The 57,671-nt window shown below is 53.6% G+C and carries 46 protein-coding genes (2 of these 46 running past the window's edge); 26 read left to right on the top strand and 20 right to left on the bottom strand.

Features of this window, described 5'->3' with window-relative positions:
- Both PLIM_RS08125 and PLIM_RS08120 read left to right on the top strand, forming a co-directional pair.
- A protein-coding gene (locus PLIM_RS08125; RefSeq protein WP_013109830.1) for a sulfatase family protein crosses the window boundary here: on the top strand, window positions 1-637 show its end. The gene continues 1,256 nt to the left of window position 1, outside the view; only the last 637 of its 1,893 coding nucleotides appear in the window; its start codon lies beyond the left edge, outside the window; the stop codon is at window positions 635-637.
- 136 nt (window positions 638-773) lie between these two features.
- A complete protein-coding gene (locus PLIM_RS08120; protein WP_041401392.1) occupies window positions 774-2,189 on the top strand; it encodes a sulfatase family protein in 1,416 nt (471 codons plus the stop codon).
- A 6-nt stretch (window positions 2,190-2,195) separates the two neighbouring features.
- Here the strand turns inward: PLIM_RS08120 and PLIM_RS08115 are convergent, their stop codons facing one another.
- From PLIM_RS08115 to PLIM_RS08105, 3 genes are all read right to left on the bottom strand, one after another.
- Window positions 2,196-5,777 (bottom strand): PVC-type heme-binding CxxCH protein, encoded by a 3,582-nt coding sequence (locus tag PLIM_RS08115; RefSeq protein WP_013109828.1) that lies wholly within the window; start codon window positions 5,775-5,777, stop codon window positions 2,196-2,198.
- A 101-nt stretch (window positions 5,778-5,878) separates the two neighbouring features.
- Window positions 5,879-6,847: a metallophosphoesterase family protein gene (locus PLIM_RS08110; RefSeq protein ID WP_013109827.1), complete on the bottom strand. Its 969-nt coding sequence runs from the start codon at window positions 6,845-6,847 to the stop codon at window positions 5,879-5,881.
- A 73-nt stretch (window positions 6,848-6,920) separates the two neighbouring features.
- Window positions 6,921-7,802, bottom strand: a complete 882-nt coding sequence (locus tag PLIM_RS08105) for an alpha/beta hydrolase (protein WP_013109826.1) — start codon at window positions 7,800-7,802, stop codon at window positions 6,921-6,923.
- 195 nt (window positions 7,803-7,997) lie between these two features.
- Between PLIM_RS08105 and PLIM_RS08095 the strand changes: the two genes are divergently transcribed.
- Window positions 7,998-9,329, top strand: a complete 1,332-nt coding sequence (locus PLIM_RS08095) for a hypothetical protein (protein WP_041401387.1) — start codon at window positions 7,998-8,000, stop codon at window positions 9,327-9,329.
- Between the two features lie 37 nt (window positions 9,330-9,366).
- Here the strand turns inward: PLIM_RS08095 and miaA are convergent, their stop codons facing one another.
- On the bottom strand, window positions 9,367-10,335 hold the full coding sequence (miaA, locus tag PLIM_RS08090) for a tRNA (adenosine(37)-N6)-dimethylallyltransferase MiaA (protein WP_013109823.1): 969 nt from the start codon (window positions 10,333-10,335) through the stop codon (window positions 9,367-9,369).
- A 167-nt stretch (window positions 10,336-10,502) separates the two neighbouring features.
- Here miaA and PLIM_RS08085 point away from each other — a divergent pair, with 167 nt between their 5' ends.
- Entirely contained in the window at window positions 10,503-10,949 is a 447-nt protein-coding gene (locus PLIM_RS08085) for an SRPBCC family protein (RefSeq protein WP_013109822.1), read from the top strand.
- A 45-nt stretch (window positions 10,950-10,994) separates the two neighbouring features.
- Window positions 10,995-11,291 (top strand): phosphoribosyl-ATP pyrophosphatase, encoded by a 297-nt coding sequence (locus PLIM_RS08080; protein ID WP_013109821.1) that lies wholly within the window; start codon window positions 10,995-10,997, stop codon window positions 11,289-11,291.
- Window positions 11,292-11,329: 38 nt separating this feature from the next.
- Here PLIM_RS08080 and PLIM_RS08075 read toward each other — a convergent pair whose 3' ends face one another.
- Window positions 11,330-13,363, bottom strand: coding sequence for a redoxin domain-containing protein (locus tag PLIM_RS08075; protein ID WP_013109820.1), 2,034 nt, complete (start codon window positions 13,361-13,363; stop codon window positions 11,330-11,332).
- Between the two features lie 213 nt (window positions 13,364-13,576).
- Window positions 13,577-15,214, bottom strand: a complete 1,638-nt coding sequence (gene cobA / locus PLIM_RS08070) for a uroporphyrinogen-III C-methyltransferase (RefSeq protein ID WP_013109819.1) — start codon at window positions 15,212-15,214, stop codon at window positions 13,577-13,579.
- 256 nt (window positions 15,215-15,470) lie between these two features.
- Here cobA and PLIM_RS24105 point away from each other — a divergent pair, with 256 nt between their 5' ends.
- The 3 genes from PLIM_RS24105 to PLIM_RS08050 all read left to right on the top strand — a co-directional run bounded on the left by PLIM_RS24105 (window position 15,471) and on the right by PLIM_RS08050 (window position 18,644).
- Window positions 15,471-16,436 carry a hypothetical protein gene (locus tag PLIM_RS24105; RefSeq protein WP_013109818.1) on the top strand — a complete coding sequence of 322 codons (966 nt, stop codon included), beginning with the start codon at window positions 15,471-15,473 and terminating at the stop codon, window positions 16,434-16,436.
- Between the two features lie 70 nt (window positions 16,437-16,506).
- Entirely contained in the window at window positions 16,507-18,078 is a 1,572-nt protein-coding gene (locus tag PLIM_RS08055; protein WP_148227032.1) for a hypothetical protein, read from the top strand.
- Window positions 18,079-18,119: 41 nt separating this feature from the next.
- Complete coding sequence (locus tag PLIM_RS08050) at window positions 18,120-18,644, top strand: TlpA family protein disulfide reductase (RefSeq protein WP_013109816.1); 525 nt, start codon at window positions 18,120-18,122, stop codon at window positions 18,642-18,644.
- A gap of 47 nt (window positions 18,645-18,691) precedes the next feature.
- On the opposite strand, the gene PLIM_RS08045 is transcribed toward PLIM_RS08050, so the two are convergent.
- From PLIM_RS08045 to PLIM_RS08025, 5 genes are all read right to left on the bottom strand, one after another.
- Window positions 18,692-19,819, bottom strand: a complete 1,128-nt coding sequence (locus PLIM_RS08045; RefSeq protein ID WP_013109815.1) for a serine hydrolase domain-containing protein — start codon at window positions 19,817-19,819, stop codon at window positions 18,692-18,694.
- Between the two features lie 68 nt (window positions 19,820-19,887).
- Window positions 19,888-20,238, bottom strand: a complete 351-nt coding sequence (locus PLIM_RS08040) for an STAS domain-containing protein (RefSeq protein ID WP_013109814.1) — start codon at window positions 20,236-20,238, stop codon at window positions 19,888-19,890.
- 270 nt (window positions 20,239-20,508) lie between these two features.
- Window positions 20,509-21,420, bottom strand: coding sequence for a TatD family hydrolase (locus PLIM_RS08035; protein ID WP_013109813.1), 912 nt, complete (start codon window positions 21,418-21,420; stop codon window positions 20,509-20,511).
- Window positions 21,421-21,536: 116 nt separating this feature from the next.
- Window positions 21,537-22,484 (bottom strand): EboA domain-containing protein, encoded by a 948-nt coding sequence (locus tag PLIM_RS08030; RefSeq protein WP_013109812.1) that lies wholly within the window; start codon window positions 22,482-22,484, stop codon window positions 21,537-21,539.
- 109 nt (window positions 22,485-22,593) lie between these two features.
- Window positions 22,594-22,857: a hypothetical protein gene (locus PLIM_RS08025; RefSeq protein WP_013109811.1), complete on the bottom strand. Its 264-nt coding sequence runs from the start codon at window positions 22,855-22,857 to the stop codon at window positions 22,594-22,596.
- 188 nt (window positions 22,858-23,045) lie between these two features.
- Between PLIM_RS08025 and hemB the strand changes: the two genes are divergently transcribed.
- A complete protein-coding gene (gene hemB, locus PLIM_RS08020) occupies window positions 23,046-24,107 on the top strand; it encodes a porphobilinogen synthase (RefSeq protein ID WP_013109810.1) in 1,062 nt (353 codons plus the stop codon).
- A 179-nt stretch (window positions 24,108-24,286) separates the two neighbouring features.
- On the opposite strand, the gene PLIM_RS08015 is transcribed toward hemB, so the two are convergent.
- Window positions 24,287-27,295: a hypothetical protein gene (locus PLIM_RS08015; RefSeq protein ID WP_041401381.1), complete on the bottom strand. Its 3,009-nt coding sequence runs from the start codon at window positions 27,293-27,295 to the stop codon at window positions 24,287-24,289.
- A gap of 543 nt (window positions 27,296-27,838) precedes the next feature.
- On the opposite strand from PLIM_RS08015, the gene PLIM_RS08010 reads away from it, so the two are divergent.
- The gene (locus PLIM_RS08010; protein ID WP_148227031.1) at window positions 27,839-28,483 is read left to right on the top strand and encodes a hypothetical protein; all 645 of its coding nucleotides are present in this window, start codon (window positions 27,839-27,841) and stop codon (window positions 28,481-28,483) included.
- Window positions 28,484-28,511: 28 nt separating this feature from the next.
- Here the strand turns inward: PLIM_RS08010 and PLIM_RS08005 are convergent, their stop codons facing one another.
- Window positions 28,512-29,969: a type I 3-dehydroquinate dehydratase gene (locus PLIM_RS08005; protein WP_013109807.1), complete on the bottom strand. Its 1,458-nt coding sequence runs from the start codon at window positions 29,967-29,969 to the stop codon at window positions 28,512-28,514.
- A 252-nt stretch (window positions 29,970-30,221) separates the two neighbouring features.
- On the opposite strand from PLIM_RS08005, the gene rnpA reads away from it, so the two are divergent.
- From rnpA to PLIM_RS07990, 3 genes are all read left to right on the top strand, one after another.
- Window positions 30,222-30,710, top strand: coding sequence for a ribonuclease P protein component (gene rnpA / locus PLIM_RS08000; protein ID WP_013109806.1), 489 nt, complete (start codon window positions 30,222-30,224; stop codon window positions 30,708-30,710).
- Window positions 30,707-31,060, top strand: coding sequence for a membrane protein insertion efficiency factor YidD (gene yidD / locus PLIM_RS07995; RefSeq protein WP_013109805.1), 354 nt, complete (start codon window positions 30,707-30,709; stop codon window positions 31,058-31,060). Before rnpA ends, yidD begins: the two co-directional genes overlap by 4 nt.
- 134 nt (window positions 31,061-31,194) lie before the next feature.
- Entirely contained in the window at window positions 31,195-31,860 is a 666-nt protein-coding gene (locus tag PLIM_RS07990; RefSeq protein WP_013109804.1) for a hypothetical protein, read from the top strand.
- Between the two features lie 16 nt (window positions 31,861-31,876).
- On the opposite strand, the gene PLIM_RS24370 is transcribed toward PLIM_RS07990, so the two are convergent.
- The 4 genes from PLIM_RS24370 to PLIM_RS22665 all read right to left on the bottom strand — a co-directional run bounded on the left by PLIM_RS24370 (window position 31,877) and on the right by PLIM_RS22665 (window position 34,897).
- Complete coding sequence (locus PLIM_RS24370) at window positions 31,877-32,020, bottom strand: hypothetical protein (RefSeq protein ID WP_013109803.1); 144 nt, start codon at window positions 32,018-32,020, stop codon at window positions 31,877-31,879.
- A gap of 148 nt (window positions 32,021-32,168) precedes the next feature.
- Window positions 32,169-33,350, bottom strand: a complete 1,182-nt coding sequence (proB, locus tag PLIM_RS07985) for a glutamate 5-kinase (protein ID WP_013109802.1) — start codon at window positions 33,348-33,350, stop codon at window positions 32,169-32,171.
- 146 nt (window positions 33,351-33,496) lie between these two features.
- Window positions 33,497-34,078, bottom strand: a complete 582-nt coding sequence (gene pgsA, locus PLIM_RS07980; RefSeq protein WP_013109801.1) for a CDP-diacylglycerol--glycerol-3-phosphate 3-phosphatidyltransferase — start codon at window positions 34,076-34,078, stop codon at window positions 33,497-33,499.
- Window positions 34,079-34,195: 117 nt separating this feature from the next.
- Window positions 34,196-34,897: a TlpA family protein disulfide reductase gene (locus PLIM_RS22665; RefSeq protein WP_013109800.1), complete on the bottom strand. Its 702-nt coding sequence runs from the start codon at window positions 34,895-34,897 to the stop codon at window positions 34,196-34,198.
- 405 nt (window positions 34,898-35,302) lie between these two features.
- Here PLIM_RS22665 and PLIM_RS07970 point away from each other — a divergent pair, with 405 nt between their 5' ends.
- Window positions 35,303-36,889: a serine/threonine protein kinase gene (locus tag PLIM_RS07970; RefSeq protein WP_230849446.1), complete on the top strand. Its 1,587-nt coding sequence runs from the start codon at window positions 35,303-35,305 to the stop codon at window positions 36,887-36,889.
- Between the two features lie 72 nt (window positions 36,890-36,961).
- On the opposite strand, the gene PLIM_RS07965 is transcribed toward PLIM_RS07970, so the two are convergent.
- Window positions 36,962-38,476 (bottom strand): hypothetical protein, encoded by a 1,515-nt coding sequence (locus PLIM_RS07965; protein ID WP_013109798.1) that lies wholly within the window; start codon window positions 38,474-38,476, stop codon window positions 36,962-36,964.
- Window positions 38,477-38,690: 214 nt separating this feature from the next.
- On the opposite strand from PLIM_RS07965, the gene PLIM_RS07960 reads away from it, so the two are divergent.
- Window positions 38,691-40,727, top strand: coding sequence for a redoxin domain-containing protein (locus PLIM_RS07960; RefSeq protein WP_013109797.1), 2,037 nt, complete (start codon window positions 38,691-38,693; stop codon window positions 40,725-40,727).
- A 287-nt stretch (window positions 40,728-41,014) separates the two neighbouring features.
- On the opposite strand, the gene PLIM_RS07955 is transcribed toward PLIM_RS07960, so the two are convergent.
- A complete protein-coding gene (locus PLIM_RS07955; protein ID WP_013109796.1) occupies window positions 41,015-42,466 on the bottom strand; it encodes a Gfo/Idh/MocA family protein in 1,452 nt (483 codons plus the stop codon).
- A 799-nt stretch (window positions 42,467-43,265) separates the two neighbouring features.
- On the opposite strand from PLIM_RS07955, the gene PLIM_RS07945 reads away from it, so the two are divergent.
- The 7 genes from PLIM_RS07945 to PLIM_RS07915 all read left to right on the top strand — a co-directional run bounded on the left by PLIM_RS07945 (window position 43,266) and on the right by PLIM_RS07915 (window position 52,336).
- Complete coding sequence (locus PLIM_RS07945; protein ID WP_013109794.1) at window positions 43,266-44,804, top strand: ammonium transporter; 1,539 nt, start codon at window positions 43,266-43,268, stop codon at window positions 44,802-44,804.
- A gap of 248 nt (window positions 44,805-45,052) precedes the next feature.
- A complete protein-coding gene (locus PLIM_RS07940; RefSeq protein ID WP_013109793.1) occupies window positions 45,053-46,003 on the top strand; it encodes a hypothetical protein in 951 nt (316 codons plus the stop codon).
- Between the two features lie 199 nt (window positions 46,004-46,202).
- Entirely contained in the window at window positions 46,203-46,817 is a 615-nt protein-coding gene (locus PLIM_RS07935) for an SIS domain-containing protein (protein ID WP_013109792.1), read from the top strand.
- Window positions 46,814-47,359, top strand: a complete 546-nt coding sequence (gene rfbC, locus PLIM_RS07930; RefSeq protein WP_013109791.1) for a dTDP-4-dehydrorhamnose 3,5-epimerase — start codon at window positions 46,814-46,816, stop codon at window positions 47,357-47,359. The genes PLIM_RS07935 and rfbC overlap by 4 nt, the downstream gene beginning before the upstream one ends.
- Before the next feature lie 199 nt (window positions 47,360-47,558).
- On the top strand, window positions 47,559-50,225 hold the full coding sequence (locus tag PLIM_RS07925) for a PSD1 and planctomycete cytochrome C domain-containing protein (protein WP_013109790.1): 2,667 nt from the start codon (window positions 47,559-47,561) through the stop codon (window positions 50,223-50,225).
- 65 nt (window positions 50,226-50,290) lie between these two features.
- A complete protein-coding gene (locus PLIM_RS07920; protein WP_013109789.1) occupies window positions 50,291-51,754 on the top strand; it encodes a DUF1501 domain-containing protein in 1,464 nt (487 codons plus the stop codon).
- A gap of 39 nt (window positions 51,755-51,793) precedes the next feature.
- The gene (locus PLIM_RS07915) at window positions 51,794-52,336 is read left to right on the top strand and encodes a type 1 glutamine amidotransferase domain-containing protein (protein WP_013109788.1); all 543 of its coding nucleotides are present in this window, start codon (window positions 51,794-51,796) and stop codon (window positions 52,334-52,336) included.
- 28 nt (window positions 52,337-52,364) lie between these two features.
- On the opposite strand, the gene PLIM_RS07910 is transcribed toward PLIM_RS07915, so the two are convergent.
- A complete protein-coding gene (locus tag PLIM_RS07910; RefSeq protein WP_041401377.1) occupies window positions 52,365-53,693 on the bottom strand; it encodes a site-2 protease family protein in 1,329 nt (442 codons plus the stop codon).
- Between the two features lie 207 nt (window positions 53,694-53,900).
- Here PLIM_RS07910 and PLIM_RS07905 point away from each other — a divergent pair, with 207 nt between their 5' ends.
- The 4 genes from PLIM_RS07905 to PLIM_RS07890 form a co-directional block, all read left to right on the top strand.
- Window positions 53,901-54,272, top strand: a complete 372-nt coding sequence (locus tag PLIM_RS07905) for a hypothetical protein (RefSeq protein WP_013109786.1) — start codon at window positions 53,901-53,903, stop codon at window positions 54,270-54,272.
- Between the two features lie 71 nt (window positions 54,273-54,343).
- Window positions 54,344-55,207: an NAD(+)/NADH kinase gene (locus PLIM_RS07900; protein WP_013109785.1), complete on the top strand. Its 864-nt coding sequence runs from the start codon at window positions 54,344-54,346 to the stop codon at window positions 55,205-55,207.
- A 129-nt stretch (window positions 55,208-55,336) separates the two neighbouring features.
- The gene (locus PLIM_RS07895) at window positions 55,337-57,181 is read left to right on the top strand and encodes a sulfatase (protein WP_196349545.1); all 1,845 of its coding nucleotides are present in this window, start codon (window positions 55,337-55,339) and stop codon (window positions 57,179-57,181) included.
- Window positions 57,182-57,254: 73 nt separating this feature from the next.
- Window positions 57,255-57,671 carry the start of a sulfatase-like hydrolase/transferase gene (locus tag PLIM_RS07890; RefSeq protein ID WP_013109783.1) on the top strand. The gene runs 1,197 nt beyond the window's last position, so the window shows 417 of its 1,614 coding nt (coding positions 1-417); its start codon is at window positions 57,255-57,257; its stop codon lies beyond the right edge, outside the window.

Raw genomic sequence — 57,671 nt, 5'->3', positions numbered from 1 at the left:
CGCCGCGACCATCGCCCGCTTTCGAAAGGTTCTGTTCGATCAGAACGTGCGAGTCCGCGATGTCTGCTACCTTCCTGAAGAAGAGATGCACCGCCGGTCAAAATCAACCACTCCCTGGGGACTGGGCCATCGCCCGGAAACATTCGCCCTCGAAAAGACGATCGAGGCGGCTGATGTGGCAGCCTCCAAAGAGTCAAAAATTGAGGAACTGTCAAAATTTCTCAGTGATCCCGAACCGGGTGTTCGCTACTGGGGCCTCATCGGCTTGCTCATTCGTCAGCAGCGGGGCGCGCCAATCCCTTTGCCGGCTGTTTTGCCACTGATGGACGATGAATCACCCTCGGTGCAGATTGTCTCTGCACAACTGGCTGTGCTCGCAGGTTCCTCAGCCGAGCAGTCCCAGGGGCTCGCTTTGCTCAAAACCTTAGCCACTCCCGAAAAGAGTGATGTGCTGACCTCGATCAGCGCACTGACGGCCATTGAATCTCTGGGAGATCGAGGCCAGTCACTCTGGGACGATCTTCTGCTGATGAACACAACAAACCTCAAGCTGCCTGACCAGCGTTTCAGTCCGTACATTCCTCGATTGCTCCTGAATCTCAAGGAACTTAAAGAACGTCGAACATCAAACCGGTAGGGTCCGCTGTGCGGACCATTTTTCCCGATCCATGCAAATCACGACTCGAATATGCCGACATACTAACCACTATTTTTAACGAGACCTGACAACGCAACATGGTCCGCACAGCGGACCCTACGAAAGTGATTACACCATGTCTTCACGACAGCGAATCCTTCAGATTGCGATCTTGTTCTTGTTGAGACTTATGATCTGCGGCGATCTCCTCGCGGCCGAGACTCCTGCTCAGCCGCTGAACATTGTGGTGCTTTACGCCGATGACTGGCGTTTTGATTCCCTCGGCTGCGCCGGCAACCCCATTATCCAGACACCCCACATCGACGCCCTTGCGGCCAAGGGCGTTCGCTTTCCGCGTAATGCCGTCACCACCTCCATCTGCGGCGTCTCCCGCGCCACGCTCCTCACTGGCCAATGGATGTCGCGTCACGGCAACCCGGCCTTCGAGATGTTCAAAACCCCCTGGGCCGAAACGTATCCCGCGATCCTTCGTGAACGGGGCTATCACGTGGCCCATGTCGGCAAGTGGCACAACGGCAAGTTCCCCGCCGCCAACTACGATTACAGCCGCATCTCAGCCACGAGGCACTGGGTTCCCGCTCGGGGCGAGGCCGGTAAGAAAGGCGAGAAGGTTCATATCACCGCCCTGCAGGAACAGGACGCCCTCGACTTCTTCGACAGCCGTTCCAAGGAAAAACCCTTCTGCCTGACGGTCGCCTTCTTCGCCCCTCACGCCGATGACCCTTCACCCGCACAATACTTGCCGCAACCGAAAAGCATGTCGCTGTATGTCAATGACATCATTCCAGTACCTGCGACAGCGAACGAGCAGGCTTTTCGAAATTTGCCACCCTTCCTGGCGAACGACAAGCAGGAGGGCCGCCGTCGCTGGTCGTTAAGGTTCTCGACGGATGAAGCCTTCCAGACGTCGATGAAAAACTACTACCGGCTCATCACCGAAGTCGATGCTGCCTGCGGCCGCATTCTGGATCGATTGAATGCGGAGGGGTTGGCGGACAACACGCTCATCCTCTTCACCACGGACAACGGCTATTTCCACGCCGAAAAAGGCTTGGCTGATAAGTGGTATCCTTACGAAGAAAGTATCCGCGTGCCGCTGGTAATCGTCGATCCCCGGATGGACAAATCGCTGGCGGGAATGACGAATAATGCCCAGACACTGAACGTCGATCTCGCGCCGACGATCCTTCGCGCCGCCGGTGCCCAGCCCACCCCGCGGATGCAGGGCCAGGACATGTCACCCCTCTATCTGGGAACGCCCGCTTCAAGACAGGCAGCCGCCAAAAGTTGGCGAACCGACTTCTTCTACGAGCATTCGGCTATCCGTGACATTTCGTTTATCCCTTCATCGCAGGCTCTCGTGACGCCCGAGTGGAAGTACCTGTATTGGCCAGACTTTCAGCGGGAAGAACTCTTTCATCTCACCACTGATCCTCGCGAAGAACACGACTTGGCCGGAGATGAAAAATCTCTCGACACTTTACGTGATCTCCGTGAGCGCTTCGCGAAGCTAAGAAATCTCGCCAGGTAACGCCCACTATTTCGCCTCGCTGGTCACCCGCAGTTCGCCCCAATAGGCGAATTCGTAGGCCCAGTTGTTCGCTTCGTTAAGGACTTCGATCACAGGCTGCGTCCCAGCGAACGGAGCCAGATCGATCTCCCGGCGGGCCCAGCCATTCTCGGTCGTCGACTTGCCGATGATCTCTTCATGGATCACTTTTCCGTTGACCTTAACCACCAGCCGGAAGTCGCCGCGCGTGTCGTGCGCCACATGAACCAGGAGTCGGCTCGGCTTGTCGGCGGGGAGGTCGAAGATTCCCTTCGCCACCATCGGTCGCTTCTGATCGACAGGATGTGTCCGCACGACAACTTTTTGACCGCCATGTTCCTTGAGCAATCCGACACCATTGAGTCCCGAGGAAACCTCCGCAAAGCCCGGTGCAACTGTCTGAAAGATCGCCCCGAATTCCGCCGGGTTGTTCGATTCACGGGGCGCGACTTCGAACGCCCCTGGCAGTTGCCGCGCGCTTGGGTCACCCGGCGGCTTGTCGAGGATGACATACGCCATCAAATCGGCGATCTCCTGACGCGACAACTGCTTTTCGATCCCTTCGGGCATCAGCGAAAGTTCGCTCAGCTTGTACTCCTCGATCGTGTTGCGGGGAATGATCTCCACTTTCCCCCCCTGCACCTTCAGGACCACCCGTTCGGGAGAATCTTCAGCCAACAGACCGCTGAGTGCCCGGCCGTCGTCGGTGATGACCGTGCATGAGCGATAACCCGCACCGATGACGAGGTTCGGGTCGAAGATATTCGAAAGGAGCTGCGTGTAATCGTTCCGCCCATTGAGCGTGATCTCCGGCCCGACCTCCGCCCCTTCGCCGTACATCTTGTGGCATTGCCCGCACACCTTGCTGAAGACGAGCTGGCCTTTCACCGCGTCCCCCGGGGTGGTGCGAACGAGATGCCGCATCTCGGCAACCACCCGCTCCCGCTGCGGGTCGCGGCCTGAACGCACCTGTCCCCACACTTCACCCAGCCGCTTGGAAAGTTGTTCATCACCCAGATCTGCGATGCGTCGTGCCTGAAGTGAACTGAGAGCTGACGCGGGAATCTGCTTCTTCTCCATCGCTGCCAAAAGAGCCGCAGCCCATGTCGGTCGCTGGGTGAGCAGTTCGATGGCCTTGGGCTGCAGATCGGTGGTGAGCTTCGGGTAGTAGGCCAAGGCGAATGAGCCAACTTCGGGATCATCCAGCCGCGACAAAGTCGCCAGCAGCTTCCCCTTGAATTCGCTGGCAGCGGGCGGCTTGCCATCGAATATGGCGGCCACACTCCGCAGTACTTCATCCTGACCAGCCGCCACCAGTGCCCCAGCGGCCGCCAGTCGCTCCTCGTCTTTGAAGGTGGACGTTTCCAGCACCTTGCGAGCAGCGGCATACCCTTCCGAGTCTCCCCAGGTCGTCGCCAGAAGCGCGGCTGGCACAAAGTTGCGGCTCGAAGGATCGGCCACGATTTTTTGGATGATCGGCCCAACCAACTGACGAACGGCCACCAAACGGTCCCCAGCCAGCTGCCGCGTCTGAATCTGAGTTGCCAGCACGTTCAGCACCTGCCGGGCTGACTCACTGGCCGCATCGGTGGCGAGAATCGTTTGCAGCACGACCGCATCCGGCTGGGGCTGCGATAAGATCCAGTCCATCAACCGGCCATCCAATGATTTCGCCAGAGCACTCGACCGGTATTCAGGCGAAGCGAGGAGATCACCCAGGAGTTCTGGTCTACGTCCATAAAAAGCTTTGATCGTCTGCCATGCGAGCCGATGGGCATGAGCATCTTCGAGGAGTTTTGGAGCTGCCGTCTTGAAGGCACGATGCAGCGATTCATCCGTAAGGCCCTGCTCGGCAGCACGTGTCATCGCGATCAACGCCTGGAGGCGCACACGGGCATCTGCATCGCTTAAGTCAGAGCCAATTTGTTCGATCACCAGCGCGGCCGCTATTTTGTTCGATGAAGGTGTCGCTCTCTGCCCGTCCGTTCCGATCATCAGGCTTCCCACTGCAGTGCGCAAAGCCCAGGCGCGGATCAAAGGGTCGCAATTCACTGTCGCCTGCTTTGTCTGCTCTTTGTTGAATCCAGGCGCGAAGGTGGCGATTTGAAAGGCCGCTCGTTGCAGGTGAGCCGGAGTCGACTCGTTGAGTGCCAGTGCCAATAACCTCTTATGCAGCGAGTCACTCTTCCCGTCCTTGCGCCACAGCCGCTCCTCCAGAATCCTTTGGGCGGTGCCGCGAGTCCAGACGTTCGGATTTGCTAACAGTTCCACCAGCTGGTCGTCGCTGGAAGTCACCAGGTCGAAGTTCGCCTTTCGAGGCGTCTCCTTGTATCGGACGCGATACAGCCGCCCTTTGAGCCTGTCGATACCCTCGGGATCGCGGTTGGCGTCTTGATAGCAATGATAGCGGTCGTACCAATCGAGGATGTAGAGCGAGCCATCAGGCCCGGTCTTCTGCACCACCGGCATGAACCAGGCATCGTTCGCTGTCAGGAAATCCGGTTCGCCGAAGCCCGCGTAGGTCGAACCATTACGCTCAATGCGGTCGACATTGATACATCCGCCGTGGATGTTCCCCATATAGAGTTTCTTGCGGTACTGCTCGGGGTAGGCGTCGCTGTCGAACCACGTGATGCCGCAATACGCCGCCTTCTGGTGCTTGTGCTTGACGATCGATTCAATCTTCCATGTGTGCGGCGGATAAGGCCCGCCCTGCCGGTGGTAGTAGCCAGTTTCGACGAGATGCCACAGGTGGTCGATGACGCAGGCGCTGATGAACGCTTCGCCTTCGTCATTGAAGGCGATCCCCCACGGGTTGCTCGTCCCTTCGCAGAAGACCTGGAATTCGCGCGTCTGCGGATGAATGCGGAACATCGCCACCGTGAACTTCCAGCCGGGATGTTTTTCCTTCTCGGCGGCGGCAAAGTTCGGATTGTCTTTGCCATACTTAATGTGGCTGGGATTGAAGACGCCATTCAGCCCATAGAGCCAGCCATCCGGCCCCCAGGTGAGCGAATTCGGCAACTCATGCGTGTCGTCGCGGCCAAAGCCGGTCACCACGACTTGAGCAGGGCCATCGGGAACACCATCCCGATTGGCATCCGGCACAAACAGGAGATCCGGAGCATTCGCAATCCAGACACCACCATGTCCCACTTGGACGGCCGAGGGAATGTTCAGCCCGTCAAGGAAGACTGTGAATTTGTCGGCCCTGCCGTCGCCATCGGTGTCCTCGAGAATCTTGACGCGGTCCCGCCCCGGCCCGGCACTATGCCGAGGATACTCGAGCGACTCCGTGATCCAGAAGCGGCCTTTCTCGTCAATCGCCATCGCCACCGGATTGACGATCTCCGGCTCACTGGCGACGACTTCCACCGTGAAGCCTTCCGGCACCGTCATCAGCTTCGCAGCAGTCGTTGCGTCGCGGGGATCGTTGGGTGGCTTCTCCTGCCGATGAGGAATCACCTGCGCATCGAGCGTTGCCCATCCTCCAACGAACATCAGGCCAGCCAGCAATCCATAACGAACTGTGCGGCTCAACAACAATCGCGGCTGGAAACGATGATCCATGGACAGTGCCTCTCGGAAAAACGCATAAGCAATGTGCGATATATCTTATATCGAGAAACACTGGGCCGCCACAGTGACTCAATTCTGAGATCATTCGAGGATCAGCGAACCAGATTGATCTGCTGCTCACTGATGGCTGGCCGGACAATTTCCGGCGGATGACTTTTCTCAGTCGCACCCAGTTCCCAGGGAGATTGCCCGACCCATGTCGTTTTTAGCCCCTCAATTTCGAGTGTTCGCCCGGCTAGATCGACAGTCACCATCGCCCATAAAGGATCCTGATAGGGGCAGGTACTTTTCAGGTGAGGATGCTGTTTGTGAATTTCTGGAGAGTAACTCTCGTGTGCGAATTGATCCCCCATCCAGTGGTAAGCCGCACTGTTGATCTGGATGTAGGGAATCCCGTTGACAGGGCGAACGTAATCCTGATGCAAGTGACCTGCGAATACAGCCACTACGGGCGACTTGTTTGATAACGTCCCTTCGAGAATCTTCTGGATTGCCGCATGGTTTTCGATGCCTGAATCTGTTTCCAGAGGTTGGTGGATGAGCACGATGACGGGTTCGTTGGATTTCTCAAGCTCCGTTTTCAACCACGCGATTTGATCCGGTCCAATGTACCGGGCATATCCCGATTTCTGGCCCCCCGGTTCGTTTCCATCCAGAACAATGAATCGCACCCCTTTTGCAGAAAACGCATAGTACCTGGCAGGCATACCATAGAACTCGGCAGTGACCTGAGGTTTGTAACCGGCGTCCATGTCATGATTACCCAGCACATGGTATTTAGGCCCGGGAAATGAGTTCCAGATCTTCATGAGGGGCTGGTTTGCAGGTTTGGGGATACAAAAATCGCCCAGTTGGCAGATAAAATCGACGTTTGCCAATGTCATCGCTTCGACAAACGCTCTCAAACGTTCAGGAGCATCGGGGATAATGTCCTGATGGAGATCCGTGATCACCCCAAAACGCAGAGGTGCTGTCTGCTCCTGCGCCTGAGTCACCAGGGCGGGTAAAGTGATTGCGCAGGAACTTGTAGCCAGAAATGTCCGCCGACTGATATTTGTCATCAGGAATCGCTCCAGGAATGTCTCGTCGTACTGGGTATTCAATCGAATACAGGGGAAGCAGCGTTTTTGTCACTCATGAAGTTGGCGGGGCAAGATGCTTGTTGAACCAGTTCAGCATTTCTTCAACGGCCTGTTTCATGTCGGCAGGAGGCAAGCCATGGCCTGCCTCGGGGAATTCCATTAATCGGCTGGGAACTTGCGTCTGATCGAAAGCCGCCTTGATTTTCTGGCTGTGCGCGATGGGGACCAGATCATCCTTGGCCCCAGCCAGCAGCAAGGTCGGCGCGTCATCGGCAGAAACCTCAAAGAGAGGTGAAAGCTTCTTCGCTGCAGCCAGGTCGAGATCCAGCGCCGGGAACCGATTGTAAGCCGGCAACCGGTCTTTGGCCTCGCGCACCATAATCGTCAGATCGGTAGGAGCAACAAAGGCCACCACGGCCTGAACACGATCACTCACGCGATTGACTGGATCAGCGTCACTCGCACGGCCATCGTCTCCTGTGGTGCCCAGCGTGAGTGAAAGATGTCCTCCAGCGCTGATGCCAAAGACTCCCAGTCGGTCGGGCGAGATGCCAAACTGTTGGGCATGCAGACGAATAAATCGCACACTGCGGCGAACATCGGCGACGGCATCCGGAATGCCATACTTCGGGCTGCTGCCATGCCGCACTGCAAAAACGGTATAGCCTGCATCGGTCAGTGGCTTGAGCATGCCATGCAGCTTTTCGGGTGGTGTCCACTGCGAATACCAGCCACCGCTAACGATAAAAATCACCCCTGCTCCATTGGCATTTGCGGTTGGCGTGAAGACATCCAGCGTCATCGCCAGGCCATCTTTATGACCATAGACCACATCCGGCGTAATTTTCACAGCGGGATCGCTTGCCAGAGCCGCATGCTGCAGACCAACCCAGAGGGAGAGCATGACGAGCCCGTATTTCCAGAAATCTGCCATCGCTGCTCTCCAGATGTGTGTCCTGTTGTGTCGATTCAGTCATGAATCAAACTCGATATTCATGCCCTTTCAGTTGACCGTGAAAATCGCTCGTGATCAACTGCGCACGGATTCGTTTCGATTTGCTTTCACATTTGGTTTTCAACCATTGATCCCGTGCCAACGGGAAAACCTCACTGGACAGTGACGCTGTCAATGAATTTTCACTCTCCGCAGCCGCCGTCAGTAGCACAGCCATTATCGAGATTCCGTCTTGACTGGCTGTGCTGGACAGCTTTGGCGTTGACCTTGATCCTCCGCGTGGGCTGGATGGTTGTGAAGCCCGAATCTTTAGCGATTGATCGGGATGCTTATCTGCTCCTGGCTCAAAATCTGGCTGATGGTCTGGGCTACTGCGGGCCTGGCGGAGTTCCCACAGCGTTTCGACCACCACTTTTCCCACTGCTTCTGGCACCGCTGTTGTGGTTGGCAAATGTCACGTGGGCTGTGGCCATGCTGCAGTTGTCACTCTCTCTGGTGCTCACCTGGGCTACGATCCGAACAACTCAACTGTTGACGATCGATCTTGCCAGCGATGGACTCAAAAGAAATGGATGGTATCTGGCGGGTGGCTGGGCTGGCTTGATCGTGGCAATAGATCCTCTGCTGCTGCTCTACTCGACCCAGCCGATGACTGAAATTTTAGCCGCAACTCTGATCATGCTGTTGTCTCTGCAGTTGGCACAGGCATTGATTCATCCCGCATCTCTTACGCTCTCCAGGCTGATGTGGGCTGGCCTCTTGGCAGGGCTCGCCCCATTGGCCAGACCGGCCCTGCTTCTGCTGTTGCCATGGTTCCTCATCTGCATGGGATGGGCCAGCAGCCAACGCTCATCACACGCTTCACTGCGATTGCCACTGCGAATCGTAATGCTTCTCGCCGGATTTTCTTTGATCGCTCCCGGAATCTGGATGACTCGAAACCTCGTCGTGACGGGTACTCCCATCGTGACCACGACACATGGAGGTTACACACTCTGGCTGGCGAACAATCCTGTCATCCAGGAACTGGAAGAAACCCGGGGAACTTCCATCTGGCCTGATGAAAAATTTCGTGAATGGGAAGCCCAAAACCGCGAAAAACTCGACGGGCTCAGTGAAGTCGAGCAAGACAAACTTCAGCAGGACTGGGCCTGGCAAGCCATTCGCCGCAATCCTTCAGCCTTTGCTCGCAGTGCCCTGCTCAGGATGGCATTTTTCTGGAGCCCAGTGCCTCAAAGCATGTTCCAGAACCAAGTCCCCCGGGGGCTCATGGAACTGTTGTTCTTCTGCTATGGCCTGTTCGCCATTCTGGCCTGTTTAGGAACTGTTGAACTCCTTCGCTGTCATCGAGTTTTTGGCGTCTGGTTGTTGGGAACTGTCTGCCTGGTGATGCTGCCGCACATTTTCTACTTCAGCAATGCGCGGATGCGGGCCCCCATTGAACCTCTCCTCGCAATTCCAGCTGCGCTCTGTCTGGTCAAACACTTACAGCGATGGATCCCCTAATCGCACACTCGTCAGAAGTGATCCATCTCTATCAAAGTCACGATCGATTCTCGGCGGCTTTCAATATCTGCCGTGCAATCGTGACTGGACTGTCCTGGGGATCGATGGGGATTTGCCGACATTCTTCCAGATTACGGAACCATGTTTCCTGTCGCTTGGCAAACTGTCGTGTGCGATCGCGCATGGTGATAAACACAGCTTCAGGGAGAGAAAGTTCCGGGTGTCGAGCTTCAGGCCTCAGGGTTTCCAGCCAATCGAGAATCTCTTTGTAGCCCAATGCCTGTCGGGCGGTATGGCTGAGAGGGCGCTCCAGTTCCATAAGTCTGAGGTTTTCCGCCACCAGCCCTTGCTGAACCATCTGCATTAATCTCCGTTCGATGCGTTCGGCTAACCAGCCTCGAGGGGGCATCAAAGCAAAGACTTTGTGGATCCCTTCGACTGGCGGTTGATTCTGTTGCGCAGACAACGGAATGCCCGTCAGCTCAAAAACCTCTAATGCGCGGATCACTCGCCGCAAATCATTCACATGTAATCGAGCCGCTGCGGGAGGATCGCATTGGGCCAGAAGGTCATGAACAGCCTGATTTCCCGCAGTGATCGCCAACGTCTCCCACTTCTTGCGGAGCTCCCAATCAGCAGCCGGGCCATTAAAAACGCCACGCAGCAGGCTCCTCAGATATAACCCCGCTCCACCGACAAACAGCGGGGTCTTGTGACGCTGGACAATCTCTTCAGCCACCTGACGGGCACTTTTCAGATACTCCGCCACACTGAATTCTTCCCAGGGTTCAATGACATCAAACAAATGGTGCGCCGTCGCCAGACGCTCCGAGATAGTCGGCTTTGCTGTACCGATGTCCATTTTTCGATACAGTGTCATCGAATCCAGAGCAATAATCTCTGCATCGAGCAATTTTGCCAGTTCGAGAGAGACTGCGGTCTTTCCACTGGCGGTCGCCCCGGTCAGAAACCAGCACTGGTTGAGAAGTTCTGCGGGAAACTGCATAGCGAGTGGTTTTCAACAGCAGGTAGGTGGCATACACTGCACTCAGTTCGCAGGGCAGCATTCTGCCCATCATAACAGTGGCTGTGGTTTGCTGAACCTTGAAAGGGACCGCATTCGACAGCTGTTGTTGAACCAGGGAACTGCAGGTTTATTTCGAAGGTTTTGACATGCCACAGTTTGAGAGTCAGGTTCAGCTTCCTGCAGCACCGGAAAAAATCTTCGATTTTATCTCACGTCCGAAGAATCTCGCTTCGCTGAGTCCTCCAGATGCTGGTCTGGTTTTTGTGGAAGCTCCCGAAGTGTTATCTCTCGGCAGCATCATGGTCTGTCGAGTTCAGGCTTACGGCGTCGTCCAGCAACTTGAGCAGAAGATCACGGTCTTTAATTCTCCCGTGGGCTTTCGCGAGGAACTGATCAAAGGCCCTATTAAAAGTTACATTCACGATTACATCATCGAACAGCAGGATGATGAGTTGTGCGTGCTGAAAAATCGAATTGAGTTTGAGCCACCGGGAGGCCTGATTGGCCTGATGGTCACTGCCGACAAGATTCTCGATCAACTGGAAGATGCCTTCGCTTATCGCCGTCAGATGCTGGTCAAGGCGTTTTCGTAATCACTCTCGAGTCGATCATTCAAAACACAGCCTGAGGTAGACTTGATGAGTGATTTGCTCAAGCGGCTCGAAGCACAGTTGGAACACCGGCTCAAGGAACTCCCCGCCGGTTCTTATGTGACGGAACTTTCGCAGGCGGGTCATCACATGATGGCCACGACGCTGGTTGAAAAGGCCTACCAGATGGTCGAAGCCTGTGCAGAAGAGGATGCAGGGAATCCGGGCGATGTTCCTGCAGCAGCTGCCAATGTGTTGTTCCACTGGATGCTGCTGCTCAAGGCCTACGGACATGACTTGAGCACGGTTGAGCGAGAACTGATGCAGCGTTTTGATCTGCGGTGAGCCATCACTTCAATTCGGTGATTTTCGCAGGCCGGCGATTATGATTTTTTCGCAGAAATCGCCTTGAGCACTTTCGTCCAGTTACTGCGGAGCTCTTCCTCACTCAATCCACCAGAGTTGTCGGCATCGATCTGCTTGAGAAACTGCCGATGGCCCGACTGAACCTCGCTCTCGTCGACTTCTCCACTGCCATTGCGATCGAGAGCTTTGAGGAGTTTGCGGGGCCCCTCCTTGGAATCGAGCCAGTCAGTCATGAGGTTGGCACTCCCTGCGGTTGAGCGAGGGATCGCGATATCGAAGTAGCCAATCATCATCTCTTCCCAGGATTGATCCCCCCAGGTGACAACCTGAGAAGGGTCAGGATTAGCGAGGTTATCTGGCGAATTATCAAATGTTGCCGAGGCATACAGAGTCGAGCCACGAGCCACCTTGATGGGTTCTGCCAGACGATATTGCGTCTGCCAGTTGAAGTCGTAATGGGGAACATTGAGTACGACTTGTCGTTCCCCACCGGGTGGCTGCAGTTCGTAACGGAAGGATTTCCCCCGGAGATGCATATGAGGTGACATCGACAGCAATTCCAACTCGACGGGAGCTTTTGTCGGCTTGGCGTCAACGCGCTGATTGTCTTTGTAGGGCTCTAGCCGAAAACGAAGTTGAGCCACACTCTCGGTTTTGACTTCATGCGTCACTTTGGCAGGATCAGCGAAGATCAGCCCGACTTTTGTGCGATCTTCCTGAGCTTCACCATTCGGAGTGTAATGCACCTGAAAAATGAACTTGGAACCCTTCGGGATCCGCTTCGCATAGCCTTCCGGGAGTGGCTTCAATCTCAAGCCAGGCACATACGCCACCAGAAACTGCTTATCGTGATCAAACTTTTTGCCATCCTCACTCAGGAACACAATGACGTGATGGACCACAGCCCGGTTCCCGGGTTGCACCTCAACACCCGAAATCCAGCGATCTTCAGTGATCCCGGGATCTGCCGAGAAATATTGATATTTGACTTCACCGGTCGATTTGACAGAGAACGGCCGCTCGCTCATCCACACCACCTGATCCGGCTGACGTGGCAATTGCCAACCATTGGTGAAAACTGGCAAAGGAGGTCTTTGTGAAACGTCTCCTGCCGGAGTCCCCTCAGCGACCCATTGCTTCAATGTGTCAATTTCCTTTTGAGAGAGTCGGCGTTCATTGAGGAATTTGCCATGCGATTCTTCCGCATGCCAGGGAGGCATTCTTCGCTCGCTGGTCACTTCGGCAATCATCTCGGCCCAACCCGCCGTCTCCTCGTAATTCACAAGGCTGAAGGGCCCGATTTCACCGGGTCGATGGCACTCGACACAGTGCTGGTCGAGGATCGGTGCGATGTCTTTGGCCCATGTCACTTGAGGTTGGGCCTTCGGTGAACTCAACCGGCCGATCAGGCAGCCAATGACTTCGGTCTTGCTGATTTCGACGTTTTTCTTTGCCAGAATCTGTTCGACAGCCAAAGCCAGATCTTCGCGAGTCGGAGCTGGCCTCGATTTCCCAATCCCGTGCTGGTCGTCGATTCGACCGCTATAGCGAATGACGCGGTTTTGATCGAGAACCACCACTTGAGGCGTTCGCTCAGCCCCTAACGCCTTGAGCCAGTCTTGATGAATATCCTTGAGAATCGGGTAGCTCAGTTTTTGGCGTCGGGCTTGAGCCTGAATCTCGGCCAGAGAATCTTGAGGATTGGCGTTAACCCCCACGAATTGCACGCCTCGATTGGCAAATCGTTCTGCCAGCAGATTCAACGTCTTCGCATACTGCAAAGCCAAAGGGCACTCAGTCCCCAGAAACGCCACCACAACAACAGGTGAAGTTTCCGACTTCGGAAACGTCCAGACGTTTCCTTCCACATCTTTCCAGGTTTTATCAGTCAGCTCGGAAAGACCTGCCAACTTTCCCTGCGGGCTCCCTGCTGTGGCAGAGGCCTGCGGCACATTTTCCACCGCAAAAGTCGGGAGTAACGCCAAAGACCCTGCCAGTAATCCCCCGACGCACACCAGCGGCTTCAGAAAAGATGGTGTCGATCCGCTCATAACTGATGGCCCTGAGATTTGTTCACTACCGTTTGATCATTCCACCAAGACCTGCGCGCACAGTTCCCTGCGGCACAAAAAGACTTACCCATGAAAAGTGATCCTGGTTTCACTACAGGAACACCTAGCCGACTGGTGGGTTCTCCAAAGTTTTCTGCCATCCAGTGAATTTTGGGAAGAGCGGAATGTGAGCGTACAGGGTATTTCGACACGCTAACTTTCCTCACCAGGCGGGAAACTGCTCTTTGTGGGCATGGCCGCGCTGGTGGAAACATTCAGCCATGGCCTGCCTTCGGCATTCGCAATGGCCCGAAAAATGCCTTCCCAGGTGAATACACTGGCTTCCGCAGAAATCGATAACCCCGCTTCGAGGGCGGCTTGTGTCGTCACCGGACTGATGCTTACAAATCGAGCCGCATTGATGAACTCTGACGCATTGCGGCCAGATTCTCTCAGATAAGCATCAAGTAGTTTTTTCCAATTTCTGGCCATCGACGGGCTGCTCAAGGCAATCCAATCCACTTCTTTACGAGAGAGTTTTTCCCAGAAATCTGCCGGCCAACTGGTCACATCCTCGTTGCGATACACCACAGCCGTTTCCATTGACCAGCCCGCTTTTTGAAGTCGCTCAGGAATAACTTCTCGTCCACGATTCGCCCGAAACCAGATCGCACGTCCTGCAGAGAATTGCTGTGCGAGTTCTTCCGCAAGGACTTCACCGCGAAACTGAGAGGGCACAAAGTCGGCACGAAGATGCCACTTCTCCAGTTCAGCAGCAGTGCTCGCACCAATCACAGCCAGTCGGCAACCCGCCAGCTCGCGACCATCCAGCCCGCGTTGCCACAAATGCTGCATGAAACAACGCACACCATTGACACTGGTGAAAATGATCCAGTCGAACTCTGCGATACGGTCGATGATTCCATCGACTAGAGTCCAATCATCGATGGACGAGATCGAGATGGTGGGCATCAGCAGCGGAGAACCTCCCAATTGCTCACATTCGAGGGCCGTTAATTCTCCCTGTTCGAGTGGTCTGGGAATCGCAATTCTCAGATGGCGAAGTGGCCGCTCTTCAAACCAGGCAGCAGGGGTGCGCCACTCAATCGCATTTCCAATCATGGCGAGTGATGGCGCCAGGAGATTGGCCTGTTTGGCCTTGGCAGCAATATCCGCCAGAGTCGCTTCCACCATTTGCTGACGAGATGTGGTCGCCTGACTCACAACCATGGCCGGTGTCTCTGCCGGCTTGCCGGCTTCAATAAGTGCTCTGGCGATAGTCTCCAGGCGATGCAAACCCATGTAGAAGACGAGCGTGCCAGGAAAGTTCGCCAGAGACTGATAATTCAATGTCTGTTCAGTTTTATCTGGATCCTCGTGCCCCGTAATGAATGCCACTGCCGAGGCACACTCACGATGCGTCAGTGATAAACCCGAATAGACGGCTGCAGCAGTGGCGGCTGTAATCCCCGGAACCACTTCAAACGGAATCCCCGCTTCAGCCAGAGCAGCAGCTTCTTCACCGCCGCGCCCAAAGATAAAAGGATCGCCTCCCTTTAATCGCACCACGATCTGGCCATTGCGTGCCGCTTCAATCATCCGGGAGTTGATCTCCGATTGAGAAATCCAGCCCGGATGTGTGCTGATGGCGCGATCTCCACCGGCCGAACGACCTGCGCGACAGCTTCGAACAGCCTCACCACGCGACCAATTCAGAATCCGTGGATTGACGAGGCCGTCATACAACACCAGATGGGCCTCCTGTAGACATTGCCAGCCACGAATGGTTAACAATCCCGCATCACCCGGCCCGGCACCGACCAGATAAACTTTTCCAATCCGATTCGTCATGAGTTTTCCGGTGATCAACGCTGCCGGTTTTTCAATTTGGTTCTCCAACCACATCATTTAGACAGTTGGGCCAAAGACTGAAAAACGGGATCCTTCGTATCTTGAGGCATTGTGGTGTATCTTTATGGTAATTCGAGCCTTTGTCGATGAACAATGCTCTCAGAGTTGAAATGACTCGGTGAGTCATCGACCGCCCAATCCTCACCGTCTTTTACGGTCCATCAAAACAGTTCTCTGGAATCGAAAGTTCTCCCACATGTCCAAACGTGAGACTGGCGCAGGCCGCTCATCTTCTCCAGAGAACCGGCCCAGACCTCAGCGGTCTGCAAATAAACCAACGGATGAGGATCCTTTTTCGAGAGACGAAGAAGCGGCAGATCCCTGGGTGAGAGCATCGCGCAAACTCTCAGGTTCGAAGTATCCTCCACGAAGTACCAGCCCGAAAAAGACAGAGAGAAAATCGACTTCGGGGGCCGGACGCAGTGGAGCAAGTAACCCACCACCAGCCAGGGCGCTGCATGGGCGATCGGCATCCGCGCGGACAGGAACGACACGCCCGGGAAGACGTGAAGCACTCGAGGCGATCGATTCCGTCAATGCCGCCATGGCGAAGCTGACTGGGCCGCAAAATTTCCGTGAAGGATCCAAGGCCTCTGCCAAAGGAAACCTTGAACTCGCTCTGAATCACTTTCGAGAAGCCGTTCATCGTTCGCCATCGAGCTTGCCTTATCGAAAAACGTTAAGGGCGACGGCATGCCGAAAGCATCGGCAAAACCTGGTCGGCTCACCCAATGCGAGTAGTGTGATTATCCGTCTGGTGGTGCTCATTGCCGATGCGAAGAAGAAACGGGAGTGGAACCGGATTGATCGACTGGCCGAAGAAGGCTTGGCGCTGAATCCGTGGCATGATCAGCTTCATGCACTGGCAGCCGAGGCCAATCTTGAAAGACGCTACTATGAAGTGGCTCTTTTTCTTGCCGATACCGCCCGTCAACTCACTCCCGGCAACCACGAATTTGAGGCGTTGTATCAGAGGGTTCAGGAAGCGATGAGAAATCCTGCGGCAAAGGATCGTTCCACCGCCGAAACATCGATGGCAAAGCGGAAAGCGGTACAGCGCAAACCGACCAAAAAATCGACTTTAACGCCCGAGACGAAGGCCAAAACCAAGATTGCCGCGAAAAAATCTGAAAAGGTGGATAAAGCACCTCGAAAAGCGTAAATATCTAATTGCAAATCGTTCTGAGCGAAGACTGATCGACCAACTTCAGGGCTGCAAAATGAATTTTTTCGTGAGATCCCAAACCGCAGGATTGTCGCTGCTGTCGAGCTGCTTCTTGTTGGGGCTGGTGTTGGCAGGTATTCAAAGCCCATCAGTTCAGGCTCAGGAACCTGCCCAGACTCCTTTGAATATCCTGGGTAGTCTGGTTCCAGATACAGCCAATCTCGTCGCTGTCATTCGCGTTCAGGAACTTCTCGACAGCCCGATGGGACGCGCTGCCAACTGGAGGCAGGCACATCAGGCCGCTTTTCTGAATGGTGCCGCCACTGTCCCGACTAACGCCACCATGCTGGTGCGGGCGGCACATGTTCAACCCGATCATAATCGGGTGGTCTGGTCATTAGCCTTAGCCCAGATGCAGGGCACGTGGACGCTTCGCACACTCAGTCAGCCAACCGGCGGGGTCATCCAGCAGGTCAACAATCACCCGGTGCTGGTCCTCAGTTCCGATGCCATTGCAACTCAACTCCCTGGAAATCGCCTGGCAATTCTTTCACCCGCCTCAAGGCATGACCTCGGTCGATTCCTGCGTCATACCACGGAGACCCTGAACGGCGTCTCACCGCAAAAGTCCTGGGCTGAGACCCAGATCGATTCGTCGAAAAGTCACATCATGCTCTCTCTCGATATGCGAGACACATTTGACCCTGTGGTGGCGGCCAATTATCTGCAATCGACACTGGCCTTTGCTGGTAAGCAGAACGAAGCAAGAATTATGGGGCAGATTCTTTCGGATCTCGAATTCATCGAATTCGATGTCGATGCCAACAGTCAGCTTGATATGACAATCAAAATGAGCTTCTCCCGCTCCCCCACGCGACCAGCCAGCGAACTGCAGCAGGTGTTCGTCAGTTACCTTGACGACTATGGTTTTCATCTCGATGAAATTGAATCCGCTAAAGCCACACTGAACGGTCGCGTGCTGACCTTGACGAACACGATTTCCGATGCCAGTTTGCGGATGGTACTCTCATTAATTCGTGGTGTGGGGGCAGGAACTTTGCTGCCCGAATCTCACTCGGCACAAACTCCAGAGGAAGCGACTCTGGCAGCATCGATTGCTTACTTCCAGACAGTGAATCAGCTTGTAGATGACCTGTTTAAGCAAGCCTCGCGTGGCCGCGACTATCAACGAGTGGCCTCGTGGTACGATAACTTTGCCCGTCGTATTGATGAGCTACCCATTCGAAACGTTGATCCTGACCTGCTGCGATACGGCCGTTCCATCAGTGCTCGATTGAGACAAATCGGGATGTCCTTGCGCGGGATTCAGTTGGAAATGGGACGAGTCGCCAGCTACGCCGAGTACCGTGTTGATGTCACTCCTCCACAAGTTCAATGGAATGGTGGCTGGGGTGGAAACTGGAATGGCTGGGGCTGGGGCGGAGCCTGGGTGACACCGGGAACTGTCAATGTAGAGACTAACTTCCCTGAAATTCGCGGCAGACAGGCCGATGCGATTGCCAAAGGTACGACTGAGCGCGAGACCATCTGGAAATCGATCAATAACGATCGAGCAGTTGTTCGCGACGATATGATGAAGAAGTTCAATGTGGATTTTCTGAATCCACCCCGTCGCTAGGACAGCCACTGATTGACAATTCTTTCATGGAGGAAGATTCAATGATGTTTCGACTTTTGGGATTCTGCCTGGCCCTGGGATTAACCCCGTTCTTGCTGACGACTGCCCATGCCCAGGAGGCTCGCGTGGTGGACAAAGCCGGGTTTGACAAGGCGATCGCGGCACATCGAGGCAAAATTGTCGTTGTCGATTGCTGGGCCACCTGGTGCGTCCCCTGCATTAAGCAATTTCCCAAATCGGTCGAACTTGCGGATCGCCATGCCAAGGATGGGGTGGTGCTGGTGACATTAAACTTTGATGATGTCTCTGGAACCAAAGTGCCAGCAAAGGTCAACAAGTTCCTCTCAGAGAAGGCCGGCAAAGGGGACCATCTGGTCAGTGCTCATTCCTTGAGTGATGACGGAGCAGAGATTTTTGGAATTTCAGATGCGGCTTTGCCTCATTACATCATTTACGGTCGCGATGGAAAAATCGCCGCTCGAATCGCCAGCACCGAAGATTTGCCAGCGACGCACGAGCGCGTCGAACAGGCCGTCCAGAGCGTGCTCAGCAAATCGCCCCGATAAGCCATTGATTTCAGCCTCATCGACTAACTGAACCTCACACTCCGGATTTAACCCAGAGTGGCGGTTGCCAGCAGGTTGGAGAGTCGACAGATGTTTCTGCGGGATTTGTCTGCTGGTTGCGATGTCAGAATCACGGCATAGGCTCCTAATTCCGGATCCATCCAGCAGAGTGTTCCCGTGGCTCCCCAATGCCCGCAAGTCGTTTCAGGAAGAAGTTCGCATAATGGGGATGTGTGCTGGCGCCAATTGAGTCGCCATCCATAACCCCAACCCCGTGTGCGGCGTTCGATCTCTCCCAACTCTGGGAGCATTTGAACCTGATTTTCCATCGATCTCACGAGTGACTGACGCGAAAGAAACCCGTGTCCCGGGCCCGCCTGGCCATGTTCGATATCAATCGAGGTGAGGCAAGCTCTGAGCAGCGAAACGATATCTGTGGGAGTACAGACCATTCCTCCCCACGGTGCCCCCAAAGTCCGCCACCAGGTGCTATTCCAGTTCCAGTCGTCACCGCCGGTCTGTTCGGGGGGCACTTGAACGGAGATCTGTCGCCGTTCAATTCGCTCAAACGATTTTTCAGTCCCTGCTCCCAGAGCCGAATCATGCATTCCCAGCGGTTCAAAGATGGTTTTTCGAATGAATTCTCCCTGAGGCAAGCTGGTAATCTTCTCCATGATTTTACCGAGCACCGCATAGCCCAGTGACTGGTACTGCACTCCCCGTCCGGGAGCAAAAGATAGCGGTGCCCGACAAGCTTCTGACACAAAATCATTCAGGGTCGCATGTGCTTTGCGAAGCTCGACGTTATTGGGCGGGAGATCGGGTAAACCGGAAGTATGTGTCAGCAGATGGCGGACTTCGATGCCGTGCTTCTGTTCGTTGGCGAATTCTGGAAGAAATCGAGTCACACGATCATTCAGGAGAATTTCACCGGCTTCGACCAATGAAAGTATGGCCATCGCCACGATGGGCTTGGTGATGGAAGCCACTAGATAAGCGGGTTCGCCTTCGAGTAAGGCCGCTCCCAGTTTTTGAATCTCCGGCCCGAAATGCCTGGGCGCGTAATGCCTGCGCGGCGATCCACAGGCGAAGGAAAGCGTCACGCCTTCGGCTTTGGACCAACTTTCAGCCAGAGCCTGAGCCCGATTCCATGCTTCCTGCGAAGAGACAACCATTGTGAACCTCCCTGCTCATCTGCCTGTAAAATGAATTGATCTTCGAGCCAGGATGACTCGATCACCTTTCAGGATTCGCCCGCGAGCATGCCACTGACAGGTACAGTCTCAACCCGCATGATGCTGTCGAGTCGGGTGATTTCAAGAACTTCGCGAATCTCTGGATTCGGATTGAACACCATCAGTTCCACACCCAGTTTCGGAATAGTGGCAAGTAACCCCAGCATGCCACTGGGGACAAAGCGAACATTCGTGAGATCGACAGCCAGCGACTGACATTTCGTCGAACGGAGCAGCAATGTGAGTTCATCGCGGCAGATCCCGAGATCCAGTCGATCCGGGCGATTCCTCCCGAAACCAATCACCGTTAATGGGCCGGATTGATAGACTGCAAATGAACTATAGGGCTGACTGGACATGATTCACTCCTGAGTTGGAGGAGTGTGTCAATTCCTGTCATGCAGGTCAACTCGATTGAGAGGACTCGACAGGAGTTCCATCTCAATTTGACCTCGCAGCGAGAAGAGATCGAAGGGGCAGGATGGTTGGAATAAAGACAGCCCTGATACAACCACACCAAACGAATAAATGTAAACTCATCCTGCCGAACGCAAGTCTGCCCATTCTTCCCCGGAAATTCCAGTCGAATCGTTGACGACCGAAGAAATCACAGAATTTCGAAACCATTCTCAGCGGATGATCAACTCCTCGCCCGCTTCATCGACACGAGGGGATTGTCCACCACGCAGGACACTGTTTCCCTGGAAAAGAGTCCGCTGGTCGATTGGCGTGGGATTCAACCAGTCTTCTTCGCGAAATTGACCACTCGGCGAATAGGCAGCCAGTGCATTCTGGTAGGTGACAATTTCGATCTGGTCGTTGGTGATTCCAGCCTGTTCCATGAGTCGAGCTGTTTTGGGAACTGCCAAAGCATCGGAAACACCCCAGTCAGCCGAGGAGTCGATAATGACGCGCTCTGTCCCGTACTGTCGGATAATTTCGACGACTCGTTCATTTCCCATTTTGGTGCGGGGATAAATCGTGAAGGCACACCAGTAACCACGATCCAGAACCTCTTTGCAGGTCTCTTCATTGTTGTGGTCAATCACCACACGATGAGGAGCGATCCCGAGATCTTCAATGATATCCATCGTGCGATAGGTGCCCCGCTTTTTATTTCGATGCGGCGTATGAATCAGAATGGGGAGATCGACCTCGACAGCCAGTTCGAGCTGCAACCTCAAATACTTCTCCTCGAGAGCGGTCTGGTCATCAAAGCCAATCTCACCAATGGCCACGACCCCTTCTTTGGTGAGATACAAAGGCAGCATTTCCATCACTTCATCGGCCAGTCGCTCGTTATTGGCTTCTTTCGAATTCAGGCCGATCGTGCAGTAATGCCGAATGCCAAACTGCGAAGCGCGAAATCGTTCGAAGCCGACCAACGTAGCAAAGTAATCCTGAAACGAACCGGCAGTCGTTCGCGGCTGACCCTGCCAGAAAGCCGGCTCAATGACAGCCACGACACCTGCAGCTGCCATTGCTTCATAATCGGCAGTTGTTCGCGAAACCATGTGAATGTGCGGGTCGATAAAGGCCATGATCAAAGCTCTCCTGTGGAGTCACCCGGCTGTGATGTATTGACGATGCTGGCAATACCATCAGGAACAAGATGATATTTCGCCTAGAGTGGTCAAATCCGGGGGAAGATGCATCTCTAATTAACAGTTCGCGGCACGAGAAGTTCCCAGTTCAAATTGCCCGTCTCCCATTCATTACGAAGAGAGCTGGCGGAAGCAGACCCGTCCAAAGCAGTCGTGCCGGAGTTTGATTCTAACAACGTGAGGAATGCGGCCCGCTGTTCCGTGGGATTACCTGACTCCAGTAGCTGCTGCAGCTTGTGGGTCGCCCGGGAATTCAGGAAACGAACCATGGGTCGCCAGAGATCGAGAGGCACTTGCCGACCTGCTGCCTGACGTTCTTCTGCAAAATCGAGCAGCATGTCGACGAGTTCCGGATTATTGCGTTGATCAACCGCCCAGATGCCACTGAGTGAGATGTCGTTGAACAATGTCTTGAGAACCAGTTGGTTCCATGAGTTATTGCAAAGATTCTCGGCGGGGTACGGGTTGTCGTAAACAATCGCGAGAAGCACACTCCGAATGTTGGAACGAATTCCTTCTTCACACCGCTGCTGGTGGGCCTCTGGAAAAGGTAACAGTGGCAAAGCGCTGTAGAGAGCCACAAGTTCTCGCACTTCTCCGGCGTTAAAGAGCGGATCAAGGACACTCAATAATTCTTCGGCGGTTCGATGTGGCCATTGGAGAATCAACCAGGTTCGGGCCGCCTGATCGACGCTCCAGGCCTCAGGGTGCCAACCTGCCCGCACTTTGTGGGCTGCTTGAAGCTCCTCGGAGGAGAGGTTCAGATCGGATTTACCAGTTTTTCGCGGAACGAGCCCAAATGAAAGAAATAATCCCTTACGGTCTCCTTGAGAGATCTTTTCCGATTGCCTAGCCAACCACTCAAGAGACGAGGACTCCAGCCTTGTTTGCAGCCAGGTGGCCAACACATGAGCAATCTGCTCTGTCCGTTCAGGGGTCGATGATGTCTTGGGCAGGTGAGTTGGGATGACGGCCTGTGTGGAATCAGCGATCGAATTCATGGCAGGAATCTCGGAAGAGGCATCATGGCAAGCGGCGGCTGAACATCAGAGTAAATTCTTACGCGGTCATAAAAATTTGAGAGCAGCAAAAGTGTTTGATCATTGACCATTAGCCATGACGGCTGCAGCCCGAAGGATGACCACAGCAACTGTTCATTACAGGTAAAGGAGATGCCGAACTGCGGCCACCAGCTACCATGGCGAGCATACCGCCTGAGATCAATCTTTCGACGGGTGTCTCCGCTAGTGTGGTTCCAGGCAGATGCCCTGCCTTCTCACAGAGTTCGCCCCAGGTGAGAATCTGCTCACGGATCCCATGGGCAACGCTGACCGTTTCGTTGTTTGCAGGACAGAAATAATCGTAATTGATCATGTCGGGGCACTCTTTCTCACATGAAATCATCGGTTGAGTGCGTCACAATCATTTCTCAATCGAACGCCAAAACAACCGCCTAGTTCAGAATACCGCCGGATGAGTGCAGCGGGCAACCCTTGCAATTCGAGCTCACCGGCTCAGCTCTTCCTACGAACCAACCCCACGCTAAGTGAAAGTCTCAAAGCATGTCCGCTTCCACACGACCAGATGGTGGATTTTTCGGGAGCAGCCCGTTCCATGGGCAGTTTCCTCAAACGCGCCTGCGCCGCAATCGCCAATCGACGTGGTCTCGGGCATTAACACAGGAAAACCATCTGCATGTCAGCAATTTGATCTGGCCGGTCTTCGTGATTGATGGAGTCAATCACGAAGAAGAAGTTGCCAGTATGCCGGGAGTCTTGCGAAGGACGATTGATCGGCTGCTGCCGGCCCTGCAAGAAGCAGAGTCACTGGGGATACCGGCAGTGGCCATCTTTCCTGTGACGGAACCACGATTAAAAGATGCTGAAGGAACGGAAGCGATCAATCCTGAAAATCTGGTCTGCCGGACTGTCCGCGCGATCAAAGAGGCGGGGCTTTCACTGGGAGTTATCTGTGATGTCGCCCTTGATCCTTATACATCGCATGGGCATGACGGGATTCTGCGAGATGGAGTCATCGTTAACGATGAGACGGTGGCACGACTCCGCCAGCAAGCGGTCGTTCAGGCTCAGGCGGGTTGCGACGTCATTGCTCCGTCGGACATGATGGACGGCCGCATCGGTGCGATCCGCAACGCGCTGGATGAGGCTCAATTCCAGCATGTGCAATTGCTCTCTTATGCCGCCAAGTATGCTTCAGCGTTTTACGGGCCATTTCGTGATGCTGTCGGATCGGCCTCACAGCTGGGACAGGGTGACAAAAAGACGTACCAGATGAATCCAGCTAACACGGATGAGGCAATTCGCGAAGTGGCCATGGATCTCGCGGAAGGGGCTGACATGATCATGGTCAAGCCCGGCATGCCTTATCTGGATATTGTTCATCGAGTGAAAACTGCGTTTGGCGTGCCCACTTTTGCTTATCAGGTCAGTGGCGAATACTCGATGATCGCTGGTGCCGCTGAAAAGGGTTGGGTGAACCGGGAACTGGTGATGCTGGAAAGTCTACTGGCATTTCGCCGGGCTGGTGCGGATGGAATTCTTACCTATTTTGCAGTGGAAGCAGCTCGATACCTGAACGTAAATCATCATGGAGTTAAGCAGTAATGTCTAAGCTTTCTGCTTAATCGCACTTACTCCTTGTGGTTTCGATACTCAGCAGAATTTGAACGAAGGCTGAACCATCCGCCGCTGATTGAAGCTCGCCTAAATAAAAATCCTCCCGAGAGGCGAGCTGTCTCTCGGGAGGATGGCATGAAGAACGTGAGCTCAATTCTGAGACAGGGTTAAATTCCAGGCTGATCATTCCAGCCAATAGCTGGCCCCAGGTTCTGTGCGGGCACAATCTGCAGATCGAGCGGATTCGTGACGGCACCATCACCACGGATAATCAGCACCTGAGCATCAATGACGCCGTTAACTGGGATGTTCTCGGGGATCTTGAATTGAACCCCAAGATCGTACCAGCCGTAGATTTCGGGATCAATTTCCTGATTATTGATCGTGATCACGACTCGTCCGGGTTCTGGGCCTAATCCTTCACCTGCCAGCGAGACCATGGTTCCCGGGCTGGTCGCTGTGGTATCGAGTGAGAATGCTGCCGGATCGACCGATAAAATCTCTCCGCGGTCAACCACCGCCACATTGTTCTCCAGATTACTGTCATTAAGCACGCGTTCTGTATCTGCAATCAGATGCAGTTTCTGGAAAGGTTCCTTGCGTCCTTCGGCATTCACAAACAACTGATTGGCCTCAATCGGCAGACGGATATCGACGGAGGTGATCTGACCAGCTTCCATCGTGCCGATCGTCACACCAGACTGAGGTAATGCGGCGTTTGGAGAGAGATCATTCGCTGCCATCAGCACCACATTGAAGGGTTGCGAGATCGAGGAGGTCGCATTGTTCCGCAGCCAGACACGATACCTGGGCCCCAACTGCTGTTCTGTATGACCAGAATCCACGAATCGGACAGCCAACAGTTGGATATCCACACTGTTATCGACAACTGTGACAGGTTCTACGTCCAACCAGGTCCCTGATGCGACCATAGGTAGCGTTTGATATTGGGGGTACTGCCAGACCGTGGTCCAGACAGGTGCTGGTTCACAGTAGATCGGCCGTACATACACCGGTCGGGGGTCGTAGACGACAGGGACAGTATTCCACCACGACCAGCGAACCCACGGACTCCAGAAGGGAAACCAGGTGTATCGCGGGTAATACCTTGGCCCGGCATACCAACCACTGAAACTCACACGCGAATAGGCAGGAGCAATCGGGCCGTAGTAACGATTTCTCCAACCACCACGTTCTACGAGAAGGTTATTGAACTGGAGTTGTCTGGCGACATCCCCTCTGCGGTACAGCTCAAACTGCCGACCGACATTAAAGCGGTTGTAGAAGCTGTAATTGCGAAATGAATTGTCCCAGCGGTTATCCACGAGTCGATCCTGGAATCGACCACTGACCCGGTCAATTCTCAGCGTTTGCAACTCGCGATCATCGTTCCGACCAAAGAAGCGGGCGAGATCGCGTGAATTGTTCAATTCTCGAAGCTGTTCGCGGCTTTGAATACGGCTCAAATCCCAATTGTCATTGTCACGTCCGAGCCGACCATCTGCACCAATTCGCACAGGGATGACGTTCCCTCGATCAAGAGCACGGGAAACATCCCGCTGATCCGAAGCGAGTCGTTGCACATTTCGATTGAGATCCTGAATCTGTCGCTCGATGTCTTGGGTGCGTGCCTTGACTGGCTTGACTGGTGCGACACCGAACACAGGTCGATTATCTCGATTGGTACGGCCTTCGCCGTTCGGAGTCCGGTCACGGTCCGGATTCACTCTCGGCCCAGGCTGGCGATCTCCTCGCTCGTCGTTGTCATTCTCACGGTCTTGCCGGGATTCATTTCGATCCATACGTCCGGGACGATCTGGATTATTTTCGCGGCTGGGAGAAGTTCCACCGGGAATCGGCAGTCCTGGAAGTGCACCCTCAGACCGTTCTCCGCGAGTACGATCCCGGTTTTCGATATCAGCTTTTCTATCAGGTCCATTGTCTTTTCCAGACTGACGCTCCGGTCGATCTTCGCGACCTGGCATAGGTTGAAGGCCCCGGCCCGACGGATTACCAGCTTCGGGTTTATCGACATTCCCGGGGATTCCGGGCTCTTCGGCACTGCCAGGAGCGTCGGAAGTTTTCGGTGCATTGGGCCTGCGATCCAGCCCAGGTTGAGGGCGAACAGGCGATGAACCCGGATTGGTTCCCCCATTGCCAGGCAGGTTGCCAGTGCGTGAGCCTCGGCCGCCACCCAGATTGGGTGTTACAGGATTCGGTACAGCCGGGTTTGGTGTGACCTGATTGGAAGGGTTGGTATTACGTTCAGGAGCAATCTCTGGGCGGTTATTGCGAGGCCCATCGCCGTTGGGAGGTCGATTGCCCGGAGCGTTCCGCCCTGTCCCTTGTGTGGCAGGTTGACCATTCATATCCGGAGTCTGCCCACGCTCACGAACACGACGATCGCCTCCACCTTCTATTCCGGCAGGATTACCACCGAGAGGATTCGCGATGCGAGGCGGAATTTGTGGAGCCGATGGCCTGGGTGTCTGAGTTAAAGTGGGAGGTTGAGAGTTCGACGGAGGGACTGTTCCTGGAACTCTGCGATCAGGAAGATTGGCCCCTCGTTCATTTCGCGGAGTCGGGACTGGAGCAGTTGTGCCGGCACCAGGAAGTGTGGGAGCAATTTGTGGAACACGATTCACAGGCGAATCGACTCTGGGACGTTCGTTGCTTCGGGGACGATCAGCACCTGGATTGCCCTGATTAGTTTCGCGATTACCACCTGGTACTGCCGAAGGGCCATTCGGCAGGGGATTGGCAATTCGTGCAGGAGGTCTGGATTCCACTCGGGGTGTTGGCTGCGCAGGAGCAGGAGACTTCTGTGCCGGTGCTGTGGGAGCAAGCGGTGCTTGTCTTGGTGCTTCCGTTCGTCGCTCGATTCGAGGCGCCGGTTGGCTCCGTGGAGCCGCCTGTGGACTTCGTGCTGACGGGGCTTCCACCTTTGACCTGGGAGCTGGTGGACGATCCTGCCGACCGGCAGGTGCTCCCGATTTGGGTTCACCTTTTTTCACCTCGCCCTTTTCAGGCTTATCAGCCAAGGCCACCTGGCTCATCGTGAATTCACCGGCGGCGCAACTGATGGCAGCCCAGGAGATCAAACCCCATGGAAACTTCTTGTTGAACATCATTCCCTCCTGAAAACGCTGCAAGACCTGACTGGCCAGATGATTCATTGAAGACAAACTTGAGCGGCCTACAGACCAGCAAAGCCTGCCACTTCGTACATGCACAGAGAAAACGGTGCCACTAAATGTCCTGCGTTGGCCTAAGCTACAAAAAATGTTCGTAACCACATACGGTCATTAATCTTACAAAACGAGAAATATTCAAGAAATGTCAGGTCTCAAGCTGCAACACCTGCTGATGAAACTCATTATGATGGCGCTGGTTATCTGTGAGATGTCAGCATGACACACACCTTGATCGATTTTCATCCAGCTTGTGCCCAACCACCTCAACGATCAGGCCATCACGTTTCAACGTCCTGTATGCGTTCAACAATTCCGATTCTAGCGATTCTTCTGATCAATCGAGTTCTAGGGAAGAAATTGTCTTTCATGTTCCGACAGACAACTGGGAGACGGTGATTGATTTGAGGGCTACTTGAGTGGGAATGACTTTCTGTGTCAGGCAGCAATGACAATTCTGTTCTTCGAAAAGTCTTGCAAACAGGCCTTCTTTGCGCCTTTTGTGGGATCTCGATGACAGGTTGTCAGATGGTGAAACACAACACCTCGATCCATTCGGTCTCCTTCGATTGGAACACTTACCGCCAGGTCTCTTTCTGGTGTGAGGAGCGGGATCATCTTCCCTTAAGGCCCAATCGTGTGGCCATGACACAATGGGCTTACAACCCGGGGGGACGTCTGCCACAGGCCTGGAATGGGACAGCAAACTGCCCTCCAGAAAACATGCTGATCGGGCCAGCGGGAGAACCGTTTCCACAAAACTCCGGGACAACGCCTATTCCGACGCCAGGTGGAATCCCAGAAAACCGAGGCATGCCACCCATGCCCTCTGGATCGTCCGGGCCTTCTCAGCAACAGTTACGCACACCGCAGGAACTTCCTGCTCCTCCGGGTTGGGGGGGAGTTCCCGAGAGTGGCACGCGACCACCAAGCTCATCTCCGCAAGGCTTATCGAATCCGACTCAACCTGATCTTCTCGATCACTCCGCACCACCCACGATGAACTCTTTGCCTGGCGAGAGGCCGCGAGGTGAACAACCCTTCGATCCCTTAGGGCCAACGGCTACGCTGGCACCATCGGGAGTCCAGAAAGCTGGCTATTCCGTCGAACCCAGTCAGAGGCGAGTGGTTCAAAAGGCTCCTGCCAGCAGAAACTGGATCTTTACGAATTGAGCACGGCTTTTGTAATGGCCTCGCCCAGCTATTCCGCTAATCCTTGAGCGAAAGCTTCGGGAGGAAGTTCCTGACCGGTGATGGAACGAAAGAGGTTCGTTGCGTAATCGGCAAAGACTTCGGCAGGCTCGACGATTTTCGCCCCTCGCACTCGGGCTTCATCAATCAATGGTGAATCTGCGGGCATGCTGCTCAAATCGAGAATCGTCATGCCGGGACGAATGATCGTGGGGCTGATACTCGTTTTTCGCGAGCCATGATCCAGATTCTCTGACGCCACGACGAGGACATCGACCAGCGTATCGTACAATTTGCCCAGAGGGACAAAACGGGCATCGGCCATGGTGGCAATCTGCTGACCTTCATCATCATCTGCCGAGCAGATGCTCACCAGACCATTACGTTTCTTGATCCCGACAGCCAGCGAAGCTGCCAGCCCCCCCTTCCCGACAACCATGACATTTTTGCGATCCAGCGGTCGATCATCAGGGCCAGTTCGCCCTAACGTTTCTTCCAGCAGCCTGAGTGCCGTCTTCCAAATAAGGTTGTGACTGGCCCATCCGTCGGGGCGCTTGATGTACAGATCCCCCGCTTTGGAAATCGCTGAGACCTCGTCCTGTGCTGATGCGATCGGAAAGACGCGGCGACTGGCGTAGTTTGTGGCAATGACTCCGGGGATTTTGAGGATGTCGAGCATTTTGGGAATGGAATCGACGGATCGGAATTCGATGGGAAGGCAGCGAGTATTCAAATCGAGGTTATCAAAGCCCGCATTGAGAATTTTGCAGAGCATCGTCTCGCCCAGCCCGAATCCGACAACGGCAATAAATCGTGTTTTCGGGCCAATCTGTCGCCAGCGGTAAACATCATCCAACTCACTGACTGTGGGTTGGCCCACGAAGGCTTCCATCCCCTTTTCGAGGGCGGCATAAATCCACGGGGAGCCATATTTCCGACCCAGCAATGAGAAGGTAAGCCCCGACTTTCCCAGCCCTAATCCCACCACGGGAATGGCCCGTTTCTGACTGACAACCGAGAGCAGTGGCCACGCCGCTTCCAGCAAGTCAGTAGGCCAGGTAAACTTGATGACATCCGCCTGCAAGATCCCGGCATTTTCAAATGCTTCTTCCAGATCGTGGAGCGGTCGATTCATACTGGTATAACTGATGACTCGCTGGACTTTGCCAAATCGAGGGATCTTTTTCGCTATCTCTTCATCCAATTCGACATAAGCCGGCCCGGCCAGAATCGCCTGTCGCAAAAGCTGAATGCGCTCGTCTTCAGTTCCCTTCCAGCTTCCCCCATTTTCGGCACTGCGACACGAGACCAGAATTGGTTTTTTGGACGACTCAATCAGGTCTTTGACATCAGGTTCCTTGAGCAGTCGATCCAGACACAATTCGACAAGATCGGATTGCCGAGCGGCATTCAGGATGTCGACTTTCGCCAGTTGCCGCGATTCGGGAGTAACAGAAATACAAATCATGTGAATCCACGACTTTCCTGGTTTGCGATCGATTGTAAACTCGACAGCGAACCTGCGCAAAGAATGAGATATGATGTGCTGATGGCCTAAGACAATACTCCACAGTTCCAGAGACGTCGAGAGCCTGCCGACCACGATCTGAATTCCCGCCAGTTCTCGTGTGGTTACTTGTCAGAAGAAACACCAATTCCATTCTGCAAAACAGCGTCGGCTTGATGGACTGTCTGAAGATTTCCCGAACATGGTTAGCTTATGTACCGATTTGTCAAAGCCCAGCATCTAAGGCGACCTGCCGAGTTCGAGCTGGTCTATCGCCACAAACAGAAAGTGGCCGATGGGGTGTTGCTGGTCTTTGCCAGACGACGATCAGCCCATGTTCCCAATCAACGGACTACAGAAACTCAAAACGAAGATCTGTCAATCACCCGCCTGGGTCTTTCCGTTTCGAAGCGGCGAGGAAATGCCGTGGTGCGCAATCGCGAGAAGCGATTGATTCGCGAAGCCTTCCGGTTGACTCAACATGAGCGTCCTCCAGGGCTGGATCTGATTGTGGTGCCCATCGCCACGACACCTTTGACGCTCGATCAGGTCAAGCAATCTCTCGTGAAACTCAGTCGAAAACTGGATCGGAGAATCCCACAGACATCGAACACACTTGCCTCAGCACCAGAAACCACCGACGCAGAGGCAAGTCCGGGTGTGTCAGAAAATTCCCAGACGCCCCAGGGATCTTCGGAATGAGTGAAGACAACGACAAATCTGAAAGGAATACTCCACCCGTTGACTCGCTCGAAAGCACCCCTCAGCAGTCTGTCGGGCAGAACTTGATATTCACCCGATGCTCTTTGATCGGTGTCTTTCTCCTGTCTGCTATCAGCTGGATTTTGTCATTCGTACTGATTGCGGCGGTAAAGGTCTACCAGTGGACCATCAGCCCGCTCCTGGGCCCCGTCTGCCGGTTTCATCCCTCCTGCAGTCAGTATTTCATCCTGGCAGTGAAGAAGTACGGGCCCATCTGGGGCACATTCAAAGGACTTTATCGAATTACCAGATGTCATCCCTGGAATCCGGGAGGGTATGATCCCCCATGATTCAAAAAATCTGAAAGTTCGATGAATCCAATGTATGACAAGTTTCGTACATGGCCACTGAGCTTCAACACGTGCTATTCTGCGAAGCGATCATTGAAACTCTTGAGACCACACTTCCCGACAAGGCTTAGACCATGCCCAGATTTGCTCGCATGCTTTTCGTTTCGTTGAGTTGCATGATTTGTGCAGGCTTTGCCCCCATCAACGACTTAACAACTCTTCCTTCAAGCGGGGCTGCATTTGCTCAAGAAGCCGCTACGGAAACTGCCGGCGAGACCACGCAGGAGAAGCCTGCCGACACCACATCTGCAGAGTCCACATCCAAACCACCGGGCGACGGGACCGATTCAATCATCAAACAAGGCGAGGCCAAGATTGAAGAAATCGGTCGCACTCTCGATGCGAGCCCGGAAGCTCAGAAGCTCTCCGCAGGAATTCTTGATCCCATCTACAAACTGGCAGAACTGATCGGTCATCCGTGGCTCTACTGGGTGGCCTTTGCACTCATGACAACCGGTGTGGTGAGCTTTGCCCTGCAACTGGTAATTGGCAAACTGGTCGTCCTGATGAAACTGCACATCAGCTTCACCGAGATCTTGAGTGATGCGCTGGGGCTGGCCATCAGCCTGGTGGGACTGGTCTTCACCACACAGGCAGCGACTGAAAACTCCACCTTCCCGCAGAGTGCTGCGTCGGTGCTCTCCGCCACTGCAGTGGGAGTCGTCCTCGGATATTTCTTCTATGTCTGGGGGCAACGGCAGGAACTTCGTGCTGTCCATGCCGCCAAGCAAGGCAAATAGCCAATGCTTGGAGTTTTTAGCGTTTTTTGAATCTCATCAGCCACCAGCCAATCGCACCGACGGCTGAGAGGATCACGCCATATTCCCAGGGCTGCAGGTGTCGCCACCTGTCTTGGGAATAGGCCTGATAGAAATAGATGTACTCCCAGAAGGTTTCCATGATCGCCTTGCCAACCTAAGAGTTGAACAGATATTTGGAGAAAACCGGTTGCTGGAACCGTAGTTCACAGGCGAGGAAAGGCAAATCATTCTGCCTTGACCTGCGTAAATTCGAGCATCACTGGCAATTTGTGCATGGTCCCGACCGATTATGCCTGTCCTGTCGGGATCGAAGTGACCACCAGATTATCTCGGTGAATCACTTCGTCGTAAGGAATCTCCCCCAGAATCTTCGCCATCTCCTCGCGTTTCTTGCCAGCCACAGCTCTGGCTGAAACGGCATCGTAATTGACGAGCCCACGGGCAAACTCTTCGCCCTCAGAATCGACCAGCGAGACGACTTCCCCTTTTTCAAAGTCTCCTTCGACACCCACCACTCCAATTGCCAGAAGTGATCGACCGAGATGCTCGACAGCGTTCCGAGCACCGGCATCCAGTTGCAGGCGTCCTTTCGGTGGCAAGGTGAAACCAATCCATCGCTTCCAGGCAGGAATCGCCTGTTGCTCGGCTGCAAAGAAAGTTCCGACATCTTTTCCTTCAAGGATCGATTCGATCACTCCATCACACTTGCCATGAGCAATGACCACATGTGTCCCCACAGCCGTTGCTGTTCTCACAGATTCCAGTTTGCTGCGCATACCCCCTGTCCCACGACTGCTTTTGCTGGCGCCGACGAGCGAAAGTAGATCTTCGTCAAATCGCTCGACAATCGGTATCCGCCGACTTTCCGGGGAGGATGGATCACCCGTAAGCAAACCATCGACAACCGAAAGGACAATCAGCAGATCAGCAGGGATCAGATTCGCAACCATCGCCGCCAGGCGATCGTTATCCCCCAGTTTGATTTCCTGAGTGCTGACGGTGTCATTCTCATTCACAATCGGAATGGTGTTGTATTCACCAAGTGTCAGCAGTGTGTTGCGGACATTCAGATATCTCGACCGGTTCTTGAAATCATTGGCTGTGAGCAGCAATTGAGCGGCATGAAAACCAAATCGGCGAAAATGCCGATCATACGTCTCAATCAGATGTGCCTGGCCAGTGGCCGCCGCCGCCTGTAAGTGAGGCAAGTCTTTGGGTCGAGTCTTGAGCCCCAAAAGACTCATCCCCGCCCCAATGGCACCACTCGAAACCAGCACAACTTTTCGCCCGGATGCGACAATCCCATGGAGTTGGCTTGCCAGATGTGCAATCCGCTGGTCATCAAGCTGGTCATTGGCGTCTGATAGAACATTTGTACCAACCTTGACGACGACGCTGCGAACCCCCTTCAGCCAGACCATTCGTTCTTGTGAAACAGGCTGCGTTACGGCAGCCAAAATGTCGACCATGACGATTGATCCTGACAGACGATAAATTCAAGACTTACCAGGCTGATTTCCCGAGTCGGGTTGGCTCGAAGTTTAACTGAACTCGCCACGTCTGAGAATCAGCAGCGATCAATTACTCACGAGCATTTTTTGAGGAGTGAGATGATCTATTCGGATTGCGATTCTTTCCGCAGGATTGACGCTGCTCGAACAATGTAGATCCAGCCTGTGTAAACGGTGACGATGGTCATCAACCAGAGGAGGAGATCCCTGGTGAGCAACAGGCCCGGAACGGCACGGAGCCTTTCGTCCATCAGTAGTAAAGCCGCTGTGGCACCGGCACATTGCAGAAACATTTTGAGTTTGCCCCAGCCGCTGGCAGAGAAATCATGCCCTTTCTGTTCGAGAAATCCCCGGAGACTGGTCACGAGCATTTCTCTGGCCAGAACAGCAATCACCATCCAGGCTGTGACACCGGATTGCTGGCTGATGGGGAGCAGAAACAGAAACACTCCTGTCGTAATGAACTTATCGACGAAGGGGTCAACAATCCGTCCAAAGGTTGTCACAATGTTGTATTTGCGGGCGATGTAGCCATCCAGCACATCGGTCGCCACGGCAATCACAAAGAGCACAGCCGTGGCGATCCACCAGCCTCCTCGATCAATCATCGCGAAGACAATAATCCCCAGGAAAAATCGCAGCACCGTAATGCTGTTGGGAAGATTGAGCGTTTTCTCACTGGGCATGATGTTCGCTAAGCATAGTTTTGACCGGTCGCAAGAAGTTGGTCGGCTTTGAAGGGAAGACACTGGCTGTGTCGGGTAAAGCCGCAGGCTCAATGTTTGTTGCCATAGCCTGGCACATCATTTTTTCAGCAACTTTTCCACGAAAGGGGCGACATCTTCTATATAGGAGAACTTGGACTCCTCTTCGTCTTCCTCAGAATCTGCGGCTGGTTTTCCTGGTGATTGAGTCGCAGAGGCATTACTGCCTTCGCGGGTGTATTGACCATCGAACCTTTTGACCTGCTGGCCCTGCTGATCAAAAACGTAGACAGCAGGTATCGAGTCGAGCTTGAGTTTTTCGAAGAGCTCGTCGGCAGGCTCATTGCACATCAGATGGACAATGTTCGAATTTTGAGACTGAAGAAACTCAACAACTCGCGGTCTGTAATATTCGACGGGTTTAGTTTTGACACCGATGTAATCGCAATTCATCGAAACACAGACGATTTCCTGGGGATACTTTTTCTGCAGAGCCAGAATCCCAGGATACTCCTTCAGGCAGGGATCACACGATGTTGACCACAGGTCGATGACAACAACTTTGCCGCGATACATCGGCAACATGGCAATGAGATCAGCCCAACTTCGATTCGAAATCTTTAACTGGGCCTCTGTCGCTGAAGGAGAGATCTGAGCCAAGGCAGAGCTGGCCGTCAGGCAGGAAATGCACAAGCACGACAAAACGAGGCATAACCATCGTTCGGTGAAAAAACGCTCTGTCAAAGCCTGCTCTGATCGCAATTTCGTCATGCTCTGAGCCGGGAAGTTTTGGCGAATCATGGCGGAACTCTCCTTTATCAACCGCTGTTCCCAGTTCGAAAAAAAATTCTCGATAAGGAACTTTGTCGCGATGTCTGGCGATTGGTCAAGTCATAAGCCTTCTTAAATCTCTGAATGCCGCGTGCTAAACCATTGAGAAAATCCCCGGAAAGCCTTGAACAACAACAGGTTGTGCCAGAACAACTGCTAACCACAGCCATTGGAAATCACTCTGATTCGAGGCGTTTCCAAAGCTGATTTGGCGTCGCTGAATATAGGGAACTGGTTTATGAAGAATTACTCACGCTTTCGCAACTTGCGATTCCAAGCCTGATATCTTTAAGTTGTACCAGTGCTCAAGGATTTGAGTATGTGGGACTTACGCCAGTTGGCCTGAGTGATTGCCCGGGCTAAGTGTTGTTGCCAGTGATTCCTCCCGCCAGACCTCATTACGAGTTGCTTCCCATGTCCGTCAAGACCGACATAGCTGGTGTCGTCATTGATGGGGCTCGCTACGAAGTTCGCTCCAAACTGGGCGAAGGGAGTATGGGTCTGGTCTACCGGGCTTTTGATGCCCGTTTGCAGACCGAAGTCGTTCTTAAAGTGCCGACTGCCGCCACGTTGAGCGATCCGGAGTTTGCGGAACGATTCCAGCGGGAAATTCGCTCTCTGGTACAGCTCAAGCATCCGCATATCGTCACAATCCACGATGTGGGTGATCACGAAGGTGTGCCCTATGTGGTGATGCAGTATCTTTCGGGTGGCAGTTTGCGAGATCGCATTTACGAAGGCTCACAGCAGGTCGCACAACCTCCATCATCGTTGCAAGACTGGCTGATGAACGTCGCCCGCGCTCTCGATTTCATCCATCAGCAACATTTCATTCACCGCGATGTCAAACCGGCCAATATTCTCTTTGATCAGTTTGGAAATGCCTACCTCAGTGATTTTGGTCTCGCCAAAGCACTTTCTGCCACCCAGGAAGAACCTGCCAAGCGAGATGCATCGCTGACAGCAGCCGGATTTCTCGTCGGGACACCGAACTATGTGGCTCCAGAGTTGATTATGGGCCACGCGATCGATGGTCGTGTTGACCAGTACTCTCTGGCCATGACTGTCTACGAATGTTTAGCGGGCTGTGTTCCCGTGGAAGGTCCCACAGCCTCCGCCACCATGGTGAATCAGACAGGGATGAAGATTCCCCCGTTGAGTAAGTATCAGGCGAATCTCTCTGACCGACTTTCAGAGGCCGTCATCAAAGGCCTGGCCAAAAATCAGGCCCGGCGTTACGCCAACTGTGTCGAGTTCGCTGAAGCGGTGCTGGAAGCCGCCTCTCAAAGAAGCTCTTCGCGTCTTGCCGCTAGTGGAACAGTCACGCTACCGACAGCGTCGATGGTCGCCGAGCGGGAAGCTGCCACTGCTGCCCGAAGTGGTTCCATCACTCCCTCGCCTGCGAACAGTGCTTCGCAGCGTATGGCGAAGATTTCACGCGGCACCCCGGGCAGTGTCCCTTGCCCCGAGTGTGGCAAGGTTCTGCCACTCAAACCTCAATTTGCGGGGAAAAAGGCTCGTTGTGCAAAATGCCTGAGTCTGCTCCTCATCGGGCCCGATATTGCTTCGCTTAAATGGATTGCCCCACCACCCAAGGCTGAACCGGAAGAGGAAGATCTGCCACAGGCACCACTTTCTTCTGCCCCTAAAATCAGACGCCAAAAAAGTGGTCAGGCAAGTACTTCCCGCAATGCGCAGTCCAAAACAGCCAAAAGCAGACAGCTCAGCGATTCAGAAATTGACGCGCTTCTCGGGGAAGAAGTTTTTGGTTGGCGATTCTCCAAGAAAGCCATCGCGATTGTGGGCGGAAGTGTCCTGATCGTCACGCTCATGGCCTGTGTCTTGATTGGTTGGTGGTTCAACGCTCAAGAACTGAGAAAAGAGCGAGAACAGATGCGTATCAAAACACTGGGAAATCGAGAAATCAACAAGGGACAGAAACCTAGCCGAGAAGAGGATTAAATCTCATCATCGCGGTCGATGCATGGCCCATAGTTGCGTTAAGCCTTATGAAAAGCTCAGAGAATCACACGCTTATTGAACGGTCATCGCTCTGATACTTTGGATTTTCACTGGTAAATGCATCGAGCGATCTGTCGGAGCGAAGCTGATTCTCAAGCGAGAGACCAGTGCTTTTTCGGCGATACCATTCGTTTCCGGAAGTTCCCACTCGATTTGTTCGAAGCCAGGTATTCCCGTTTCATTCGGACTCTGATTCACCTTCCGGAACATTGTCGAAACCATCTGACCAGGCATGAATTCACGATCACCGGGATGTTGCCAGTAGAGATCCAGCCTCACTGGTTGTGTTGAATCCAGTTGAAGACTGGCCGTCAGTCGACGGCTTTTTGCAAGCTGCCAGACACAGGGGGGCGAAACGAGATTCACTTCTCCACAAGTTACAATACCCGACAACCCCCCCTTGCCTTCAGGCAATGGTTTGCACGCCTGCAGGGCACCCTGAGAGCCTTGCCATGTCCAGCCATTGCGATCTTTCTCAAAGCTCCAATCGGGCAGCCCGGATTGGTCGGCCATTTTCGAAATGGTCGATCGAATTTCGTCGATAGAACCCAGCACCAATCTGGTCTCATAAACGTAACTCTTCCCTGCCTCCAGATGTTCTGGCCGAACACTCGCCAGATAACCCGTCGGGAAATCGTGGGTTCCGACACCCGATCGCGGCGATTCACGACGTTCCTTTACACCGCGATGATCCGCAATCCCGCCAAGAAATGTTGGATTATTGGCTTGCCAGAGACCGCAACCATAACCGGTTTGATCCACCAGCGCAATCCACCCTTCACTGCCATATAATCTCAACCAGGGAAACTCTCCTGGCTGCGGATGATGCTCGATTTCTTCCCACGCCTCATGCGTCCAGGGTGCCTGACCGCGATAGCTGATTAAACGGTTGAAGTTCCCCGTCAAATAAACCGCTGGAAGTTCCTGATCTCTGGCCGGGTAAAACGTCGCATCCCTGCGTTGATTCTCCAACTGGTTGATAATCCGCACCTGATGACCATCCAATTGAATAATACTGACGATTTGACATTCACAAGGGGCGTTATTGAGCGACCACTGCATCGGAATCGCAGTGACCTTCAATGAATGCTTGTCCTGCTCAAAAGCAATCGTTTTCGAGGCATTCCCGAAATGATCTCCTGCTTGGACGGGGTTCCAGGGAAAATCGGCCCACGCAGGGGCTACTTCCTTTCCATCCACACGAAACTTCGCCGGACCGGCATAGAACGACATCTGAATCTGCCGACCCCAATCCCAGTTATTGACCATATTCTCCGGATGATGCCTGGTCGAAAGCCAGGTAATCGCACCTCCCAGATTCAAATCAACGCCCAGCTTGATCGATTCATTTTCAATCCAGCGCATCTCAGGCCGATGAGCCCGTACACGCTGGCGAATATCATCCTGCGCATAAGCATTTCCCATGAGTTGGCGAAACGAACACCCACATGCCGACATCGCTGCGGCACACCAAGACAGCCACGCTCTTCGCGTGTAAAAATCCTGCCAGAAGATCCGTTTTGACATGGAAGCTGAATCCGTGGTGGAATCGGGCTGGTATGATCATGGGGCTGATCATATCACTGAGGACAAAACCCTGTTCACTCAGTGTCTCGAAAGTCGAGTTTCATTATTCGATACGACATCATGAGAATCGTCTTACGCCAAGATGACAATTTATTGCGGTATCTGAGACTTGCACAGGATGGCAAATATTCGTTGCTTCGAAGGATCTCACTTGATGGTCAATGCCCGTAGACAGTTTGAAATCCACCATCGATTCTCCTCGAACGTGTGGCGACTGCAACGAACTTTCTGGATCTGGTCTGTCGTGACCTGTCTGAGTCTGGCATTACAGGTCAATGGTGTCTGTCCTGCGCAAGAATCATCTGCGTCTCTCGTGAAGACAAATACAAAACCCGCAATTTCGTTGCCCGACTCAAAGCCTCAGCACGCTCTCGAAACGGGAGAGGCTTCGAAACCACTATTGAATACCCAACTGCTCGACCAGCACTCGCGCGTTCACGAGTTTCGCGAGAAGTCTGATACGCCATTACGAGTTGTGGTGTTTATCAACGGCGATTGCCCGATTGCTCGCAGCTACATCCCCGAACTGAATCGACTTCACGAAAAATGGAACGAAAAAACCGAAACCGTTTCATTGCATGCCGTCTGGGGGAATCCATTCTCAACACATGCTGAATTACGGAAATTCGTCGAGGATTACGCGATCAAGTTCCCGATCGTTTTCGATCCCCTGGCCCAACTCGCTCATGCACTTAAACCAACACACGTTCCCGAATCTTTTCTTCTCGATGTTCAAGGGAGAATCGCTTACCGCGGCCGGATCGACGAACGCTGGGCCGCCCCGGGTGTGAAGCGTGCCGTCGTCAAAACTCGCGATCTGGAAACGGCGGTCGAGACACTCCTGCTGAACCCGGCTGCCAAAATCGCTTCCACCTCGGCTGTTGGATGCCTTTACGACTTGATCCCAACTCAAGAACTTCTGCGTCCGAATAATGACTCGACGCAACAAAAGTTGACCTGGTCTCAAGTAACCGCGTCCATCATTTACGCAAACTGCACACATTGTCATCAGGCAAACGCCGTCGGGCCCTTTCCACTGGAAACATGGCAGGATGTCGTCAACCAGCGGGCTCAGATGATCGAGGAAATCCAGACATCCCGGATGCCTCCATGGATGCCTGATGCCAATTGTGGCGAATTCCTGGGACAGCGAAGCTTGTCCGAGATCGAGAAACAGGCACTCTCCAAATGGGTTGAGCAAGGGACACCCAGCGGAGAACTGAACGAAGCCCCTGTGCCTCCACCAAAGAAATCCACCTGGGAACTGGGCCCGCCTGATCTAATTGCCGAGATGGCTGCAGACTTCTTCATCCCAGCGGATGGCCCGGATCTTTTTCAGAACTTTGTGATCCCGTTGCCTCTGGATAGTGACAAAGTCGTGGCGGCCATCGAGTTTCAACCGGGGGATGCGAGTGTGGTCCACCATACGCTCTGTTTTCTCGATGCCAATCACCAGGGTCGCAAGCTCGATGCAAAAACTCCTGAGCCCGGATACAGCAGCTTCGGCAGCCCCGGCTTTCTCCCCACCGGTTCAATTGGTGGCTGGTCTCCAGGAAATACACCGCGAAAATTACCTGGGCACATGGGACGATACTTAAAGAAAGGTTCCGATCTGGTGCTGCAGATTCATTATCACCCTTCCGGGAAAGCCACCAAAGATCGCTCGCGCGTGGGAATCTATTTTGCCGATCAGCCGAAGAATATTGTCGCTGCTGTCTGGGCCGCCAGTTATGACATTGATATTCCCGCTGGTGAACGGAACTACGAACGACGAGCTTCGTACAAATTGCCCCAACCCGTGACATTAATGGGGGTGATCCCTCACATGCATCTGTTGGGAAAGTCATTTACCGCGCAGGCTGTCTTGCCGGACAACACAATTCAGCCCATCATCCGGATCTCGAATTGGAAATATGCCTGGCAGGACGAATTTCATCTTTCTCAGCCGATCCATCTCCCCGCAGGAACCCGGCTCGAAATCATCGCTGCGTGGGATAACTCAGAGGAAAATCCATTAAACCCGTCGAATCCGCCTCGTCGTGTGACCTGGGGTGAGCAGACCACCGATGAAATGGTTTACGGTTTCTTTCTCGTGGCGGCTGAAGAGCCCAAAAAGCTGATTCCGCTGGCTCTCGACAATATCTCCGTTGATCTCAAGAGCAGAGCCCTGCACGGGCATCCCATTCGTTAAGGTCCATCGCTTTCATCGAACCGAATGAAAAAAGCTCAGCGGCTGACAAGTGGAGTCAGTCGCTGAGCTTTTTTTGCCTGCGTTAATTTGAGAGTTCTACAGAATGAAAGCAGCGAAAACGGATTTCAAATATAAACTATACATCTAGATATGGCGTGGCTGGGGTTGAGTGTCTTCGCGAACCCCCAGATCGTGCCAAAAATTGCTGGGGGTTCGAAGACTCAACCCCAGCCACCCGCCTCGCAGTTGTTTATTGGAATCCGTATCAGAATTAAAGCTTCTGACTGTTACAGCTGTTCCGTGGTGGGCAGCAGATATGGCGCCCGGTATTCCCTCGAAAGCATGGCATTGGCCTCTTCGGATCGAGGGCCAGTGAATGTCTCGTTCGGGAGAATCTTGAGCAGCGGTCCCACCTGAATCTTGTTACCTGTCAGATCAACTCCATTCGCCTTCAAATGCTCGGCAAACCGCTGGGTGGTTTCCAGCCCCTCAGGATCCTTGGCAAGCTGGTTTTCCAGTGCACTCAAGCTCTCCAATGAACCCAAACGATACGAAATGTTGCCGACATGGCACAAAGCGCTGGAAAGGTGCCCTTCCAGGATCTCGGCATTCAGCTTGGACATATCGCGAGCTTTGAACGCTTCGATAAAGTTGTTGTAGTGATTCTGGTCTGAACCACCCTTGAACTGCTTGATCTCCTTGCCATCCTTGGAGAAGACCGTCGCACTGGAGTAGCTGGGAATGACCATGTAGCCTTCGCTGCCATAAACAATCACGCCCACTTTGGCTCCCATGTAGGCATCGGTTTTCAGGCCGCGAACTTCGAAAATGAGTCGCTTATCACCAAACGAATGGAAACAGACCTGGGTGTTGGCGGTATCGCCGGCATCTTCATAGCCATATCGGCCGCCGTAGCTCATGACGCTGTCGCCAATGCTGTTTTCGTTCAGTGCCCAGCGGGCGATATCCATCTGGTGAATCCCCTGATTCCCCAGATCGCCGTTGCCGTATGGCCATTGCCAATGCCAGTCGTAGTGAAAATTCTTGCGTGTGAGTGGCGCCAGTGGTGCCGGACCAGTCCACAAATCGAGATTCACAGTCGATGGCGGTTCGTAGTTGCTGCGTGGCCCAATCGAGTTCCGGGGCTTGTAACAGAGACCGCGTGCGAGTTTGACTTCCCCCAGCTGGCCATCATGAATGTACTTGATTGCTTCCTTCAATCCGGGGTTCGATCGGCTTTGAGTGCCGCACTGCACAATCTTGTTGTACTTACGGGCTGCTTCGACGAGTCGCCGACCTTCGACCACATTATGACTGACAGGTTTTTCGACATAAACGTCTTTGCCGGCCTGAATCGCCCAGATCGCCGCCAGAGCATGCCAGTGGTTGGGAGTCGCCACACTCACGACATCGACATTCTTGTCAGCATACGCTTCACGCAGATCGGTATAGACCTTAGGGCGATGCTTGTACTCTTTTTCAATCAGAGCAGCTTTGGATTCACCGACTCGCTGATCCACATCCACAATGGCGTAAACGATCGAATCGGGATTGTTGCTGAAGCCTCGAATATGCTCGCCGCCCCTGCCATTCACGCCCACGACACAGACATTGATTTTGTCACCAGTTTTTTTCGGGGCAGTTTCCTGTGCCTGAACAGCATTCAAGCCACCCGCGCAGGCCAGAGCAGCGCCAACTGAGAGGCTGTTCTCAAGAAATTCACGACGATTCTGGGGCATTACAAGATCCTTATCACGATGTCGTTATGAACTGTCTACTGAAACGGTGTCGAACTCGGGTCGAGATGAACAGTATGCGACAGGACGGCAGCTCGACCTTCCGCACAACGATCTCTGCGGCTGAATGAATGATGATCGGGCAACATGCATCAACAGTCGTTTAACTTTACCGCGAAGATCAATGACAGGGCAATCGACTGGGAGCGATCTTGTGCTGTTCTGGAAGGATTCCTTCAGAACGATTCGCATCCTATCTGATGGTCACCAGATATCGGGCCGTCGAAAGATCCCCAAAAGATCTGTCGGATGACCTCACTTCGGGCGGTGGACAAATCACAGTTTCCCTACCGCCAGAGCGACATGGAAAGTCGACTGCCAACCCTCCTTTGGCTCGCCAGAACACATTGCCTTGCATTTATGCACTAGAGCGCGAAGTGCAGGCACTGCTTGCCGTTTCCAACGGTCATCGTGGAGATCAAGAGCTAACAGCAGAAAAAAACCTGATGCACAAGTTTCAGGCACATCCTCCGAAATCTCCTGTGGACAGGGCTGGTTTTCACCTGAATTTTGCGAGAATTCGGGCACATTCGTGAAAACTCACCCGAGAAAATGTTCAGCTAAATTTCGTTTTCGTGATTTTCCTCAGGAATCAAGGCACGCTCATTGCTTATTTGCTGCGCAGGGGTGAAAAGTGCCTGCATTTTTCACATTCAAAACACCTTGTGGTTATGTGGCTCGGATCCAACTGATGGTGAAGAGTGCTTAACCGAGTTGCTTCGATTCAATGAGGGGAAAGTAAATGACGCGTTCCGTGGCGCTCCTGGGACTCACACTACTTCTGACGGCATGTTGCTGGTCAGTATCTGGGCAAGGATTCGCCCAGGAAACACCAGCCACCCCAGCGGCTGAAGCCGCTGCCACACCAGCCCCTGCTGCTGCAGAGGAAGCCAAGCCCGCCGAGGCTGCTCCTCCTGCTGATCCGATCGCAACTTTGCAGGCGACAACCGACAAGCTGACTGTTGGCCTCGACTCAGTCTTCGTTCTCTTCTGCGGTTTCCTGGTGTTCTTCATGAACGCCGGTTTCGGTGCGGTGGAGTCTGGTTTTGCACGTTCGAAAAACACAGTGAACATTCTCTCGAAGAACTTCATTGTGTTCGCCGTCTGCACGTTAGGTTTCTATCTCTTCGGATGGGGCTTGATGTTTGGTGGCGGCGACGGTTCTGTCTCTGGAGATGGTGGCTGGTATGGCGCCAAAGGGATCATGATGATCTCGGGTGCCGACAACAGTCCGAAGATTGCCACTCTCGGGTATGAAGGTGATTATGGCTCAATTGCTTGGACTGGCGTCCCCTTGATGGTCAAGTTCTTCTTCCAACTGGTCTTCGCTGGAACTGCTGCCACAATCGTTTCCGGGGCCGTAGCTGAACGAATCAAGTATCACTCATTCATCATCTTCTGCTTTATTATGATGATCGTGATGTACCCAATCACAGGTCACTGGATCTGGGGTTATGGATATCTGGCTGCCAAGTGGAACTTTTGGGATTTTGCTGGTTCGACTGTCGTGCACTCTGTGGGCGGTTGGGCTGCATTGACCGGAGCCATCATCCTTGGCCCACGTATTGGCAAGTACGCCAATGGCAAAGTGAATGCGATCCCAGGTCACAGCATGATGGCTGCCTTCCTGGGCTGTATGATTCTCTGGCTCGGCTGGTTCGGTTTTAACCCTGGTAGTTGCATGGCGGTGGGTGATGGTGCCTTGATTGCACAAGTCGCCGTCAACACCAATGCCGCTGCTGCGATCGCAGCATTGACATCGACTGCCACTGCCTGGATCGTCCTTGGCAAGCCAGATATTGGGATGACACTCAACGGCTGCCTGGCTGGTCTTGTCGCTATTACGGCCCCTGCTGCTTTCACAGATCTGAATTGCTCTTTGATCATCGGTGCTGTCGCTGGTGTCCTCGTTGTCCTCTCAGTTCTCGCATTCGACCGAGTCGGTGTTGACGACCCCGTCGGTGCGACATCGGTCCACCTCGTCAACGGAATTTTTGGCACAATCTGCGTCGGACTCTTCACCACGGCAGATCTTTCAACCACCCCAATTACTGGTGGGCCAAAGGCTGGTCTGTTCTTCGGAGGCGGGACCGAGCAATTGATTGCCCAACTGGTGGGTATCGGAATGGTCGGAATTTACACAGTGGTGATTTCTGCCCTTGTCTGGCTGGTCATCAAGTACACCGTTGGCCTGCGTGTGAAGCCTGAAGAAGAAATCGAAGGTCTCGACATGGGTGAACACGGCAACGAGGCTTATCACGGATTCGTGATCCAGAACTAATTTTCAGCATGTATTCCAAAACCGCATTGGGACGGTGGCAAGATGCGACAGTCCCAATGCTTTTGCCAAACGATTGATGGCACGGAAGCTTCACTGGGATTCATCAAACTCTGGATTTATCGAGTTTGAGTTTTCCACAGTTGCAAATCATCAGGCAAACCAGACGGCCACCGATTCTCCTCACAGAATCGGTGGCCGTTTTTGTATTCCCAACGGGAAAGTTGACCTGAAAATGCCTAGACTTCATTATGCAAAATCAGCTCAGCGATCGATCGTTTCTCAGTGCGACGGCTAGATTTCTACCCCAATGCGAATGGCTCTGGCCTATTTTCATGACGGGAGTTGCACTGCTGTTCAGTGGAGGCTGCCACCTTGCGGTGGGGGTCATCACCGGCGATGACTGGTCCGGCCCCACCTCTTATCGAAAACCAGCCCTCTTTGGCATTTCGACGGGCCTCACCTGCATCTCAATCAGTTGGGTCTGGGGGAAACTGCGGATCTGGTCGCCGGATCCCGTTGTCGTCTGGCTGACTTCGTTAGCTCTCGCCTTAGAAGTGACATTAATCACCATCCAGTTCTGGCGGGGAGTCCCCTCGCACTTCAACCACGCCACTTACCGCGATGCCTTTATTGAAGTCGCCATGCTGGTGCTCATCATTATCGCCAGTCTGGGAATCAGTTGGCTGGTCTTTCGCAGCCTGCTGCCGGGAGCGTTTTTGACGATCGAGGATACGTACGATCCTTCAAGAATTCCGTCGCCCTCAATGAAATCTGCCATCCGTACAGGACTTGTCCTTTTGTGGATCTCGCTGCTGTTGGGATTTTTCATCTCGTCGATCGGCTGGGCCGAAATACAAGCCGGCCGTAACCCGGAACTTGTTCCCCAGGCGGGAGTACTTAAATTTCCTCATGGAGCCTGCCTCCATGCGATTCAAACATTGCCACTGGCGGTCTTCGTCTGGCAATTCCTCAAATGTGGCCATGTCCTCTTGCGGATAAATCTGCTCGCCAGTGCCCACTTCATGTTTCTGGCCTATGCCTGCTGGCAGACATTTTCCGGACTGGCACGCTTTGAACCCGCTATGGGAGGGATGACCCTCCTGGGGTTAACCAGTCTTTGCCTCCTCGCTGCACTTCTGCCTTCTCGATGGCTTGAAGCGATGTTTCCCCATCGGTCGCTGAGTGAAACCAAATCTTGAGCAAACCGCACGGTGAAGTCTCGCCCTCTCGCTAAGTCCCTGGCTCTCGGACGCGATCACATCCGGTTAGCGGCACTCCTGGAGCATCCTGAATGGCCAAATGTGAACCGAACTGGTATCAGAATTGACCAGTTGGTATTGTTGGCACGAAGCAGACTTTGACCAGTTATTGATCGACACTCCCTGGGGACGGAACCTCATGCTCGGCGCTCACCTGAATCCGGCTGATTATCTTTCAAGGGTTGCTCAAGTCTTTCAGACCCTTGATTTGAAGGAAACTGAACAACTGGCAGAAGACATTTATTCGGCCTACGAGAATGGCAAGTTTGTCTTCATCTGCGGGAATGGTGGCAGCGGCTCGAACAGCTCGCATTTCTGCGAAGATCTGGGGAAAAGCTCCCTCGACCGCAAAGATTTCACTAACGATGAACGCAAGCGGCTCAAAGTGTTATCGCTCACCGATAACACGCCTTACATCCTGGCGTGGGGTAACGACGAAGGCTTCGATCGTGTCTTTGTAGAACAGTTGAAGAATCTCGCCTCGCCGGGAGATGTTCTGATTGCCATCAGCGGCAGTGGAAACAGCCCGAACATTCTCAATGCTGTCGAATGGGCCAATCGCAAAGGTCTCGTCACCTGGGGCATTACAGGCTATTCGGGTGGCAAACTGAAATCGCTGGGACAGAAAAACCTGCATGTCCCGCTGGATGACATGGGAATTGTCGAGTGTGTCCATCTGATTCTGTTCCACTGGATCCTGAACGATCTCCATGGTCGCATCAATCAGATCGGACGCTACCAGGTGCCACGATGATCGTGACACCGGATGACAAACTTCCCGATGTCCTGAAGATTGAGCCGCGAGTTTTTGGTGATTCCCGAGGATTCTTCTTCGAAGTCTTCCAACAGGAACGCTATTCAAGCAGTGGCTTATCACAGGCTTTTGTTCAGGATAATGTGTCCCGTTCGTCGCGAGGGACGCTGCGGGGATTGCATTTTCAACTCGTACGACCACAGGCCAAACTTATCCAGGTGATTCGTGGTGAGATTTTTGACGTCGCCGTCGATGTCCGCAAGAGTTCACCCACATTCGGCCAATGGACAGGCTATCGACTGAGTGACGTCAACCATCACCAACTCTATATCCCTGCCGGTTTCGCCCACGGCTTTTGCGTGATTTCTGAAACTGCCGATGTGCTTTACAAGTGCACCGATTATTACTTTCCACAGCACGAACGCTGTCTCCTGTGGAATGATCCGGCTGTGGGCATTGCCTGGCCACTGGAAGACTTTCCCATTCTCTCGGCCAAAGACCAGCAAGGCCAAACCCTCGCCAATCTGGAATCCTTCGACTGACGCGCACCCTGTTCGACACAGTGTTCTATTAATCACACAGTGCCCCATCGATTCAGTTCCCACACTTTTCTCATGACTCAAACTTCATCAACGGCTCCCATGTTGTTTTAAGTGGTCACTGTCCCTTATGCTGAATAGGTCAGCGATTGTTGATGTGATGAATGGGTCAGGATCGAGAGTGGTGAATCAGGGGCACAGCATGCCACAGCGGAACCGAGAGCAGCGGCCACCTGTGCTGTCTCAGTCGATGTGTCGGGTGTTCCTATCAGGCTGGCTGATTGTGTCTGCGAGTCTGGCCATGGCTTGCGAACTGTTAGCAACCGAAGGCGAGTTGAGTTCAAAGCCCATCAATTTCTCGAAAGATGTGCTGCCGATCCTTTCGGACAATTGCTTTCATTGCCATGGCCCCGATCCTCAGAGTCGTCAAGCCGAGTTGAGACTCGACCAACCCAACCCGGCTCTCGATCGAATCCTTAAAGAGAGTACACCTGGCCAGAGCATATTCTGGGAGCGTGTTTCGACCACAGACCCAGACCTGATCATGCCCCCTCCCGCGACGAAGCATCGCCTCTCAGCCGGGCAATTGCTTTTGTTGCAAAAATGGTTGCAAGCCGGTGCCCCGTGGGGAAAACACTGGGCGTTTGAGCCGATTATCAAGCCTGCTGTGCCAGAAGGTTCTCAAGCAGAGAATCCCATTGATGCGTTTGTCATCGCACAACTGCATCAGGTGGGTAAGGAGTTATCCCCCCAGGCCGATTCAGCTCGATTGCTCAGACGTCTGGCTCTCGATCTGACGGGATTACCACCCTCGTTGGAATTGCGTCAGAAGTATTTGAAGTCCTCGAATCAACCCCTCGATGTGGGTGCTGTCGTCGATGAGCTGCTGGCATCGCCACATTACGGAGAGCGTATGGCCTGGGATTGGCTGGAAGCTGCCCGGTATGCTGACACCAATGGTTATCAGGGTGATGCGGAACGCACCATGTGGCCCTGGCGGGATTGGGTGGTGGAGGCTTTCAACCAGAATCTGTCGTTTGACGATTTCACGCGGGCTCAACTGGCTGGTGATCTGCTTTCTCAGGCGACAGACCAGCAGAAGCTGGCCACAGCCTTTCTCCGCAATCATATGATCAACGGCGAAGGTGGGCGGATTGCCGCTGAAAACCGCGTCGATTATGTGATGGATATGACAGAAACGACCGGGACGGTCTGGCTCGGTTTGACCATGAATTGCTGCCGCTGCCACGACCATAAGTTTGACCCGATCCGGCAGCAGGATTACTACCAGCTCTCCGGCTTTTTTAACAACACACCGGTGGATGGGAGTGGTGGGAATCCTCAGACACCTCCTGTACTCGAGTGGCCCAGCAAACAGCAGGAAGAACAGAGAAATCGACTGCTCAAGGAACGCCAGGAAATCGCGGAAAAGGTGCTCGCCTGGGAAGACGAGTTTGTGCCGCTAAAACATCTGGCACCTGCAGAGGGCCCGGCACTTTCCACCCAGCCAGTTTCAGCGATCGAAGTTTTTGACGATGCGAATGGAGTGGCCACGAGCCCCTGGCATCTCGACGATGGATTACCAGCCGAGCTTCGCGCCATTCGTCAAAAGCCCCCGCAGGACCGTAAGGCGAGTGAACTGACTCAACTCATCAACTTCTGGAATCAATGGCAAGGACAGTCGCCGCAAAGCCTGCTGATGCTCAAATCCCGTATCGATGAGCTGGATGCTTTGCAGAAGTCCATTCCCCAAGTCATGGTCATGCAGGAACGTGCTGGTGAACCTCGCAAGAACTTCATTCTGAGCAAGGGACTTTACAATCAACCCAAAGACGAAGTGCCCACCGACGTCCCCTTGTTTCTGAAATCAATGAACGTCAGCGAGCGACTCAAAGACCAGCATGTATCACCCGCGTTAACTCGTCAGGATTTCGCCGAGTGGTTGCTCCATGATGAAAACCCATTGGTTGCGCGTGTGATTGTGAATCGAATCTGGCAGCAGTTCTTTGGCATTGGGCTGGTGAAAACGTCTGAAGATTTTGGCATTCAAGGAGAAAAGCCCAGCCATCCCGAACTGCTGGATTGGCTGGCAGCCGATTTCCGCGAGCATGGCTGGGATATCAAGCGTCTCGTCAAGCAGATTGTGACCAGTCGGACCTATTGCCAGACCACACTTGTCCCTCGTGAAGCCTATGCCGACGATCCGGAAAATCGCCTGCTTGCCCGTGGGCCGCGGTATCGCTGGCCATCATGGATGCTGCGGGATCAGGCGTTGGCAGTTTCCGGGCTGCTGGTGCCCCAAACCGGCGGCCCACCGGTCAAGCCCTATCAACCTGAGGGTCTCTGGGAAGAAGCCACTTTCGGCGCGAAGAGGTATCAGGTCGACCAGGGCGATTCGCTTTACAGGCGAAGCCTTTATACTTTCTGGCGAAGAATCATCGCGCCACCCATGTTTTTCGATGCTGCCAATCGGCAAACCTGTATTGTTCGCACCAGCAGAACCAACACCCCGTTACAGGCCCTCGCTCTCTGGAATGATCCTGTTTATCTCGAGGCAGCCAGAGTCCTGGCGACACGACTTTTTATAAATGATCGAAAGCTGGGCGATGACGACCGCCTGAGGCTCCTGTTCGAACACATTCTGGTGCGCGAACCTTCTCCTCAGGAATTGGAGTTACTGAGAACTTCAATCATGAGTTGGCGAAATCGACTTGTTCAATCCCCCGAACAGGTGAACGACCTGCTGGCTGTGGGGGCATCGACTGCCAGCCTTGTGGGTGAAGATCCAGCAATCCGAGCCGAAGCAGCCGTGTGGACAGTCATCACCATGATTCTGTTCAACCTCGATGAGACTGTTTCCAAAGAGTAATTCACCTTTCCAAGAGTCATCCACCTGGGAATCCTCCATTGCCACCCGTTCCTCCTTGTGAGTGGATGACCACTCACCATCGCCGCAGTTTTCTGGGGACAGCAGCAGGTTCTCTTGGCCTAGGCCTGGCGAGTCTTTCGCACTTATTTGCTGCAGAACAAGTATCTCCACCTGCTTCATCAACCACTACAACAGCGACAACAGACTTGATTGGGCGGCCCCATCTGCCCCCCAGGGCCAAGCATGTCATTTATCTGTTCCAGAATGGCGCACCAACCCATGTCGATTTATTCGACTACAAGCCAAAGCTCCGCGAACTGCACGGCCAGCCACTTCCTGAATCTTACGTAGGTGGCAAACGCTTCAGCACCATGACGGGCAATGCCAACGGAAAACTGATCCTCGGAAATGTCGAGCCCTTTGCTCAACATGGAGAATCCGGGGCATGGGTATCGAGCCTCATGCCACATACTGCACAAATCGCTGATGAACTCTGTTTTGTCAAATCGATGCATACTGAAGCTGTGAATCATGCACCAGCCATTACGTTCATGCTCACAGGGAGTGAACTTCCCGGCAGGCCTGCGCTGGGTGCGTGGCTGACGTACGGCCTGGGAAGCGCAGCCGATAATCTTCCGGGCTATGTTGTGCTCACGTCAGTGACCAAGGGGACTTCCTGTGGGCAGATTTTCTACGATTTTTACTGGGGAAGTGGATTTCTGCCTTCGCGATTTCAGGGAGTGAAGTTTCGAGGAAGCAAAGATCCCGTCCTCTACTTGAAAGATGGCCCGGGGATTTCTCGCGAGTTCCGCGAGGCCATGCTCAACGATGTCACAGCACTGAATCTGCAGAAACAAGCCCTCTCAGGAGACCCCGAGATTAGCACTCGAATTGCCCAGTCTGAAATGGCATTTCGCATGCAAACCAGTGTTCCCGAGTTAACCGATCTTTCCGGTGAATCAAAAGCCACCCTTGAGATGTACGGTCCACAGGTCGAGCAGCCAGGCTCTTTCGCCTACAACTGTCTCATGGCCAGGCGGCTCGTTGAACGTGGCGTCCGTAGTGTGCAGCTCATGCATGCCGGGTGGGATCAGCACAACAGCCTCACGACTGAACTTTACAACCAGTGCCGCGATACCGACCAACCTTCAGCAGCCCTTGTGAAGGATCTGAAACAACGTGGTCTGCTCGATGATACGCTGGTCATCTGGGGTGGTGAGTTTGGTCGAACGCCATTCATTCAAGGTGATCTTGCCAATCGCCCGCGCTGGGGACGCGATCATCATCCCTACGCGTTTACCATCTGGATGGCCGGTGGCGGAGTGAAGAGTGGCATGACGTATGGAGCCTCCGATGATCTGGGGATGAACGTCTTGGAAAACCCCGTTCATGTTCACGACCTGCAGGCGACCATACTGCACCTGATGGGGATTGATCACGAACGCCTGACTTACCGCTTTCAGGGACGGCAGTTTCGATTAACAGACGTGCATGGACATGTGGTTCATGACATACTCAGATCTGTGTGATTCATCATTCCTACAACATCGACTACCGGAACTTTACCCATGCCCACCTCACCAGCCATCCTCATGTTCATTGGTGAAGAGTACGAAGATCTCGAAGTCTGGTATCCCAAACTGAGGCTGATCGAAGCCGGTTATCAGGTCGTTTGCGCGGGGCTGGAAGCGAATGTGGTTTACAAAGGGAAGCACGGCTATCCCTGTCGATCGGACGCCGCCATTCGAGATCAGAAGTCCAGCGATTATGTCGGGGTGATCTGTCCGGGAGGATGGATGCCAGACAAGATTCGCCGTGAAGCGAAAGTGAAACAATTGCTGCAGGAGTTCCACGCCGACGGCAAACTTGTGGCAGCGATCTGTCATGGGGGCTGGATGCCGATTTCCGCCGGGATTTATCGGAATGTCCGCACCACCGGTTCGCTGGGCATCAAAGACGATATCGAGAATGCCGGCGCTTTGTTTCTGGATCAGGAAGTTGTCGTTGATCGTCATTTTGTGAGCAGTCGCAAGCCAGACGACCTCCCGGCTTTTCTGCTGGGATGCCTCGAAGTGCTTGGAAAATCGACCCGTGGTGAGCTGCTGGGTTAAGTGAACGATCATCCCCAAGCTGTCACCATCAGGGAGCCATGCGGAATGGGATGGGTGTAAAGCCAATCAATAAAAAGGCTAAAAGCAGCCAGCCGAGAGCCATTTTGACTTTGCTGGGTGCTACAGACTCATTCTCAATCTCAGCACTGCGAATGCCCATAAACGCCATCAATCCCAGCATGGTGCTGAAGGTGAGATCGAGCGAGTACAGCATCCAGATGACTGCCACTACGATGGTCAATTTGCTCACAATTTCCGCCCGTCTGCCAATCAGTGCGGTCATGATCTGACCGCCATCCAGTTGACCAATTGGTACCAGATTGAGAGCTGTCCAATAAATGCCAAACCACCCCGCCAGCAAGGCGGGGTTAATGAGAACATCGTCATTGGGCCCCAACTGTGGATGCGTCAGCACAATCATCCATCGCAGGATTGGTGGATCGCTGAGTGAAAAACCGGCTTGTGCGTTCGCCGGAAACGGGATGGATGTTGCTGCACCATAGAGTGCGATCGGAAGAGTGACAATCAGGCCAAATAGCGGGCCGGTCGTCGCGATGTCCAATAACGCTGATCGTGACAATTTGATTTTACTGGAAGAAACCGTCGCTCCTAATGTTCCAAAGATCCCAAAGGGAAACGGAATGAAATACGGATAATAGAACGGTAGTCCGTGCCGCTTGCTTTGCAGGTAATGGCCCAGTTCATGAGCACACAAGATTGCCATGACGCAACCCGCGTAGATGAGCCCATCACGCAGGAGATCTTCCGGCATCGCCGGGCCTGGCCCGCCACCACTGTTCAAGCCCGCGAGAAACGTCGTCACACAGGTCATAAAAAACAGCCAGATCGCCCAATGTCTTGATCGAAACTGTTTTTCCTGCTCTGCCAGACGCTTCGCTTCCAGTTCGCCCTCTCGACGAAGCTGCTCGTTCTCTTCCTCCAGAAAGTCGTCGTCTTTCAGTTCGTGATCGACTGTATTGGCGGCATTTGCAGGAGCGGCAGCTGCCTGCAGCGCAGCCATTCTCGCCAACTCACCTGGGAGCATCTCACGGTCGAGTGCAACACGCTGAGACTTCGCGGGTTTGGTACCTGGAAATTGAACACTCGTTTCGAGAACCTGTGAGTTGCTCTTCGAGTTGGCCGTATTCAGTGCAGTTTCAGGCAGCGAAGTCGAAGGCTTCGCTGACGGATTTGTCTGTCGTGGATCGACCTGCGCTAAAGCCTGATCGACAGACGTTTCCTGAGGCTGTTTCCTTCCAAACCATGACTTCTTGGGAGCCATGGGCTGGAGTGGATCCACCCAGGAATCATCCTGATCGAATGTCTTACGCTGTGAGCTTTTTTCAGATTCAGCCATGCCCTAATCATAGACTCAGAGTTTTCGAAGGCCAATTGCAATCCCATAGCCATTATGAGATTCCCTTCATGAAAGTTTGTCACTTCGAGAATACCAGTCTGGCATCGCTGGGAACGGAACTGTAGAACGATACTTAAGTATCGTGCCATCACCGATTTGATCTGTGAGCTGGCCGCCTTGACGACCACCTCTGAGAGAAAGAAGCTCATGTTCGGTTTGTTTGGTTCCAAAGACTGGAATGTCATTGCGATCGTCTTCGAGCGGAGTGACTTGTACCGCGTCAACGGTCAGCGGGTCAAAGGGGGCGCTGCGGTCAAATGTCGTGATGGCGCCAAGGGGATGTCCCGCACAATTTTCTGGGCCGTTTACGACCAGAAACGAGCCTTCCTGGAAGGCGAAGCTGGCCCCGGTGCTCACCTCGTCACCCCACAGATCATTCAGCGGCTCAAACGCGAGATCAACACCAACATGACCGTCACACAAATTCTGGGAATGCTCGAAAAGGGTGAACTCGCGATGGCAGCAAAACCCCTGGTATGGACAGGCTATCCCAAACCCGAACCAGTCAGCGAAGAATAGTAGCCACCAACTGAACAACCATCGCTAATCAACATCGTCGACACAACAGAGCCTTCATTCCAGGACGAGTCATGCTTCCGGAGCCCATTCAAGTTGGACTTGTCTTTCGTGATCATCATCCTCAAGTCGCAGAAATTCGTCGAGTTTTAGTGGATTTCATTGAACAGCAGGAGCAGGTCCAGCTTGCAGGCATTCTGGGTGTCCATGACTGTAACTGCTGGGACATAGAACCACAGATCGTGGCTGTGATCGGTGGCGATGGCTCGATTCTCCGTACCTGCCGCGCCATGGGCAAACAACAACGTCCCATGCTGGGCATCAACCTCGGACGCCTGGGGTTTCTCGCCGATCTGACACCGGCCGAATTCATGCAATCCTTGGGCGAGATCGCATCGAGACGGTACCGCATTGTCGATCATCTGATGTTTGAATGCCGACTTCTTCGGGATGGCCATGAGCAACTCCAATCGCTGGGTTTGAATGAAGTTTCGATCCAGGCCGGGGCCTCCCTCCGCCTGATCGATATCGAACTACTGGTCGATCGGGTTCCCGTCACCACTTACCGCTGCGATGGCTTGATTGTCAGTACTCCGATTGGCTCAACGGCCCATAGCCTGGCTGCCGGGGGACCAATTCTCAAACAGAACTTACAGGCTTTTGTCGTAACACCGATCAGTCCTCACACCTTAAGCAATCGCCCATTGGTCGATAGTGCTGATTCTATATTCGAAATGCGTGTCCCCGAAGTGAATGAAGGGGTGACTTTGGTCATCGACGGACAGATTCGCGAGCCTCTTCGGCCAGGCGATATCGTCGAAATCCGCAGAGCCGAGGTCGCGTGCCAACTCGTGCGTCTGGAAGGATGGAGTTATTACTCCACCCTTCATCGAAAACTCGGCTGGGGTAGCAATCCGGTGAGTTTCGATTCTCGATAAGTATCATCCTGAACTCGATCCACCCATATTTCTTGCTGCCGTTCATTCCCTCCACAAGCTCTCACTTGAAGTTACATTATGACGAAGCATCTGTTGCTATCAGTACTGGTATTCCTCTGTGGAATTGCCGTGAACTTTGCTCAAGCCAGCGAAGCGAATCCGCCTTCAGCTCCACGCCAGAACCGTCCCAATATCGTGGTGATTCTTGCCGATGATCTGGGCTGGGCCGATCTCGGTTGTTACGGTAATCCATTTCATAAAACTCCCCACCTCGATCAACTCGCCCGTGATGGGATCCGCTGCACACAGGCCTACGCGGCCTGCCCTGTTTGCTCTCCCACGCGAGCGGCACTTCTCACGGGGCAAAACCCCGCCCGGCTGCATCTCACAGACTGGCTTCCCGGAAGAGGCAACCGTAACGACCAGGCCTTGCGTGTCCCCGAGATTCGAAACTCTTTGCCGCAAGGGATTATGACTCTGCCGGGAGTTTTAAAGTCGAATGGTTATCAGACTTGCAGTATTGGCAAATGGCACCTCGGTGGTGGAGCATCCGGCCCTCTCCAACATGGTTTTCATGAGCAAATCGCAGGCGATGAACGAGGTTCACCCGCCAGATGGTTTGCACCTTTTGGTCCCCAAGCAGCGACCAATGGAGAAAAGGATCGACAAGGTAAGCCAATCCCTGGTCTGGAAGACATCCCCGATGGAAAGTACCTCACCGACGCTCTGGCGGACAAAGCCGTTGCTTTCATTGAAAAACAAACTGCCGAAAAGCCATTCTTTCTTTACCTGCCACATTTTGCTGTTCACACACCAATGAATGCTCCTGAGGAGACCATCCAGAAGTTTCGAGACAACAAGCCGCCCGGCGTGGTTCGAAATGAGATCTACGCTGCCATGCTCTATCACCTCGACGCAGCGGTCGGCAAAGTGATGAACTCTCTGACTGAAAAGGGCTTCGCGAAGAATACGATCGTGGTCTTCACTTCTGATAATGGCGGTCTAGCGACCATTGAAGGCAAGAACACACCGGCCACCATCAATGCTCCCCTTCGCGAAGGGAAAGGCTGGCTTTACGAAGGGGGGATTCGTGTTCCGCTCATTGTCAGTTTTCCCAAGCACATCCCGGATGGTTCGACGACAGACGTTCCAATGACCACACTCGATCTGCTCCCCAGCCTTCTCTCTCTGGCAGGAATCCAGTATCAGGTCGATGCGAACTCCCCGCTTGACGGGATGAATATCTCTGACATCTGGACAGGGAATGCTACGCCCGAATTAAAGAAAGCCGCCTTTGAAAGGCCGCTTTACTGGCATTACCCGCATTACGCCAATCAGGGTGGATTCCCCGGCGGCGTTATTCGCCAGGGCCCCTGGAAGTATATTGAGAATTATCAGACCGGTCGCAAAGAGCTGTTTCTCGTCGATAAAGATCCGGGCGAAGGCCGAAATCGTGCTCCCGACGAACCCGAAAAAATTACACAATTTGCAGCCCAATTGGCAGCGTGGAAGCAATCGATAAGCGCTCAGGAAACAGTCCCCAACCCTGATTACATACCGAATCCTCCGCATGCCAAAACAGGTGTGATTTCGATCCCTGCCAAATCAGCTCAGGTCTATGGAAGACAGCTTCGTTACGAACCATTACCTCACAAGCAAACGGTCGGCTTCTGGGTCGAGAAAGACGACTATGTCGTCTTTCCATTGACTGTCACGAAACCCGGCAACTATCGCTTGAGAGTATTCCAGGGTTGTGGCAAAGGGAGTGGTGGTGCCATCGTCGAGGCAAGGATTAAAGATTCTTCGCTGACATTTGTCGTCGAAGAGACGGGCCACTTTCAGAACTTCGTCTGGCGAGATGTCGGAGAACTCAAAATCGACGACATCGGCCAACAAGAAATCAGCCTCAAAGCAGTTTCAAAACCAGGCATCGCTGTCGGAGATTTTCGCGCATTGGAACTGATTCCTCAATAGTTTGTACAACGACTCTTGCGGGAGCCCATTCAAGACGGAATTTGGTTTGTCGATACTTCCATCGGACATCGATATGAACTTCCTTCATCCTGTCTCTCGTGTGTTGAGCGGTGGCCAGTATCTGCTGCTGGCTGGTCTTTGCTTGATGGAGGTTCTGTTTGCCAAAGGCTTATTGGCGAATCAAAACTCTTCTACTCCCCAACCAACTGCGGAAGACCGTCGGCCGCATCTTGTACTTATCCTTGCTGACGACATGACGTACGATGCGATGAGTCTCTTCGATCGGCGCGAGGTGCAAACACCTCATCTCGATGCGCTCGCTCGTCGCGGAACCTTGTTCACGCATGCCGCCAATATGGGTTCATGGTCTCCGGCAGTCTGCATTGCCAGTCGATCAATGCTGCTCACCGGCCGCACACTCTGGAAAGCTGAAAAGTCCCACAAACAATTGTCTCATTTGGCCTCGCAGGAACTTCTCTGGCCGCAACGA

This window comes from Planctopirus limnophila DSM 3776 (assembly GCF_000092105.1).
Classification (GTDB): Bacteria; Planctomycetota; Planctomycetia; order Planctomycetales; family Planctomycetaceae; genus Planctopirus; species Planctopirus limnophila.
The sequence above is the reverse complement of the archived record's forward strand: the minus strand, read 5'-3'. Positions and strand labels throughout refer to the sequence as shown.

Coding starts and splice junctions, on each gene's coding strand:
- PLIM_RS08120 (WP_041401392.1), top strand. CDS start 774: ATGTCTTCACGACAGCGAATCCTTCAGATTGCGATCTTGTTCTTGTTG.
- PLIM_RS08115 (WP_013109828.1), bottom strand. CDS start 5,777: ATGGATCATCGTTTCCAGCCGCGATTGTTGTTGAGCCGCACAGTTCGT.
- PLIM_RS08110 (WP_013109827.1), bottom strand. CDS start 6,847: ATGACAAATATCAGTCGGCGGACATTTCTGGCTACAAGTTCCTGCGCA.
- PLIM_RS08105 (WP_013109826.1), bottom strand. CDS start 7,802: ATGGCAGATTTCTGGAAATACGGGCTCGTCATGCTCTCCCTCTGGGTT.
- PLIM_RS08095 (WP_041401387.1), top strand. CDS start 7,998: ATGAATTTTCACTCTCCGCAGCCGCCGTCAGTAGCACAGCCATTATCG.
- miaA (WP_013109823.1), bottom strand. CDS start 10,335: ATGCAGTTTCCCGCAGAACTTCTCAACCAGTGCTGGTTTCTGACCGGG.
- PLIM_RS08085 (WP_013109822.1), top strand. CDS start 10,503: ATGCCACAGTTTGAGAGTCAGGTTCAGCTTCCTGCAGCACCGGAAAAA.
- PLIM_RS08080 (WP_013109821.1), top strand. CDS start 10,995: ATGAGTGATTTGCTCAAGCGGCTCGAAGCACAGTTGGAACACCGGCTC.
- PLIM_RS08075 (WP_013109820.1), bottom strand. CDS start 13,363: ATGAGCGGATCGACACCATCTTTTCTGAAGCCGCTGGTGTGCGTCGGG.
- cobA (WP_013109819.1), bottom strand. CDS start 15,214: ATGACGAATCGGATTGGAAAAGTTTATCTGGTCGGTGCCGGGCCGGGT.
- PLIM_RS24105 (WP_013109818.1), top strand. CDS start 15,471: ATGTCCAAACGTGAGACTGGCGCAGGCCGCTCATCTTCTCCAGAGAAC.
- PLIM_RS08050 (WP_013109816.1), top strand. CDS start 18,120: ATGATGTTTCGACTTTTGGGATTCTGCCTGGCCCTGGGATTAACCCCG.
- PLIM_RS08045 (WP_013109815.1), bottom strand. CDS start 19,819: ATGGTTGTCTCTTCGCAGGAAGCATGGAATCGGGCTCAGGCTCTGGCT.
- PLIM_RS08040 (WP_013109814.1), bottom strand. CDS start 20,238: ATGTCCAGTCAGCCCTATAGTTCATTTGCAGTCTATCAATCCGGCCCA.
- PLIM_RS08035 (WP_013109813.1), bottom strand. CDS start 21,420: ATGGCCTTTATCGACCCGCACATTCACATGGTTTCGCGAACAACTGCC.
- PLIM_RS08030 (WP_013109812.1), bottom strand. CDS start 22,484: ATGAATTCGATCGCTGATTCCACACAGGCCGTCATCCCAACTCACCTG.
- PLIM_RS08025 (WP_013109811.1), bottom strand. CDS start 22,857: ATGATCAATTACGATTATTTCTGTCCTGCAAACAACGAAACGGTCAGC.
- hemB (WP_013109810.1), top strand. CDS start 23,046: ATGTCCGCTTCCACACGACCAGATGGTGGATTTTTCGGGAGCAGCCCG.
- PLIM_RS08015 (WP_041401381.1), bottom strand. CDS start 27,295: ATGAATCATCTGGCCAGTCAGGTCTTGCAGCGTTTTCAGGAGGGAATG.
- PLIM_RS08010 (WP_148227031.1), top strand. CDS start 27,839: ATGGTGAAACACAACACCTCGATCCATTCGGTCTCCTTCGATTGGAAC.
- PLIM_RS08005 (WP_013109807.1), bottom strand. CDS start 29,969: ATGATTTGTATTTCTGTTACTCCCGAATCGCGGCAACTGGCGAAAGTC.
- rnpA (WP_013109806.1), top strand. CDS start 30,222: ATGTACCGATTTGTCAAAGCCCAGCATCTAAGGCGACCTGCCGAGTTC.
- yidD (WP_013109805.1), top strand. CDS start 30,707: ATGAGTGAAGACAACGACAAATCTGAAAGGAATACTCCACCCGTTGAC.
- PLIM_RS07990 (WP_013109804.1), top strand. CDS start 31,195: ATGCCCAGATTTGCTCGCATGCTTTTCGTTTCGTTGAGTTGCATGATT.
- PLIM_RS24370 (WP_013109803.1), bottom strand. CDS start 32,020: ATGGAAACCTTCTGGGAGTACATCTATTTCTATCAGGCCTATTCCCAA.
- proB (WP_013109802.1), bottom strand. CDS start 33,350: ATGGTCGACATTTTGGCTGCCGTAACGCAGCCTGTTTCACAAGAACGA.
- pgsA (WP_013109801.1), bottom strand. CDS start 34,078: ATGCCCAGTGAGAAAACGCTCAATCTTCCCAACAGCATTACGGTGCTG.
- PLIM_RS22665 (WP_013109800.1), bottom strand. CDS start 34,897: ATGATTCGCCAAAACTTCCCGGCTCAGAGCATGACGAAATTGCGATCA.
- PLIM_RS07965 (WP_013109798.1), bottom strand. CDS start 38,476: ATGTCAAAACGGATCTTCTGGCAGGATTTTTACACGCGAAGAGCGTGG.
- PLIM_RS07960 (WP_013109797.1), top strand. CDS start 38,691: ATGGTCAATGCCCGTAGACAGTTTGAAATCCACCATCGATTCTCCTCG.
- PLIM_RS07955 (WP_013109796.1), bottom strand. CDS start 42,466: ATGCCCCAGAATCGTCGTGAATTTCTTGAGAACAGCCTCTCAGTTGGC.
- PLIM_RS07945 (WP_013109794.1), top strand. CDS start 43,266: ATGACGCGTTCCGTGGCGCTCCTGGGACTCACACTACTTCTGACGGCA.
- PLIM_RS07940 (WP_013109793.1), top strand. CDS start 45,053: ATGCAAAATCAGCTCAGCGATCGATCGTTTCTCAGTGCGACGGCTAGA.
- PLIM_RS07935 (WP_013109792.1), top strand. CDS start 46,203: ATGCTCGGCGCTCACCTGAATCCGGCTGATTATCTTTCAAGGGTTGCT.
- rfbC (WP_013109791.1), top strand. CDS start 46,814: ATGATCGTGACACCGGATGACAAACTTCCCGATGTCCTGAAGATTGAG.
- PLIM_RS07925 (WP_013109790.1), top strand. CDS start 47,559: ATGCCACAGCGGAACCGAGAGCAGCGGCCACCTGTGCTGTCTCAGTCG.
- PLIM_RS07920 (WP_013109789.1), top strand. CDS start 50,291: ATGACCACTCACCATCGCCGCAGTTTTCTGGGGACAGCAGCAGGTTCT.
- PLIM_RS07915 (WP_013109788.1), top strand. CDS start 51,794: ATGCCCACCTCACCAGCCATCCTCATGTTCATTGGTGAAGAGTACGAA.
- PLIM_RS07910 (WP_041401377.1), bottom strand. CDS start 53,693: ATGGCTGAATCTGAAAAAAGCTCACAGCGTAAGACATTCGATCAGGAT.
- PLIM_RS07905 (WP_013109786.1), top strand. CDS start 53,901: ATGTTCGGTTTGTTTGGTTCCAAAGACTGGAATGTCATTGCGATCGTC.
- PLIM_RS07900 (WP_013109785.1), top strand. CDS start 54,344: ATGCTTCCGGAGCCCATTCAAGTTGGACTTGTCTTTCGTGATCATCAT.